General features: G+C 69.0%; 58 protein-coding genes (1 of these 58 only partly in view). 43 read left to right on the top strand and 15 right to left on the bottom strand.

Annotation, left to right across the window (positions count from 1 at the left end):
* Positions 1 to 122 precede the first annotated feature (122 nt).
* From H8838_RS19660 to H8838_RS19610, 11 genes are all read left to right on the top strand, one after another.
* Positions 123 to 1,067 (top strand): hypothetical protein, encoded by a 945-nt coding sequence (locus H8838_RS19660; RefSeq protein ID WP_185995567.1) that lies wholly within the window; start codon positions 123 to 125, stop codon positions 1,065 to 1,067.
* On the top strand, positions 1,064 to 3,142 hold the full coding sequence (locus tag H8838_RS19655; protein WP_185995568.1) for a hypothetical protein: 2,079 nt from the start codon (positions 1,064 to 1,066) through the stop codon (positions 3,140 to 3,142). The genes H8838_RS19660 and H8838_RS19655 overlap by 4 nt, the downstream gene beginning before the upstream one ends.
* Positions 3,139 to 4,095 (top strand): AAA family ATPase, encoded by a 957-nt coding sequence (locus H8838_RS19650; protein ID WP_185995569.1) that lies wholly within the window; start codon positions 3,139 to 3,141, stop codon positions 4,093 to 4,095. The genes H8838_RS19655 and H8838_RS19650 overlap by 4 nt, the downstream gene beginning before the upstream one ends.
* A complete protein-coding gene (locus tag H8838_RS19645) occupies positions 4,092 to 6,398 on the top strand; it encodes a LysR family transcriptional regulator (RefSeq protein WP_185995570.1) in 2,307 nt (768 codons plus the stop codon). The genes H8838_RS19650 and H8838_RS19645 overlap by 4 nt, the downstream gene beginning before the upstream one ends.
* Positions 6,395 to 6,787 (top strand): hypothetical protein, encoded by a 393-nt coding sequence (locus tag H8838_RS19640; RefSeq protein WP_185995571.1) that lies wholly within the window; start codon positions 6,395 to 6,397, stop codon positions 6,785 to 6,787. The genes H8838_RS19645 and H8838_RS19640 overlap by 4 nt, the downstream gene beginning before the upstream one ends.
* Before the next feature lie 1,400 nt (positions 6,788 to 8,187).
* Entirely contained in the window at positions 8,188 to 8,511 is a 324-nt protein-coding gene (locus tag H8838_RS19635) for a WXG100 family type VII secretion target (RefSeq protein WP_185995572.1), read from the top strand.
* Positions 8,512 to 8,513: 2 nt separating this feature from the next.
* Positions 8,514 to 8,819: a WXG100 family type VII secretion target gene (locus tag H8838_RS19630; RefSeq protein WP_185995573.1), complete on the top strand. Its 306-nt coding sequence runs from the start codon at positions 8,514 to 8,516 to the stop codon at positions 8,817 to 8,819.
* Positions 8,816 to 10,180, top strand: a complete 1,365-nt coding sequence (locus H8838_RS19625; protein ID WP_185995574.1) for an HNH/ENDO VII family nuclease — start codon at positions 8,816 to 8,818, stop codon at positions 10,178 to 10,180. The genes H8838_RS19630 and H8838_RS19625 overlap by 4 nt, the downstream gene beginning before the upstream one ends.
* Before the next feature lie 9 nt (positions 10,181 to 10,189).
* Complete coding sequence (locus tag H8838_RS19620; RefSeq protein WP_185995575.1) at positions 10,190 to 10,765, top strand: hypothetical protein; 576 nt, start codon at positions 10,190 to 10,192, stop codon at positions 10,763 to 10,765.
* A 47-nt stretch (positions 10,766 to 10,812) separates the two neighbouring features.
* Complete coding sequence (locus tag H8838_RS19615) at positions 10,813 to 11,169, top strand: DUF2185 domain-containing protein (protein WP_185995576.1); 357 nt, start codon at positions 10,813 to 10,815, stop codon at positions 11,167 to 11,169.
* Positions 11,166 to 11,480: a hypothetical protein gene (locus H8838_RS19610; protein ID WP_185995577.1), complete on the top strand. Its 315-nt coding sequence runs from the start codon at positions 11,166 to 11,168 to the stop codon at positions 11,478 to 11,480. The genes H8838_RS19615 and H8838_RS19610 overlap by 4 nt, the downstream gene beginning before the upstream one ends.
* 66 nt (positions 11,481 to 11,546) lie before the next feature.
* On the opposite strand, the gene H8838_RS19605 is transcribed toward H8838_RS19610, so the two are convergent.
* Positions 11,547 to 12,272 (bottom strand): thermonuclease family protein, encoded by a 726-nt coding sequence (locus H8838_RS19605; protein ID WP_185995578.1) that lies wholly within the window; start codon positions 12,270 to 12,272, stop codon positions 11,547 to 11,549.
* A gap of 325 nt (positions 12,273 to 12,597) precedes the next feature.
* On the opposite strand from H8838_RS19605, the gene H8838_RS19600 reads away from it, so the two are divergent.
* Complete coding sequence (locus H8838_RS19600; RefSeq protein WP_191465640.1) at positions 12,598 to 13,845, top strand: IS256 family transposase; 1,248 nt, start codon at positions 12,598 to 12,600, stop codon at positions 13,843 to 13,845.
* A 133-nt stretch (positions 13,846 to 13,978) separates the two neighbouring features.
* Here the strand turns inward: H8838_RS19600 and H8838_RS19595 are convergent, their stop codons facing one another.
* On the bottom strand, positions 13,979 to 14,479 hold the full coding sequence (locus tag H8838_RS19595; RefSeq protein ID WP_185994234.1) for a hypothetical protein: 501 nt from the start codon (positions 14,477 to 14,479) through the stop codon (positions 13,979 to 13,981).
* Positions 14,480 to 15,166: 687 nt separating this feature from the next.
* Here H8838_RS19595 and H8838_RS19590 point away from each other — a divergent pair.
* From H8838_RS19590 to H8838_RS19575, 4 genes are all read left to right on the top strand, one after another.
* Positions 15,167 to 15,508 carry a hypothetical protein gene (locus H8838_RS19590; protein WP_185994235.1) on the top strand — a complete coding sequence of 114 codons (342 nt, stop codon included), beginning with the start codon at positions 15,167 to 15,169 and terminating at the stop codon, positions 15,506 to 15,508.
* A 220-nt stretch (positions 15,509 to 15,728) separates the two neighbouring features.
* Positions 15,729 to 16,058 (top strand): hypothetical protein, encoded by a 330-nt coding sequence (locus tag H8838_RS19585; RefSeq protein ID WP_185994236.1) that lies wholly within the window; start codon positions 15,729 to 15,731, stop codon positions 16,056 to 16,058.
* A gap of 9 nt (positions 16,059 to 16,067) precedes the next feature.
* Positions 16,068 to 16,340, top strand: coding sequence for an immunity protein Imm33 domain-containing protein (locus H8838_RS19580; protein ID WP_224766274.1), 273 nt, complete (start codon positions 16,068 to 16,070; stop codon positions 16,338 to 16,340).
* Between the two features lie 209 nt (positions 16,341 to 16,549).
* Positions 16,550 to 17,443 carry a hypothetical protein gene (locus H8838_RS19575; RefSeq protein ID WP_185994237.1) on the top strand — a complete coding sequence of 298 codons (894 nt, stop codon included), beginning with the start codon at positions 16,550 to 16,552 and terminating at the stop codon, positions 17,441 to 17,443.
* Positions 17,444 to 17,700: 257 nt separating this feature from the next.
* Here H8838_RS19575 and H8838_RS19570 read toward each other — a convergent pair whose 3' ends face one another.
* Complete coding sequence (locus H8838_RS19570) at positions 17,701 to 18,426, bottom strand: hypothetical protein (RefSeq protein ID WP_185994238.1); 726 nt, start codon at positions 18,424 to 18,426, stop codon at positions 17,701 to 17,703.
* Between the two features lie 120 nt (positions 18,427 to 18,546).
* Here H8838_RS19570 and H8838_RS19565 point away from each other — a divergent pair, with 120 nt between their 5' ends.
* Positions 18,547 to 19,473, top strand: coding sequence for a hypothetical protein (locus H8838_RS19565; protein ID WP_185994239.1), 927 nt, complete (start codon positions 18,547 to 18,549; stop codon positions 19,471 to 19,473).
* Between the two features lie 45 nt (positions 19,474 to 19,518).
* Here H8838_RS19565 and H8838_RS19560 read toward each other — a convergent pair whose 3' ends face one another.
* Positions 19,519 to 20,997, bottom strand: a complete 1,479-nt coding sequence (locus H8838_RS19560) for an ApeA N-terminal domain 1-containing protein (protein ID WP_185994240.1) — start codon at positions 20,995 to 20,997, stop codon at positions 19,519 to 19,521.
* 416 nt (positions 20,998 to 21,413) lie between these two features.
* On the opposite strand from H8838_RS19560, the gene H8838_RS19555 reads away from it, so the two are divergent.
* The 3 genes from H8838_RS19555 to H8838_RS19545 all read left to right on the top strand — a co-directional run bounded on the left by H8838_RS19555 (position 21,414) and on the right by H8838_RS19545 (position 24,632).
* The gene (locus tag H8838_RS19555) at positions 21,414 to 22,694 is read left to right on the top strand and encodes an IS256 family transposase (protein WP_185994241.1); all 1,281 of its coding nucleotides are present in this window, start codon (positions 21,414 to 21,416) and stop codon (positions 22,692 to 22,694) included.
* A gap of 109 nt (positions 22,695 to 22,803) precedes the next feature.
* Entirely contained in the window at positions 22,804 to 23,274 is a 471-nt protein-coding gene (locus H8838_RS19550) for a hemerythrin domain-containing protein (protein WP_185994242.1), read from the top strand.
* Positions 23,275 to 23,858: 584 nt separating this feature from the next.
* Positions 23,859 to 24,632 carry a hypothetical protein gene (locus H8838_RS19545; RefSeq protein WP_181310128.1) on the top strand — a complete coding sequence of 258 codons (774 nt, stop codon included), beginning with the start codon at positions 23,859 to 23,861 and terminating at the stop codon, positions 24,630 to 24,632.
* Between the two features lie 858 nt (positions 24,633 to 25,490).
* Here H8838_RS19545 and H8838_RS19540 read toward each other — a convergent pair.
* Both H8838_RS19540 and H8838_RS19535 read right to left on the bottom strand, forming a co-directional pair.
* Complete coding sequence (locus H8838_RS19540; protein ID WP_181310129.1) at positions 25,491 to 25,853, bottom strand: hypothetical protein; 363 nt, start codon at positions 25,851 to 25,853, stop codon at positions 25,491 to 25,493.
* A gap of 827 nt (positions 25,854 to 26,680) precedes the next feature.
* On the bottom strand, positions 26,681 to 27,034 hold the full coding sequence (locus H8838_RS19535) for a hypothetical protein (protein WP_181310130.1): 354 nt from the start codon (positions 27,032 to 27,034) through the stop codon (positions 26,681 to 26,683).
* Positions 27,035 to 27,433: 399 nt separating this feature from the next.
* Here H8838_RS19535 and H8838_RS19530 point away from each other — a divergent pair, with 399 nt between their 5' ends.
* Positions 27,434 to 27,751, top strand: a complete 318-nt coding sequence (locus H8838_RS19530; protein ID WP_181310131.1) for a hypothetical protein — start codon at positions 27,434 to 27,436, stop codon at positions 27,749 to 27,751.
* Between the two features lie 40 nt (positions 27,752 to 27,791).
* Entirely contained in the window at positions 27,792 to 28,109 is a 318-nt protein-coding gene (locus H8838_RS19525) for a hypothetical protein (RefSeq protein ID WP_181310132.1), read from the top strand.
* Between the two features lie 107 nt (positions 28,110 to 28,216).
* Here the strand turns inward: H8838_RS19525 and H8838_RS19520 are convergent, their stop codons facing one another.
* A complete protein-coding gene (locus tag H8838_RS19520) occupies positions 28,217 to 29,455 on the bottom strand; it encodes a Fic family protein (protein ID WP_185994243.1) in 1,239 nt (412 codons plus the stop codon).
* A 248-nt stretch (positions 29,456 to 29,703) separates the two neighbouring features.
* Here H8838_RS19520 and H8838_RS19515 point away from each other — a divergent pair, with 248 nt between their 5' ends.
* The gene (locus H8838_RS19515) at positions 29,704 to 30,348 is read left to right on the top strand and encodes an NADPH-dependent F420 reductase (RefSeq protein WP_185994244.1); all 645 of its coding nucleotides are present in this window, start codon (positions 29,704 to 29,706) and stop codon (positions 30,346 to 30,348) included.
* A 188-nt stretch (positions 30,349 to 30,536) separates the two neighbouring features.
* Entirely contained in the window at positions 30,537 to 31,892 is a 1,356-nt protein-coding gene (locus H8838_RS19510) for a hypothetical protein (protein ID WP_185994245.1), read from the top strand.
* On the opposite strand, the gene H8838_RS19505 is transcribed toward H8838_RS19510, so the two are convergent.
* Complete coding sequence (locus H8838_RS19505; protein WP_185994246.1) at positions 31,870 to 32,763, bottom strand: LysR family transcriptional regulator; 894 nt, start codon at positions 32,761 to 32,763, stop codon at positions 31,870 to 31,872. The two genes, H8838_RS19510 and H8838_RS19505, sit on opposite strands and share 23 nt — an antisense overlap.
* 136 nt (positions 32,764 to 32,899) lie before the next feature.
* Here H8838_RS19505 and H8838_RS19500 point away from each other — a divergent pair, with 136 nt between their 5' ends.
* The 3 genes from H8838_RS19500 (at position 32,900) to H8838_RS19490 (ending at position 36,462) form a co-directional block, all read left to right on the top strand.
* Complete coding sequence (locus tag H8838_RS19500; protein WP_224766273.1) at positions 32,900 to 33,655, top strand: SDR family oxidoreductase; 756 nt, start codon at positions 32,900 to 32,902, stop codon at positions 33,653 to 33,655.
* A gap of 172 nt (positions 33,656 to 33,827) precedes the next feature.
* Positions 33,828 to 36,197 (top strand): hypothetical protein, encoded by a 2,370-nt coding sequence (locus H8838_RS19495; protein WP_185994248.1) that lies wholly within the window; start codon positions 33,828 to 33,830, stop codon positions 36,195 to 36,197.
* Between the two features lie 49 nt (positions 36,198 to 36,246).
* A complete protein-coding gene (locus H8838_RS19490; RefSeq protein ID WP_185994249.1) occupies positions 36,247 to 36,462 on the top strand; it encodes an endonuclease/exonuclease/phosphatase family protein in 216 nt (71 codons plus the stop codon).
* A gap of 31 nt (positions 36,463 to 36,493) precedes the next feature.
* Here H8838_RS19490 and H8838_RS19485 read toward each other — a convergent pair whose 3' ends face one another.
* From H8838_RS19485 to H8838_RS19475, 3 genes are all read right to left on the bottom strand, one after another.
* Positions 36,494 to 36,943 (bottom strand): VOC family protein, encoded by a 450-nt coding sequence (locus tag H8838_RS19485; protein ID WP_181310139.1) that lies wholly within the window; start codon positions 36,941 to 36,943, stop codon positions 36,494 to 36,496.
* Positions 36,944 to 37,047: 104 nt separating this feature from the next.
* Positions 37,048 to 37,806, bottom strand: a complete 759-nt coding sequence (locus H8838_RS19480) for a hypothetical protein (RefSeq protein WP_181310140.1) — start codon at positions 37,804 to 37,806, stop codon at positions 37,048 to 37,050.
* An 88-nt stretch (positions 37,807 to 37,894) separates the two neighbouring features.
* The gene (locus tag H8838_RS19475) at positions 37,895 to 38,725 is read right to left on the bottom strand and encodes a class II glutamine amidotransferase (RefSeq protein WP_185994250.1); all 831 of its coding nucleotides are present in this window, start codon (positions 38,723 to 38,725) and stop codon (positions 37,895 to 37,897) included.
* A gap of 192 nt (positions 38,726 to 38,917) precedes the next feature.
* Here H8838_RS19475 and H8838_RS19470 point away from each other — a divergent pair, with 192 nt between their 5' ends.
* The 10 genes from H8838_RS19470 (at position 38,918) to H8838_RS19425 (ending at position 46,640) form a co-directional block, all read left to right on the top strand.
* A complete protein-coding gene (locus H8838_RS19470; protein ID WP_181310142.1) occupies positions 38,918 to 40,162 on the top strand; it encodes an EAL and HDOD domain-containing protein in 1,245 nt (414 codons plus the stop codon).
* Between the two features lie 170 nt (positions 40,163 to 40,332).
* Positions 40,333 to 41,058 carry a DUF3558 domain-containing protein gene (locus H8838_RS19465; RefSeq protein WP_185994251.1) on the top strand — a complete coding sequence of 242 codons (726 nt, stop codon included), beginning with the start codon at positions 40,333 to 40,335 and terminating at the stop codon, positions 41,056 to 41,058.
* Positions 41,059 to 41,069: 11 nt separating this feature from the next.
* Positions 41,070 to 41,918 (top strand): sulfurtransferase, encoded by an 849-nt coding sequence (locus tag H8838_RS19460; RefSeq protein ID WP_185994252.1) that lies wholly within the window; start codon positions 41,070 to 41,072, stop codon positions 41,916 to 41,918.
* A gap of 124 nt (positions 41,919 to 42,042) precedes the next feature.
* On the top strand, positions 42,043 to 42,798 hold the full coding sequence (locus H8838_RS19455; protein WP_181310145.1) for a hypothetical protein: 756 nt from the start codon (positions 42,043 to 42,045) through the stop codon (positions 42,796 to 42,798).
* 80 nt (positions 42,799 to 42,878) lie between these two features.
* A complete protein-coding gene (locus H8838_RS19450; RefSeq protein ID WP_181310146.1) occupies positions 42,879 to 43,280 on the top strand; it encodes a four-helix bundle copper-binding protein in 402 nt (133 codons plus the stop codon).
* Between the two features lie 48 nt (positions 43,281 to 43,328).
* A complete protein-coding gene (locus H8838_RS19445; RefSeq protein ID WP_224766272.1) occupies positions 43,329 to 43,901 on the top strand; it encodes a DUF4396 domain-containing protein in 573 nt (190 codons plus the stop codon).
* Positions 43,902 to 43,925: 24 nt separating this feature from the next.
* Positions 43,926 to 44,519, top strand: coding sequence for a GNAT family N-acetyltransferase (locus H8838_RS19440; protein WP_185994253.1), 594 nt, complete (start codon positions 43,926 to 43,928; stop codon positions 44,517 to 44,519).
* Positions 44,520 to 44,676: 157 nt separating this feature from the next.
* On the top strand, positions 44,677 to 45,312 hold the full coding sequence (locus tag H8838_RS19435; RefSeq protein WP_185994254.1) for a hypothetical protein: 636 nt from the start codon (positions 44,677 to 44,679) through the stop codon (positions 45,310 to 45,312).
* 114 nt (positions 45,313 to 45,426) lie between these two features.
* On the top strand, positions 45,427 to 46,320 hold the full coding sequence (locus H8838_RS19430; RefSeq protein ID WP_185994255.1) for a sigma-70 family RNA polymerase sigma factor: 894 nt from the start codon (positions 45,427 to 45,429) through the stop codon (positions 46,318 to 46,320).
* Between the two features lie 83 nt (positions 46,321 to 46,403).
* Positions 46,404 to 46,640 (top strand): hypothetical protein, encoded by a 237-nt coding sequence (locus tag H8838_RS19425; RefSeq protein ID WP_185994256.1) that lies wholly within the window; start codon positions 46,404 to 46,406, stop codon positions 46,638 to 46,640.
* A 42-nt stretch (positions 46,641 to 46,682) separates the two neighbouring features.
* Here H8838_RS19425 and H8838_RS19420 read toward each other — a convergent pair whose 3' ends face one another.
* The 4 genes from H8838_RS19420 to H8838_RS19405 all read right to left on the bottom strand — a co-directional run bounded on the left by H8838_RS19420 (position 46,683) and on the right by H8838_RS19405 (position 51,132).
* On the bottom strand, positions 46,683 to 47,840 hold the full coding sequence (locus H8838_RS19420; protein ID WP_185994257.1) for an RNA polymerase sigma factor: 1,158 nt from the start codon (positions 47,838 to 47,840) through the stop codon (positions 46,683 to 46,685).
* A 43-nt stretch (positions 47,841 to 47,883) separates the two neighbouring features.
* Positions 47,884 to 48,291, bottom strand: coding sequence for a YciI family protein (locus H8838_RS19415; protein WP_181313219.1), 408 nt, complete (start codon positions 48,289 to 48,291; stop codon positions 47,884 to 47,886).
* Positions 48,292 to 48,428: 137 nt separating this feature from the next.
* Entirely contained in the window at positions 48,429 to 50,210 is a 1,782-nt protein-coding gene (locus tag H8838_RS19410; protein ID WP_185994258.1) for a thiamine pyrophosphate-requiring protein, read from the bottom strand.
* Positions 50,211 to 50,265: 55 nt separating this feature from the next.
* Positions 50,266 to 51,132: a hypothetical protein gene (locus tag H8838_RS19405; RefSeq protein ID WP_185994259.1), complete on the bottom strand. Its 867-nt coding sequence runs from the start codon at positions 51,130 to 51,132 to the stop codon at positions 50,266 to 50,268.
* 168 nt (positions 51,133 to 51,300) lie between these two features.
* Here H8838_RS19405 and H8838_RS19400 point away from each other — a divergent pair, with 168 nt between their 5' ends.
* The 6 genes from H8838_RS19400 to H8838_RS19375 all read left to right on the top strand — a co-directional run.
* Entirely contained in the window at positions 51,301 to 52,131 is an 831-nt protein-coding gene (locus H8838_RS19400) for an AAA family ATPase (protein ID WP_219924567.1), read from the top strand.
* A 75-nt stretch (positions 52,132 to 52,206) separates the two neighbouring features.
* On the top strand, positions 52,207 to 52,431 hold the full coding sequence (locus tag H8838_RS19395) for an amphi-Trp domain-containing protein (RefSeq protein ID WP_181313216.1): 225 nt from the start codon (positions 52,207 to 52,209) through the stop codon (positions 52,429 to 52,431).
* A gap of 105 nt (positions 52,432 to 52,536) precedes the next feature.
* Positions 52,537 to 53,820, top strand: a complete 1,284-nt coding sequence (locus tag H8838_RS19390; protein WP_185994260.1) for a hypothetical protein — start codon at positions 52,537 to 52,539, stop codon at positions 53,818 to 53,820.
* Positions 53,817 to 55,103 carry a hypothetical protein gene (locus tag H8838_RS19385; protein WP_185994261.1) on the top strand — a complete coding sequence of 429 codons (1,287 nt, stop codon included), beginning with the start codon at positions 53,817 to 53,819 and terminating at the stop codon, positions 55,101 to 55,103. Before H8838_RS19390 ends, H8838_RS19385 begins: the two co-directional genes overlap by 4 nt.
* Complete coding sequence (locus H8838_RS19380; RefSeq protein WP_185994262.1) at positions 55,100 to 55,642, top strand: hypothetical protein; 543 nt, start codon at positions 55,100 to 55,102, stop codon at positions 55,640 to 55,642. Before H8838_RS19385 ends, H8838_RS19380 begins: the two co-directional genes overlap by 4 nt.
* Before the next feature lie 93 nt (positions 55,643 to 55,735).
* On the top strand, positions 55,736 to 56,557 hold the 5' portion of the coding sequence (locus tag H8838_RS19375; RefSeq protein WP_185994263.1) for a PIG-L family deacetylase. The gene runs 291 nt beyond the window's last position; 822 of the gene's 1,113 nt are visible here — the first part of the coding sequence; its start codon is at positions 55,736 to 55,738; its stop codon lies beyond the right edge, outside the window.

Here is a 56,557-nt window from a genome sequence, read left to right as displayed (position 1 = left end):
AACGACAAGAAGGCACCGCAATGGTCCATTCTTCCAGCACCAGTGGCTTATCCGCCACTGAGCGGCGCCCGAGACGACCTCCCGCGCCCACCGCCCCGGTCGTCTCGTCCCACGCGTCTGGAGTGAGCGCGAACGGCAAGTACGCCGTGGTGCCGGCCCCTCATCCCGCTATGCCCAAAGCGACAGCACGAAAAGGAACTCGCCGGGTTCCGCGTCGGGTGCGGGAATTGCTGGGTGATCTCCTGTCGCGAGATGAGGCGATGAGGTTGATCGCGGCGGGGGAGATGGGGTCGGCGCGGTGCGTGGCGGTGTGGAACGTCGACGGTGTGCCGGTGGTGCAACCGATAAGTGACCTGTCGGTCCCGCCGGGCTGGGGGGTATTGCCGGTGCGTCGGATCGGGACCCACCGGCAAGCGACGAGCTCGATCGCGATGTACCCGGTGATGCGTGACGGTTTCCGGCTGATGCTCCTGGTGGAGTCGAAGTTGGAGCTGGCTTGGGTGCAGCAGCTGGACATTCACGCCTCTGTGTCGGCGATCCATGCCCAGCCGTTCGCGATGGTCTGGATCCACGAGCAAGGGCAGCTGTTCCAGGTACCTGATCTGGCGGCGGTGATCGACGGCAACCTGACGGTGTTCGAGGTCAAACCCGCTCACCGGGCGCAGGATGAGTGGTCACAAGCCAAGCTGGGTTTGATGCGGGACACGCTATGGGCGGCGGGAATGGGGTTCCGGGTCCTGAGCGACGTCACCGCCCAACGTGCCCACAATCTGCAGCAGATCACCCGATGGCGCGATCCGAACCCGTGGGCCGCAGATGACGTCTCTGCTGTGCTGGATGTTCAGCCGACCAGCATCGGTGGCATCGCCAAGGTCGTTGACGTCAGCGCCGGGGCGATGTCAGGAGGCCGAGGCCAGTTCGACGTCGATGTGCTGCGTCGTACCTACGTGGTGGCGATGCACTTGTTGGCCACAGGCAGGTGCTCGACGGATCTGGATGCCCCTTTGTCGTTGGGCAGCGAGCTGCGGTGGCACCTCGACGGGGAGCCAGGCCGGTGGTGGGGGTGAGCGAGGCGCCGGATCGAGTGCTGTCGGTGGAGTTGTCGCAGGACGCGTTGCTGTTCGAACACGACCGTTCGGACCGGGTGGTCCTCAAGCACCGGGTGGATCCCCAAGGCTGCCTGCAGATCGTGACCGCCCGCGACGGTGAGGTGTGCGAGGAGCCGCTGCACGCAGTGTTATCGAGGGTGAGCGCCGAGCACCGGCTTGCCTCGCCGTACTTGGCCCCGGATCGCTACAGCGAGTTGCTGCACTGGCTACCTGAGCGCAAGAGGCAGACGGGCTTGGATAGGCAGCGCCATGTGCTCGACGTGCTCCAGGGTCGTGTGGGCACCGGGAGCGGCTATGACGCGGCTACGACGAGCGTGGCGAAACGGCGCGCGGCGAAGTGCGCAGAGCTGGGTGTCGATGCGACCACGCTGGGCCGCTGGATCGAGAAGTGGCGTGCCGGGGGTGCGTTCGCACTGGTGCCGCACGCCTCGCGCTACCTGCAGCCCTCACGTGCGAATGAGACCGATCCGCAGATACTGGCGGTGGTACGTGACTACGTTGCGCAACGTCACCAGTCGAGCAAGAAGTCTTTGATCAACGAGCACGGGATCGTGCTGAATCGGCTGCGCCAGCTTGGTCTGGTCAGCGCTGGGACCGCCACCCCAGGGCCGGACGGGACCACGATCCCGCACGAGATCACGGCGCTGCCCTACGAACGGTTTGTGGCGCTGGTGCGATACCTCTCGCGGGGGCAGGATCCCTTGACGGGCAAGACCCGTCAGGAGCAGTCCAACCGCCCGCTCATCCACGGGGTGAGGCACCGATCTTTTGAGCTGGGCGACCGCGTCGAGTATGACGCCAGCCGTACCGACATGTTGGTTTGGGGTCCCCATGGGCCCCAGCAGCTGTGGGCCGTCTTCGGGGTATGCGTGAGTACCCGCTACGCCTGGCTCCGACTGACTGTCGGCCCTCCGCGCGGCATCCACCTGTCCCTGTTGTTGTGGGACATGATCGGCGGCGAAGCGTGGGCGACGATGTCGTCCCCGCCCCCTCATGCGGCGCTGCCAGTCGTGCCGGGCGCGCTGGACGTACACGCCTGGAATGGCCCCAACCCGCCGCTGAGTGTCCTACCGGGCTCCATCGGCGCTGACCACGGCGCGGAGGAGGAGAACGGCCACTTCATCGCCACCTGCGCCCAGCTCGGCATCACGATCCAGTGGGCGCGCACGATGCGGCCCACCGACAAGGCCTTCGTGGAGTCCCACATCAAGACCTTCGCCCAGGCGTGCCAGCTACTCCCCGGCCACAAGGGCAACACTGTGGTCAACAAGCCCGCCCGGCTCGATGTCCGCGACCTTCCGACCTTTGCCCAAGCGCAAGCAGCGTTCGCTACATGGTCGTGGTGGACCGCCCAGCAACCTCACACCGGGCTGACCCACGATCACGCGCCGCAACGCCACCTGACGCCCATCGAAGCCGTCGGCCTGTCCCTGACCCGCGGGGTACCGGCGCACGTGCTGGCCGACCCGACCTTCCACTTGCGGCTCCTGCCCCACCTGTCGCTCACCCCGCACGACGACGGCGTGACCTGGCAAAAGCGCCGATACACCTGCGAGAACTACGAGGATCTCGTCCAGGCATCCCTGACCAATCAAGGTCGGCGACGTCCGCTCACGTTCTTCTACGACCCGGATGCTCCCAGCCGCTTGCTGTGGCAAGAGCCCCACTCCTTCAAGGTCCGCACCCTGTGGGCACCCGGCGCCAACGGAGCGGTGGTCGGCGCCTTCGCAGAGGTCAGGTCCGCGCTATTGAAGAACTTGGCGGGGCAGAAGTGGCCCAGCCACAACGAACACGCCAGCCGCCGCGCCGACCTGCTCCAGACCATCACCGCGGTCTATCAAGCCCAAGGCATCGACACCGGCGAGAACTTCATCCCCGTCGCCGACCGAAGGTCACGCAAGCCCAACCGACCCAAGGAGCCTGAGCACATCGTCAACGGAGGCTGGGACCTGGCGCACTTCACCGCCTTGGACCACGGGCTCCTCGATGACCTCGACCCGGCCCACGACGCCGAAGGCGGGTGGCGGCCATGACCCGTCTGTCCGTGGCCGACCCCGCCACCTGGATGAGGCTGCACCACCTGCAGACCTCACTCCCTCCCGACCGCGCGCCCGCGCTGTATGAGTGGATCCACGCCCAGCACCTCCCCACCGCTTACGAGCGCGACCTCGCCGCCGCCTTCGACAAGCTCACCCGACAGCACCTGGGCACCAACGAGACCTGGCTGGCGGTCAGCGGCCCCTCCCACCTGGGAAAGAGCACAGCCATCACCCGCGTCCTGCTCGACCGCGCCACAGCCCACCCACAGCCGTGGCGCACCCGCACCAAGGACGGCTACCTGCACACCCCATGCGTGTACGTCGAGGCCGGATCCAAGCAAGAGGCCCGTGGCCTGCTCGCCTCGGTGGCGAGGTTCTGCGCCCTGCCCGACACCGGCTCGGAGAAGGAACTGCACCAGATGCTCGGTCGGCTGCTGCCCGCCATGGGTGTGGAGCTCGTGGTCGTCGATGACGCGCAGATGTATCGCCGAGTCTCTGACTCCGCTTCGCGCCTGACGGACGGACTCAGGACCCTGCTGCACCTGCCGGTGCCCTTCGCTTTCGTCGGCATCGACCTGGATCGCTCCGCGCTGCTACGCGACCCCGGACGCAACAACGACACCGCGCAACAACTCCGTCGCCGCCACATCGGGCTGCGGCTCAATCCCATCCGTACTAACGACGCACGCACAGTAGTACGGCTCATCGCTTCCTTCGTTGCGCGCATGCGTGCCATCGAGCACCTGCACCTTGCCTGTCTGCAGGACCCCCGTCTGCAGCTGCGGTTGGTGGCCGACCTCGAAGGACGCCCAGGCAGCATCCTCAACACCCTCAAGCGAGCGGCCGTAGAGGGTCTGGCCGACAACGACGGGATCGTCACCGCCGACCACGTCGACGCCGAGATCGTGGCAGTACAAAGTCTTGCTGCCGGCTCCGTCGCCTCATGAGCAGACAGAACGCCCCCGCGGCCCCGGCTCACCGCCTGGGCTACGCGCCCCCGCCCCTGGACGACGAGCCCCTTGACGGCTACCTAGAGCACCTGGCCCACCACCTCGAAGTGGCCCCCTCGGTGGTGCATCGCCACCTCGGGCTGAGCAACGAGCGTCCCTATTCCATCGTGCGTTGCCAATCACCCGAGGCCACCGCCGGGCTCGCCCACGCGCTGGACCTCGATGAGGCGACCCTCACGACGATGACCCTGCAGCGCCATGCCCACCTGGGGCTGATGCCCTCCTTCACCAAGCGCGGTCACGGTGGCGGCACCTGGCCACGCGGCTCAGGAGCTCGCTACTGCCCCGAGTGCCTGCCCGAGAGGGGCCTCCGGTGGAAGTTGAGCTGGTACCTGCAATGGACCTTCGCCTGCCCCACCCATGCCCGACTACTCCTCTCCGCCTGCCCTACCTGTCAGCGCACCGTCCGGACCAGCCCACGCGGCCACCCGATCGACGCACGACACCTTCAGCGACGACCGGGCGACGAATGCTCGTGCACCACCTCCGACCTCGTCGATGGTCACGGCCCGCCAGCGCCTGAGCCGGACGAGATGGCGCCATACCTGCACGCACAAGAAGTCATTCACGGCGTCATCCACGGCACCGGCCCAGTCACCGCGTTCGGACAGTCCCGGTCTCGCATCGAATGGCTCCATGACCTCGCCGCGCTGGCCCGCCTCGTCATGACCAATCTGCCGTCCGATCACCTACCCGCCGACTTCGCACCCGCCCTCCATCCACCCCACCTGTCGGCTTCGATCAATGCGCTCGCGGGGTTTCACGACGCGAGCGCTTCCCCTCCGGCAGTGCGCGGTGACGACGACCCGGCTGCCGCAGTCGCTGCTCAGCTGAGGCGGTGGAGTCACGGCATGGACCTGGGGCCGGTCGCGAGCGCGGGCGTGCGCCTGGCAAACGCCACGCGCAGCGCCTCCACCATGGCGCTGACCGCCACCTTTGCGGTGAGCGTTCTGACCGCACCCGACATCCCCACCGCTCGCCAAGTGCTCGCCGTGTTGCCCGACGATGTGCGCCGGCGCGCCACCGATCACAGCGGCCGCCACGTCGCGTCCTGGCCGCTGATCCAGGCACTCGACGTCCCCGTGACGCGGCCCCGCGGGCGCCCCGCCCGCGCCCGAGCACTCCGCATCCGTGCCGCCCGATTCCGCCCCGATGGCGCACCGCTCATCCCCTTGGACCCCGCCAAGGTGCCCGCCCGGGCATGGGACACCGTCCTCGGAGAGCACCCCGAGATCCCCGACAACGGCTACGTCCGTCTCGCGGCCAGTGTCGCGCTGCTTTCGCTCGGCACCGTCGCGGGCACGGCGCGGGCCAGCCAGCGACTGGGGCACCCCCACCTGTCCTCCCTGATCCAAACCGACCTCACACGCGTCCTGGGACTCGCCGCGGACGACACGGGAAGCACAGACTTCTTCGACGACCTTCTCGCCGTCCACGCCGCCTTGTGCGACTCAACTGTGCCGATCGACTACCAGCGGCGACGCCGGACATTCCTCCGCGCGGTGCCCCCTGCGGAGCGAACAGCGCGACGCATCGCCCGTGAGCTGGGCCAACGGCCCACCCCACGGCTGCGCACCTTCATGGGCTGGTGGCTCTACGAGCAACTGACCGGCAACGACATCCTGCTCACCCCGGCTCGACTAGAGACGCATGCCAGTCACCGGCTGGCCTACGGCCGTCAACGCACGGACTGGGAACGCGACCCCCCACAAGGGCTCTTGCGGCGTGCCGAGCATGCCCTCCTGATCAACCGCCTCGACGAGCCCCTGACCTGGACTCCACGCCGAAACCTCGGGGGGCAGTGGACCTGCCCGCCTGCCCACGTTGAACGTCAACTCGACTGGACCCACCGTCAGCGCCGCAAGAGCAGCCGACCCAGCAGCGAGGGGGTCGACGGCCTGACCTTGGCCGAAGCGGTGTCCTTCGCGGCGTCCGGCCAATCCACCTCAGCCCAACGGACAGCCAATCAACTACATCGGTTCGCAGCCATCGTGGACCACGGAGCCATCACTGCCGCCGCGCGAGCCCTCCAGGTCAGCCAAGCCGCCCTCTCGACGGGCCTGATGCGCCTCGAACGCGACCTGGGCGTCAGCCTCCTCGACCGCCACGGCCACGGTTCCACACCCACCCCGGCCGGCAGCCACCTGCGCCACCTCATCAGCACCAGCGGACTCCCGACCATGCCGACCAACCAAGCGCCGCCCATGCCCTCGCGGCCGGAACAGGAGACAACCCCATGACCGAACCCCCAGCCCTGGCCGGCACGCCGCTCCACGCGTCGATCGCGACAGCGATCCAGGAAGCACGCAAGCACGTGACGAGCGAGCTGGAGCGTGCTCCGAGCGACACCAACGCCCTGCAGGAGTTGGTCCGCAGCTACGGGCAGATGCTCGCCCTCCTCGCCTACGCCACCACGGTCCACGAACCGGCCCAGCGCATCGGCGTTGAGTGCCCCGTGTGCGAGCCCATCTACGGAGACGACTGTCGAGAGACTCCTAACTGCCCCCCAGTTCCGGATCGCTGCCTGGAGTGCGATGGCTGGTGGCCGTGCCCGGCGGTGGATCTCATCGAATTGCTCTTGGGCGCTGACTTGGCGTCCGCTACGCCGGCTCTCTCCCGAGAGGGGTGAACGCGTTGGCCCGCAAAACCAGAGGACGCTGCCTGCCGATGCGCGGTCCGCGGGGTCTCGACGCCGTCCTCGGTGCCATGCCGGACCACACACCGCACACCGAACGCGTCAGGCTCCTGAACACCCCTGACCCTGCTCTTGACCACCTCAGTCCCCTGGAGTGGCTGAGAGACGAAGGGGCCGCGGCCGCACCCATCGCTCTCGTCCTGCTGTCGCCACCGCAACTGATCGCGCGGTTGGAAACCATGCTGGGACCAGAACTCTTGGACGAGATCTACCCCACCGAGAACCTTGAAGCCGCAAGGAGTCACAGACCAGACGATGAGCCGCCTTCGCGGGACTTCCTCTTGAGCCTCGGAACGGTCTTCCACGCCGCACTCCTGCTTTATCAGGCGGACGCGGAGGAGGCGCCGGCGTGGTTCCGCCGGAAGCAGCCCCGACTAAACAACCGAGTGCCGGTCCAACTCCTAGGTGAAGAATCCCTAGCGGTGGCCGGACCGATGCTTATCGCCGCGGTTCGCCGCCAGTTAGGACTCCCCCTGTGAGTGAGCAATCACCAGTCGAGATCCTCACCAGCAACCGCGTGAGGGTATCCAACGGCGTCATGACTCACGTCCACCCAGCCCGAGCATGCGCGGACCGCCCGTACGGCTGCTGGATCCACCACCCCCGGGAGCACGCCCTGTCAGCGTCCCCAGTCCACTGGCGCGAAGACCGCGGTATCGCCGAGCGAATCTGCGACCACGGAATCGGACACCCTGATCCCCAAGACGCCGCCTACAACTTCCACGAGCTCGGCCGCGACATCACCGCTCACGGCTGCGACGGCTGCTGCGGCCCACTCCCATCCTGGGCCTCTGCATCAGACGACGAGCGAAGGTAAGGGTCCCGGCGGCAGGTAGTACCAAGTGCAAGCACCCGTTGTTGCAGGTCAAACACGGCATCCGACACCCCGACCGCCACGACTCCACGCACCACCTCCCCCACGAGTTCGGCCCGGTGTCGCCGGATCCCCCTCGTCCCCTGCCCTGTGGAAGACCGGAACGGGCTCCTGCGTGACCTGCCATGGTTCTGCGATGAGACCTGTAGCAGACGTTCATGCGCTGGCCGACTTCCTATTCGGGCCATGTGGCGATGCCGAGTGTGAAGCCGCAGACGCTCCAGGAACGGCCAGCGTCGCCGGCGTCGCGGAGGCGGAGTTGTTCGACGGGTCGGTGTCGCGCGGCCGGAGGACAGGAGACGCGACGAGACCCCCACCAGTCACCGAGGCGACGCCTCCTCGGAGGTGAGCCCGTCGGGTCGTGCACCAAATTAGGGAACTCCGTGCGCCCAGACGGCGATCGTGTTTTCGCACGGTGGGGGCGGGTAGGACCCGCGAACAGACTCGGGCAGGGGGGCCAATGAACCGTGTGAGTTTGACGCACGCTGCTTTCGCCAAAGCCAAGGCGGATGTGAGTTCCGCAGCTGATCGGCTCCATCACGACCGGAACTCCATCGATCAGCGCGTGACCAGTTTCCTGGGAACTGGCTGGACCGGCTCGGCCGCAGACGCGTTCGATCACGCATGGGAAGACTGGCGCCAGGCAGCGGGAGACGTCTTGTCCGGTCTGCGCGCCATGCGCGAACTCCTCGACGCCGCCCATCATGACTACACCGCCGCGGACGATGCATCGCAGCAGAAGCTGGACCAGCTCTCTGTCCGGCTGATCGAACGGCTGGGCTGACCATGGGGAACGAGTACGTCTTCAGCGTGGATCTCGCCGAACTGGACCACCTCGTGGCCGACGTGCAGGCCACCGAGACAGCTCTGGAGCAGCTCGCCACCGACCTGGAAGCCCAGATCCGGGCCCTGCATCAGGTCTGGGAAGGGCTTGCTGCCGAAGCACAACGCGTTGCTCACCAAACCTGGGAGCAAGGCATGCAGGAGATGCGCGCCGCCCTCGCCGATCTCAGAGCGGCAGCCCGAGACGCCCACGGACACTACACAGCCAGCGCGCAGGCCAACACCGAGATGTGGGACTCCCTGTCGTGAGGCTAGAAGTCGACATCGCCGGCTACGAAAGCGCCGCCGACGCCCTGAACACGGCCAACCAAAGAGCCGCAGCCGCCTACGACAACTTGACCTCATCGTTGTCAGGAACCAGCGGGATGGGTGGGGACGACAAGTCCTCCGAGGAGTTCGTTTCCTCCTACGACTCCTCCGCACGACAGATCGTCGGTGCCATCTCAGACCTCGTTACCGCACTCGCAACCGTGACCGTGGTCACCGAGAGCTCGGGCGCCAACCACCGCGACGCCAACAACGCCTCGGTCTACCGCGGACGACACGGGCAGATGACCACCGGCAAGAATCGCTCCCCAGTCGAGGTGGCCCCCTATACGCCGCCGTCGGCCCTGGGCTCGGACGCCAGCGACACCCCGATGTTCTGGGACCTCATCGTCGACCACCTCCAAGGGTGGGCATGGCCCAGCGCCGACACCGGCAGGCTCCGGCAGGCCAGTGCAACCTGGCGCGCGGTTGCCACCAGACTCGAGGCGATCCCGAGCTACACCGACGTCGCGATCTCCGAACTTGGGAACCAGAGGTCTCCCGAGACCTACAAGGCCACTGTCGCCTTGACCGAGATCGGCCAGGCCGCTGACGACCTCGCGACCGAGTCACGAGCCCTCGCCACTGCTTGTGAGGACTACGCCGAACAGGTCGAGCAGACAAAGGAGACGGTCAAGGGACTGCTCAAGGACCTGGGTATCGAGGTCGGGGCGACCGCCTTCTTCGCCGGGCTGGGAAGCCTGGCCACGTTCGGGGGAGCAGCAGCAGCCGGAGGACTGGTCGCCGCCGGGAGAGCGGTCTCCTACGCCAAGAAGGTCATCACCGCGCTCACGGCCATCAAAGCGGTCCACGCCGTCATCGTGTTGGCCAAGACCGTGGACAAGGCCACCGACGTGCGTCGGATCCTGCGCAAGTACCGAAGCGCGAAGAACATGCGCAAACGACCCACTGGGAAACTCCCGGACAAGGGGAAACCGAACTCCTACGGCTACGACACCCACGGCAACCGCCTGCCCTACGCGAACAGCCGACCCTCCTACGGCGAGGACCAGGTCGACGACGTGTGGCGACAGGCGATGGACGAAAACAGCGAGGTCTGGGTGCTGAACAAGGACGGCGACCTGGTCAAGGTCGATTGGCAACCAGGTCAACCCCGTAAGAACGTGTGGGACATGGGGCATGCGCCCGGGGAGGAGTACCGCACGCTGCGTGACCAGTACCTCTCAGGGCGGATCAGCAAGGAGGAGTTCCTCCAGCGCTACCGCGACCCGTCAAACTACGAAGTGCAGCATCCGGGCAGGAACAGATCCGGGATCGACGAAGCGGTCCCACGACGGAGATAGGTTCGAACCATGGCATGGCTCAAACGCGGCAAGCCGCGCGACACCAACGCCCTGCACGCTGCCCTGAGGCACGGCACGTGGGAGGACTTCCAGGGGGCCTATCAGCCAGAGCACGTCAATTATGACGGCTACTCGGGTGACACCCTGCTGACTCTGGCCTTGGCCCACAACGACTCGGCTCTACGCGTCAAGATCGCCACCCGACTGCTGGACGACGGCGCCGACGTCACCAAGGAGCACCCCCTTCACGTCCTCGTGGGCCGTAACGAGCATGACTTCGACGCCGAAGCGGGACTGCTACAGCGCATGCTCGACCTGGGCGCCGACATCAACGAGGTCCTACCGGGATTCGGGACGCCGCTGGAGACTGCGGCCGCCAAGTTCAAGTTCAGCGACAAGTCCCTGACCCCCTTCTACGACGTGCTCCTGGCCCGCCCTGACATCGACCTGGTGCAGCCCGGGCTGGACGGACGGCCCGTCCTGATCAACCTGCGCAAGTGGTACGCCAAGCGGGGAGAACTGGTCGAACGCGTCGAAGCGCTGCTGATCGAGCGCGGTGTCCCCCTTCCCGACCCGACCAAGTAGCACCCAGCCGCACTCCAGACAAGACGCGCCCGATCCACGGAGGACACATGCCCGACACCATCGAATTCATCCCGGATGCAGGCGCTTGCCTGGTGTCGAAGAACGTGCTCTCCGGCGCGGGCCGCGTTCGCTGGATGGTGCGTGAGGAGTCACGCGCAGCAGCAGACAACGGTTGGCGGATCTTCAGCCACATCGACACCAGCGAATACCTTCATGACGCCAAGAGCCTGCAGATCGTGGACTTCAACCGAGTCTGCGAGATCGAGCCAGCGCTCATCGGTATCTGGGATCTTCCGGTCGGCTCAGACCTACAGATCGTCGACGAGGGTCACGGCATCCGCATCGTCGACACCCCCACGGGCCGAGACGTTCCGTTGGAAGCCCTGTACGTGCCAGGCCGATGAGCGTGACCGGGGCCGAAGGGCTGAGACCAGACCCATTCATCGAGTTCACCAACGATCGGCACGCCGCCGAGCTGTTGCGCCTCAACTTGCGAGGCATCGCCAACCAGCACCCCACCGACTCGATGGGCCGCCTGATCAGAGAGGTGCTCTCCGGTGGTCGGGGCATCCGTGACCTGCAGCGCGACCCGGAGTTCATGGACCTTATGTGTGAGGGCGTTGAGGTCTACCGGGATTACATGACCACCCTGTCGCCCGAAGAACGCGCAGACCTACTGGCCCGTGCCCACGAACTGGTCGCCGACGACGAGTAGACCCCGTGGAGGACCTTGATCTGAGCTTGGGCTGTAGGCGCCTTCGCGCCCACAGCCCAAAGCCAATCAGCAGTAGCCCCAGATACCGCGGTCGGTGTTCCTGGCCTGCCGCTCGGCCTTCTTGTAGAGCGAAGTTCGCTGGAAGGGGTTGCCCTGGAAGACGTAAACCTCGGCGTGGCCCTTGAACACCTGGCGCCGGCCCACGTCGAGCTTCCCCTTCTTGTGGATGTAGCGCAGGATTCGGCCGTAGCGGTCCTGCAGGTCTTGGCTCGGGTCGGAGATCAACAGCACCCGGGTACGCCTGGGGAGCATCGACTTCATGGAGTCAGAGGCCTCACGTCCGCCGCACTCAACCCCTCCGAAAACCTCCGGGGTGTCAATCCCCAGCACTCGGACATCCTTCTTTCCGCCTGCCGCAAGACGGACCTTGACCGTGTCACCATCGGTCACCTTGATCACCCGCGCCCACTGCTTCACAACCTGCGGCTTCGGGGGCTTGGGAGGAGCGGGCGCGGGGGTCGGAGTCGGCGTCGGTGCCGGCGCGCCCCCCCGGGGGTCACGGCCAAAGTAGTACGGAGCCGGGTTCGACTCACAGACACGCCAGTCACCGTCAGCGTCAAGCCGGTGCGGGTCCGCGGCCGGGCTGTTGTTGAGGAAGAAGAGCTGGGCTGCGCGCTGAGACGGGAAGTCGCCGCAGTCCATGTCGCCAGCGTGTGCCGGGCCGGCGAGGCCCCCAGCGACCCCTAGCGTCAGAGCGGTAGCGATGCCCAGATTGGTGACGGTCTTTCTCATGATGTTCCCCCATGTGCTGTGGATGCGACGCAGGAGACGCTAGGACGAATCGCGACTCCGTGCGCGAGGTTCCCACCATGTCCCCAAGATTGGTTCTTGGAGGCTCTGGACGACTCGATCGAGGGCAGCCATACAGAGCCGGACCAAAGTCGTTCGCATCGGGGCCTGTCGGATCAACTCGCGACGTGACGCGATAGTTGAGTCCCCGATAGTGGTGTAGCGCGGTCGCCGAGATCGTCACCGGCGTGTACGGAAGACGTAGATGCGGCCACCGCGTGATCCTTCGAGTGAACCTCTCACAGAACCCTCGAACGGAGTCATCACGATGACCGCACCACACATTCTCGACCCTGCCGGCCTGCTGGGTGAAGCCCTGGCCGAGGCGAGTCCGGATCTGATGCGTTCGCTGCTGCAGACGATCATCAACGCCCTGCTGTCCGCCGATGCCGACGCCGTGGTCGGCGCCGAGTACGGGCGACCCACTCCGGGCCGGACCGCGCAGCGCAACGGCTACCGCCGCCGCCCGCTGGACACCCGGGTCGGCACCATCGACGTGGCGATCCCGAAGCTGCGGAAGGGCACCTACTTCCCCGAGTGGCTCCTGGAGCGCCGCAAGCGCTCGGAGTCCGCGCTGATCACGGTGGTGGCCGACTGCTATCTCGCCGGCGTCAGCACCCGGCGGATGGACAAGCTGGTCAAGACCCTGGGAATCGACTCCCTGTCGAAGTCGCAGGTGTCGCGGATGGCCGCCGAGCTGGATGAGCACGTCGAGCAGTTCCGCCACCGCCCCCTCGATGCTGCGGGCCCGTTCACCTTCGTCGCTGCTGACGCGCTCACCATGAAGGTCCGAGAGGGCGGCCGGGTGATCAACGCGGTGGTCCTGCTGGCCACCGGCGTCAACGGCGACGGACACCGCGAGGTCCTCGGCATGCGCGTGGCCACGAGTGAGACCGGGGCGGCGTGGAACGAGTTCTTCGCCGACCTCACAGCCCGCGGCCTGTCCGGGGTCCGCCTGGTCACCTCAGACGCTCACCCGGGGCTGGTCGAGGCGGTCGCGGCGAACCTGCCCGGTGCCGCGTGGCAACGGTGCCGCACCCACTACGCCGCGAACCTGATGGCGGTGACCCCGAAGGCGATGTGGCCGGCCGTGAAGGCGATGCTGCACAGCGTCTACGACCAACCCGACCGGCCTGCGGTACACGCCCAGTTCGACCGGCTCCTGGACTACGTCGACGGCAAGCTCCCTGAGGTCCATGACCATCTCGACGCCGCCCGCGGCGACATCCTCGCCTTCACCGAGTTCCCCAAGGACGTGTGGACCCAGATCTGGTCCAACAACCCCGCCGAGCGCCTCAACCGCGAGATCCGCCGCCGAACCGACGCCGTAGGCATCTTCCCCACCCGTGGCGCCATCGTGCGCCTGGTCGGTGCTGTCCTGGCCGAGCAGACCGACGAATGGGCCGAAGGCCGTCGCTACCTCGGACTCGACCTCCTCGCCCGATGCCGCGTCAACCTCGTCCCCACCACCGACACCGAGATCGGAGCTGATCAACTGCCCGCCCTGACCGCCTGATCCGAAGAGAAGGAACGCAGCACTACACCACTACCGGGGACTTGACCGACGCGATTCAGGACGACGCGAAGTTCTCGTCGACGTCGCATAGTGGGCTGGTGGCGACCCGGCCCCGCATCGCAAGAGTAGAGGGTTACAGGACCACGGCCTCGAGGATCCCTGCCCGGTTCTTCTCGAACGACGCCTGGATCTGTCCTTCGTGCGCATCCGCGCTTTCGACACAATTAGTTCCGAGCCAGAGTGAGAGCGTGCCGGGGGCTTCGCGTCTGTTCACGTAGGCCCGGACCTCGCCTGCCTTGGGTGGGCCCCCGACTGCGCAGATATCCCACTCGATGCCGCCCGACTCAACCAGGACAGGATCGAGGACCTTCACGTGCGCCCGTAGCCGCACGCGGTAAATCTCCCTCGACACACGTGAGCTGCCGTCCACTCCGATGCCATTTTGACGACGAGCGTCGGAGAGACTCTCGTTGCTCACCAAGCGGTGCTGCGCAGCGGCCTTCTCTCCGACGTGGGTGATGGCTCCAACTTTGAACGCATCGCTCAGGTAGCTCGTGCTGTGCCACCAGTCCTGTCCGGCCAGTGCTTGCAAGCCATCCCTGAGTCGCGCGGCAGCGCTGCGAGTCAGGCGCACGGGGCCCTCAAGTTCGTGGTTGCGTCCCGACCTCGCCCCGGGACAGCGCGCACAATCGCGGTGCATGGAGGCCCTGTATCCGCGAACGAACGGTTCTTGTTTGCGCGGCTCCATGCACTGAGCGCAGGTCAAACCCCAGCAATCGGGATTCTGCTCCACCGGCCATCCAAGGGAGAGACGGTGCTGTCCATCTCTCGATGCATGAAAGAAGGGAATCTGTGCTGCACCTTCCTCGGACATGGCGGTCCTCTCATTCCACGTAGCGATAACCCGCTGACTTCTCCGCGCATTCAATCGGACGGACCGGGTTTGTGGGAGGGGTTGGGCCGGGAACGCACCCGCTGAGAACCGACCGCAGGCCTCCGGAGCGTCAGCCGCAGCGGGTCACAATCGGCTTGGGCAATGCTTCCAGGAACGCGTTACCGACGATGGGCGCGAGAATGGAACGGGGCGTCGAGCCAGAGGGGCTAAGGCTGATGGCGGTCGGGACATGGCCGACACGCATCGTGTCTTCCATGCAGCAGCACTGCTGTGCGAAGCAGACGCGCCAGAAGCCCCGGCGTGGTTTCGCCGGAAGCAGCCCCGACTCGACGACCGAGTGCCGGTCCAACTTCTGCGTGAGGAGTCCCTAGGGGTCGCAGGACCGATGCTCATCGCTGCCGTCCGCCGCCAGTTGGGACTCACCCTATGAGTGAGCAGCCACCAGTCGAAATCCTGACCAGCAACCGGGTCAAGGTGTCCAACGGCATCCTCACCCAGGTCCACTCCGCCCGAGCATGCGCGGACCGCTCGTACGGCTGCTGGATTCACCACCCGCGGGCGCACGCGCTGTCAGTGGCTCCCGTGCATTGGCGCGAAGACCGCGGCATCGCCGAGCGGATCTGCGACCACGGCATCGGGCACCCCGACCCTCAGGATGCCGCCTACAACTTCCACGAGCTTGGTCGCGACATCACAGTTCACGGCTGCGACGGCTGCTGTCGACCATTCCCCTCATGGGCGCTCGCACCCCGCGAAGAGGATCGCTGACGCGTCTCGGGCGGGGACAGAGAACGGGTGGAAATCCCATCCGTCTGCGACTCGGAAATCACCCTCAGGCCTGTGGATAACGCGGAGGCCAGTCATCCAGAACCTGTCATGGTTTTGGCATGTCGCAGGTGGAGAACCCCCACGCCCTCGCCGGCCACTCCATGTTCTCCTCGGGGCGAACAGGCACGACTTCGAAGCCGAGGCCGTCCTTTTGCGGCGCATGCTGGACCTCGGTGCGGACGTCAACGAGGTGTACCCCGGGTTCGGGACCCCCTTGGAGACGATCGCGCGCAAGTTTACGTTCAGCGACAGCACCCTGCGGCCGTTCTATGACGTCCTCCTGGAGCGACCCGACATCGACCTCCTCGCCCCCAGCGAGGGGGGCGAACCTGTCGTGGTCAGGCTGCGCAAGTGGTACGCCAAGCGCGGAGAGCTCGTCGAGCGGATCGAGGCAAAGCTCACCGAGCAGGGGATCCCCCGTCGCGGCGCCTGCAAGCTGAGCGCCTCGTCCAGCAGGTGCTGGCACAGTCATAGGCACACGTTGCCCTGAGGAGTCGTCATGACGGACACCATCGAGTTCATTCCCAATGCAGGAGCCTGCCTGGTCTCCAAGAACATCCTGAGCGGTGCCGGGCGCGTGCGCTGGATGGTCCGCGAGAACTCGCAAGCCCGAGCAGACAACGGCTGGCGCATCGTCAGCCACATCGACACCACCGAGTATCTCCACGACGCCTCCAACCTCCAGATCGTCGACTTCAACCGAGTCTGCGAGATCGAGCCCGCTCTCTCGGCATCTGGGACCTGCCCGTGGGGTCCGACCTCAGATCGTTGACGAAGGGAACGGCATCAACATCGTGGACACGCGCACGGGCCAGCCGATCCCGACCGCACAGATGTATGTCCCCTAGAACCGGATCGTGCCCAGCAGCGCCGCCCAGCGCCATATCGTGAACTCGCACCCCGACCGCCCATGTGTAAGCGCGAGCAGACGTGGCAAGACAGCCGCGGTCGAGGGACCAGCAATGGAGAGCGGTGTCAACATTGACGAACGACTTCTCGCTAGAGGACTTCGTGGCGGACACGCAGCGAAGCGGTCGCCTTGCCGCGGAGGCACGCGAAGAACTCGCGCTCGCCGCGCACGTGCTCTCCCGCGGGATCTTCCGCTTGTCGAACGAACAGTGGCCGCAGGACCGACAGGTCGTCTACCAAGAGGACTTGGCTCATACTCTCGATGACGCAATGGAACTGGTAGGCGAACTCATCTACCGGGAGGCCAGCTTGGATCTCGCCGCTGCCGCAGACTCTCTCAGAGGTTGGGCTGCCCTCATTGCTACCCAGAGCAGCTTCGTGGGGGCGGCGGCTGTCAGCCGTGCTGTCTATGAGTCCTGCGTCCTGACCGCGGCTGTGTGCGACCCGACCCTCACCGTCGAGATACGTGCCCAACGTGCGCTAACGCGGCGACTGTCACGTCTCCACGCGTCTGTTCGGTTTGCCGACATCGTGAACAGTGGCGACACGAAAGAGTTCCAAGCCGAGATCGACCGAATACTCGGCATCGCGACCGAGAAGGGTTGGTCCGTCAGGAGGGCCAGGTTCGGCGTCCACTACCTAGGGGAGCGCTTCTCTGTCGAGGGACTCACCGAGGAGGGAATCGGAACCACCGGCCTTGGGGAGCATGCGTGGAGGGCGACGTCGAGCCTCGTTCACGGTGAACACCCAGAGATCGCGCAGACCTGGATCCGTTTCGATTGGAAGCAGGTACCTAGCTACCTACCCGCGCTCTGGTCCACTGGCGTCATCGCTGGAACCGAGCACGCACTCAGAACGGTCTCTGAATACGTGGGTGCGAGTGTGCTGCAAGCCGAATGGACTGAGATGTCACGCGCTTGGGACCGGGTCTGCTCGCAATTGAGCGGCTGGAGACGGGATCAGTGATTCGGCCACGCCCTCTCATCAGACACGACGTGGCCGGGCGTTTCGACGGGAATTCCACGCCTTGCCTTTCGGAGGGCGGTGCTTTCGGCTCAGTTTCTTCTGACTCGATCCTTCCGAATGGGCCCGCTCAGTTGTAGTGGGAGAAGCATGCAACGACGCGGCTCTGCGAGCCGTGACTCCACGAGATGCTAGGCCGGGGAGACGCGTCGCGTGGCGGTCTCGCGCCCTATTCGCCAACCTTAGAGAGCTAGCCTGCGTTAGGAGCCCTCTATCTGAAGGGAGTCGAGGTAGGCGCGGCCGCCAGGCATGCTCCGCATAACGTATACCGCAGTCGCGATAACGACCAGCCGCTGCTCGCCAGTCTTATCGAAATGCGGCGGCTCCCAGAACTTCAGTTGTAGCGACACTCGCTTCTGGCTCGGCCATAGCCGGATCGTCTTAGTTGACTTGGATGACACTGAATCTATGCGTTCGCACATTGCCGCATAGCGGGCAACGTGCCTGTCCTGCCACTGGTGACGGTTGAGGACTGCTTGACCGGTCTTGGCTGCTGCCGCAGGGACGGCAATCCCAGTTGCGGCTGCTACCACCTGGTAGATCCTCACAAGGTAGGGCTGCATGCGGTTCTTCGCGATGTCGTCCCGAATAAGGGCACGGGTCTGGGAGGAAGTCTTGGCGAAGGCATCTTCGAAGCGTCGTATCAGTCGCAGGCCTTCGACGACGTCTTTTCCCCACTGCTCCTCGTCTTTCTTGGCCTGATCTTCTTCATCCATAGTCTTGCGGCCGTCGATTCCCCGGTACTTGTTGTCGGGATCACTCATGAGCGAACCCTGTTGTTGTGCCCGGCGGAAGTCGCGGCGGCTGATGCCCTTGCCTGCAAAAGGCCCGTTCGTCATGCGGCCGATCATGTCGGACCGCTCGAAAGATCGCCAGATGAGGCCGCGGGTCGAGCGCCTGTAGGCGGGGCCCAGCCAGCGCAGCAACGTTCCGCCTCGCTGCAACGACTACGGCAGGAGAGTCACGCCAGACCTCTACCGAACCTGCCTAAGAGCCACATCCCTACGGCAACGCAACCGCAGTGAACCCCTGACATACTCCGGCTCATGTCGAAAGGGAGCAGGAAACCGAGTCCACGCGCGGCAATCGATGCGGAAGCGCTACTCGCAAGCGCACGCGCCACAAGGGAAGCGCGAAATGCAGAACGGCTCGCCAGAAGGACCGACGGCCGACGGTTGTTCGTGGACGGAGCAGGCAACCCCGTTCTGCGTCCCGCGTTCGTCACCTACCTTGACGAACTCGGAACAACCGAGCGTCTTCTCAACTACGACGACGCTGCCCTTCGAGAAGATATTCGACTGTACGACAGGATGCGCGATCTCCTCCACAACGAGGAGATGTACGACGATGAACGTCAGCGTGCGCTCTACTTCAGCGACAACGTTGTAGTGGTCGAACCTATCGATCCGCACCCCAGCGTTGGCGCGGATCTCGGTCTCTTTACTCAGGTCTTTTCGGCCGCCGTTTACCAGTTGAACCTCGCAGTGAACGGCCGCTTTCTGCGAGGCGGCATTGCTGGCGGTATGGCGTACGCAGATGGTGAGTTCGTGACTGGCCCGGCACACGTCTGTGCTGTGCTGCTTGAGGAGAAAGAGGCGGTCGTACCGCGTGTCCTACTGAATGACATCGCAGTGGGACTGGCGCAGCGTCATGTTGAGGATGAGGCGCCTGCCCCATCGGCCTTCGCGACCTACCTCCTAGTTGATCAGGACGAAAGAGTTTTCGTCAACTACCTACCCGCAGTGTTTGAAGACGAAGGTTTCGTGCATGCACCGAATCCCCGCGACGGCCTAGTGGCACATCGCGACCAAGTCATCGCCATGCGCGCTCGATACCCCTCGGGAGGCGTGGGCGAGAAATACGACTGGGTTGCTGCGTACCACAACTATGTAGTGACGAACTCACGGGTTGACAACCGCTCTGAGCTATACATCCCAGAGGCTCCGACCCTGACTTTCACCCCGTTTGCGTAGCGTCCCAGTCCCTCAGGGTGGACAGTGGGCCGAGTTGCTATTGGCTCAGGAGTCGTCTGTGGAAGTGGCCAGCCACTTCCACGCATGATTGGCCGTGCTCCGCCATTCCGGGTGATTCTTCACGATCTCCCGCTGACGTTCAGTCGCCAGCCCGAGCTCATGCAACAGGTTGAGTATCACCACCGCTGATGTGACGTTCACGACGGCGATCAAATCGTCTACAGACTGGCGTGGAGTTTGGCCTTCGTGAGCGAGATCGTTGCGAGCCCTCGTCGTCACGGTCGCCCACCGATCGACGTCAGGTACGAGCCGTGCAATCGCGTCTGCATCTGGACGAAGTGCGAGTGCGCGGAGGCGGTCCCGCAGTGTTGGGTCGTTGCGAAGCGCGGACTTGATCCTCTCCTGGTGTTGCGCCGGCACTAGTTGGAGAATGTCCTCGCGGATGGCTTTGAATTCCTTGGCAGGGATCGGGGATTCGGAAATTCGTAGTTCTCGATGCAAGACCTCGGCGGCGCCTACCGCGACAAGGAGGTTGTTCTCGACGTACCGAGGGGGCGCGTATCGCAGGCCAAGGATCATGTTTGAAGCCGCCCGCAGGCGGCCGTACACCTCGCTCCATCGCGGAATGATGTCCACAAAGGGGATGTCGTCACACGTGAAGAAGATGTTCCGCGACTCGGTAGCCTTGGCGTCGTGATGCCCTACCCGAGCCGGGGGGTAAAGAACGTCCACATCCAAGTCGCGACTAGGGCCGTCCGCAGTCGCCGGTTCCAGGGACAGCCCCCTAAGCCGAAGCCAGATAACACCGGCGGCGCGGTGCGTGGCCAGCGAGACGAGATCTTCGACGAAGCGAGCGAATGCGAAAGCGTCGCGTAGCGAACATGGATTGTCTGGCCTTATTCGTACGAATGCCGTGTCGCGTACTCGCCCGATCAACTCTCCTCGGCGCCTATCGAAGAAGGGCGAGGTGTAACGGTGAGCGAGCACGAACTCGGCTCCATCGACTCTGACGGAGGGTTCCTCCACCGGGGTCACGACTATGGACCCTCCGCCGGACAGCCGACCGTCCTTCAGGCTGATCGATCCACTTAGGACGGAGGATCCCGCCCACTCGCCCAAGTCCTCCACTGAGACGTCGCAGCGAGAGAACGCTGGCTCGTCCTCGTTGCCCACGTGCACGCCAATAAGAGCGGACGTCGCGACAATCGTCTGTTGGTCAGGACTCTTCACTCGAGCACCGAACGTCCGCCTCGAAGCTGTCGGGACGCAGCCCAGGAGAGTGATCTCCCGTTGATTGGCGACGCCCAATATCCTGTCCCAGGATCGTGCGCCTTGATCGATGGACGCCCCGCCAGGCATATCTACGACGATGCGGTCCTCAAACGCACCAATCAGGGTGACCCTCAAGCCATCGTCGGGGGTGTACCGGAGTGTTCCCGGTACTCGTTGCTGCGGCTCATCTGGAAGCCACCAGAGTCCTGACCACTCGCTCTCGTCACTGAGGCTCAATGGTTCCCTTGACATGCACGCATTCCTTTTTTCGCGAGCCCAACGTCTTCCAGAATTCCGTCAACACTCCCCGTTGAGTTCGGGGCCCGCGCCGCGTTGCAGATCGTGCATCCATGTCCAGCGACGCTAGTCGGCACCCCGGAGGCCGCCCAGTCCTGTGGCTGAGGGTAGCGGCATTCCGGTTTGGGGACGGCTACGTCAATAGTCGCGCTCACAACCGTTCAAAGCCTTGGTGGGGCCGGGACCCCTGCACCGACCCGTTGACGCCCTCGCAGGGATGTCTGTGCCTGTCGCAAGAGCAATGATCAGAACCTGTGGATGGCGCTCGGCGAGGTGACGTGAAGCGGACGTACCTCCCGAGCAAGATCGAAGCCCATGCTCAAGTTCGGATCAGGGTCGGCGTTGGCGCGCCGGCTCGGGAAGGTACGTCCATGCTCAAGGTAGTTCACGACGCCGAGGCGTCCAACGAGGTCAGCGGTGGGTCGCTGCTCGACGAGATCGTCCGCGACGGCGCTCGGCAGATGCTCGCCGCTGCGCTGCAGGCCGAGGTCGCCGCCTACATCGAGGCATTCAAGGACGAGCTCGATGAGAACGGTCACCGGTTGGTGGTCCGAAACGGCCACCACGACCCGCGGGAGGTGACCACCGCAGCGGGCGCGATTCCGGTGCGCGCGCCGCGGGTCAACGACAAGCGCATCGACGAGACCACCGGCGAGCGGCGACGGTTCGCCTCGGCGATCCTGCCGGCCTGGGCGCGGAAGAGCCCGCGGGTGGCCGAGGTGCTGCCGCTGCTCTACCTGCACGGCCTGTCCAGCGGCGACTTCGGCCCGGCGCTGGAGCAGTTCCTTGGCACGAGCCACGGCCTGTCTGCGGCCACGATCACCCGGCTGACCAAGGACTGGCAGGACGAGGCGGCCGCGTTCAACAAGCGGTCGCTGGCCGGCACCGACTACGTCTACGTGTGGGTCGACGGGATCCACCTCAAGGTCCGCCTGCAGCAGGACAAAGTCTGTCTGCTGGTGATGATCGGCGTCCGCGCCGACGGTACGAAGGAACTGATCGCTCTCGACGACGGCCACCGCGAGTCCACCGAGTCCTGGGCCGACCTGCTGCGCTCGTGCAAGCGCCGCGGGATGCGGGCCCCGGTACTCGCGGTCGGCGACGGGGCTCTGGGGTTCTGGGCCGCGGTCCGCACCGTGTTCCCCGAGACCCGCGAGCAGCGCTGCTGGTTCCACAAGATCGCGAACGTCCTCAACGCGCTCCCGAAGTCGGCCCAGCCGGGCGCGAAGGCCGCACTGGCCGAGATCTGGAACGCCGAGGACAAGGACCACGCGATGGCCGCCGCGCGGGCGTTCGCAGCCGACTACGGGGTCAAGTGGCCCAAGGCCGCGGCGAAGATCACCGACGACCTCGACGTTCTGCTGGCGTTCTATGACTACCCGGCCGAGCACTGGATCCACCTGCGCACCACGAACCCGATCGAGTCGACCTTCGCGACCGTCCGGTTGCGGCAGCGGGTCACCAAGGGACCCGGCTCCCGTGCGGCCGGGATCGCGATGGCGTTCAAGCTCATCGAGTCCGCCCAGTCCAGATGGCGTGCGGTCAACGCACCTCATCTCGTGGCGCTGGTGCGTGCCGGCGCAGAGTTCGAGATGGGCGTCCTCGTCGAACGACCCGACGAGGGATCGAGCGACCGGCAGCAAGTCGCCTGACGCTGTAGGCTGAGCGCAGCGTCGCGTGCTGGTGGCAGACCGTGCCAGGCATGGAGGCGTCGAAGTCGAAGAAAGGTGACGATTATGTCGTTCACCTCTTCGCCCTCACATGACTGAGGGCGAGAAGACCAGGCTGGTGGCCTGGAGTAGAGAGATGCGCGGGGTCCACGATCGGCTGCGCGAAGCACTGCGGGTGACGCGGGAGGCCGTTGCCCAAGGTGACCCCGCAGAGACAGCAACCCGGGACCTACTGCTGTTCTGCCACGGGTTCTGCACGGCCTTGACCAGGCACCACGAGGGCGAGGACCGGGAGTTGTTTCCCGCGATCGCCGCCGCTCACCCGCACCTGCGAGAAACGCTGCGCTACCTCGAGCAGGACCACTCGATGATCGCCCATCTGCTGGGTGGCCTGCAGGAGGCCGTAGAACAGAGCGTCAGCCCAGCCGAGCTCGACCGCCACCTCGAGGGCATCGCAGCCATCATGGAGTCCCACTTCGGCTACGAAGAACGCCAACTCCTGACGGTGCTCGACAACCTCGACCTAGACGCGGAGGTGCGCACTGTCTTCGGCCCCTTATGACGCTCGCGATCTGGCCCTGCGGCGGCACCGGCCAGGGCAGGAGGGTGATCATCCAGCGCCCAACGCGCCCATCCACAGGTCTTGACTATTGCTCCTGTCGCAACTGAGTCTGCCTGCGCACATCTTCAGTAACCCTTATCTGGGCGCCCTGCTCGCCAACCTGCGTCGACTGAGCCCACACCTGGGCATCCGGCTTTTCAGTCGATGCTCGCACTCGTCCGCAGGACGCAGATTCACCCCGTAGGTCGCTTAGGGTCTCCAATCATGCGACTGGCGGAGATCCCTAGCTTCTCCCGCGTCGGTGTCAGAGAGAGCGGCACCGACGGAGGCGTCGAGTGGTCTCGCACACGCTCGACGACGTGATCCGGCAGTTGAGCTCTCTGCCTACCACGACGGGCCGGTTGACATCAGCGGCTGCAGACTTGCCTTGTCAACGACTGCAGCTTGACCCTCCGGTGAGTAGGGCTGGCCTGCAGACTCAACGATCGTCGGCAGGTTGCCGACGATCTGTGAATCTGAAGAGATCGATCCAATCTGCAACCGTTGCAGATTGAGCGTGAGCGAGAGGCGGGATTCGCCCGGCAGTGACTGACGACACGCTCTTCGACGCGATGGGGCTACCTGTCCCAGAGAGCCTGCGCGCCTCGGAGGCGGTGTGGCTTAGACCCGAGAACCTCTCGGCAGAGGAGAGAGTGGACCGGTTGGCGGCTGACGCTGCACTCATCACAGAAATGCGATCCCTCGGCTTCCGAGGCCCGGACTGGGACGAAGTGGCGAATGAGTTGGCCCGCTACGGATGCGCCGTGATCGGCGCGTGGATCCATCGCGATCAGATTCAACGAGAATGCGCCAAGAAGAGCATCCCGGCGCCCCCGATCTCCGGTGCTCTGCGTGAGGACGCTCAGGCCATCAGCAGTGTCGTCGATGAGATCGTTGCACGTGCTTCGGTTGCCTTTCGGGACGACGTGTTGCTGCCGGGGATCTGGGATCCACAACGAGGAGCGTCGTTGAAGACGTTCTTTGTGGGCCAGTGCTTGAAGCACTACGCAAACGCCGTGCGGTACTGGGAACGACACGAGGCACCCACGCGCCGGTTGGCCAATGCTGAGTTGGAACTGTCGCTTCTGGAGTCTGCCTGGAGTGGAAGCGTCGAGCACGACGTCCTCGTGTCGGTCGCTGCGGCAGACGTGTTGCGTGGGGCCTCAAGTCCGCGTGCAGCCCAGGCCCTGAGGATGGAAGCCGTGGGCTACAGCCATGTGGAGATCGCTGACTGTCTCAGCACCACCGTCAACTCAGTGAAGTCGATCCTGAAGCGGGAGCGCGCACGCGTGAAGGGCCGGGAAGGAAGGGCGGGATGAAGGAGATCAACAAACGGATCGCGGCGTCTTCACTTGGTACTGCCCAAGCCAGAGCGGCCAGGGAGAGCGTGCCTCCGGCGCGGTCGGCGCGGGTTCTGGCGAGGGCTGCGGAGATCCGAGAAAAAGTCCGAAAAAGCGTGACACCAAATGACCTGCGCTGAACCTATGAGTCAGCGACGTCGAAAGACGTTGACGGGCGGCTCCGTTGCGTACAACGAAGCCGCCCGTTACAACCGAGGTCATGACCGTCGGTCGCCAAGTTTCCTACTTCCTGGCAGCCGACAGCATACGGAGTTGTCGGCTGGCGCATAGGCATCGGCCCTCCAGCCTTGGTGAGTTCCGAGGAGGAAATGGAATGGCAAGGTCAGTCAGTAGGAGCGCCAAGACTGGGCGTTTCGTCAGCAAGGCCACCGTTGCGCGGTGGCCGGGGAAGACCATCACTGAGCGCGTGGGGCCCGGTACCGGGAACAGTCGGACCGTGTACCGGTCTGCTGTGACTGGAGAGTTCGTGACGAAGGGGGACGCTGACGGCGACCCTGGCGGCACGATGGCGCAGCGCGTCTGAGTGGTGGCGGGGGCGGTCGATCGGCCGGCCCCGCCATCCCCGCCGGAGAGCCGCTATGTCATTCGGTTTCGACCCTTCGGCCTTACCTGACGCGCGCACGCCGCCTCGGAGTTCAGGCGTAGTGGCCTCCCTGCCGAGCAGTTCGAGGCATCGGTGACTCACGCAGGGGACGCCCCCTACGGTGCTTCCAGGCGGCTTTTAATCACACCTCGCTCGCAGAGCGGGGCCGGGTTCCCTTTGCCTCCCCCCTTGCAACTGGCACGGCGAAGCAGTGCAGCGTCACATCTGATCTGTCACATTTGATCTGGCTGAGGGGCGACCGTGGGAGGAATTGACGTCGTTGCAGATCGCGATCGAGGTGCAGCATCGCGACCGAAGATGCGCTTGAAGTATGAATGATGCGGTGTTGCCAGTTCCTCAACGGTCTCAGTCGGACGATTTGCATGGCGTCGATATACCGCCGACATAGCAAGGTATTCCTCGCCTCCGGCACCGACCAATAGAGCGATCTCGATTGTAAGAATTAACCCGATCACCTGCGCGAAACCTTGACTCGTCATGTCAATGCCCTCAGAGGAGATCGCCATTTGCCACAGATGAGGCAGGCTGGCCCCCAGCCAGGCACCACCAATCAGGGTCAAGAGCTGCGCGGTCATTCCGGCGCGACGGCTAGCGCGCTCAGCAAGACGCGCGTATCCCAGCGCAAGCTCTCTCGACATCGGTGCGTCGACGGACTGGCCCGGTCTCGGCCAACGGGTCTCGCGCGCTGGCCAGGCTGGGCGTTGCCCGGATAGTGCCTCATCAGTCAGCTCGGCGAGTAGTGGCCGGCCGCGACCCGATTTGAACCTGTTCCACTCCGCCACGCTCCGACGACCGCACCAGAGAGCTCCCACGCAACAGAGGACTACCGTCACTACCCACAGTCCTGCCGTCCCTACCCACACAGACCACTGGGTGGGAGTCATTGCAGCTCCTCCTCAATGCGGGCGGGGAGCACGTCCTCGCCCCATGCGACCTTCAGCATGAGCAGCAGACCGGTAACAATCGCTCCAGTTAGGCCTACGAGGAGGCCAAGAGACACGATTTCGTCAGGCAACCCCGTCCATGGACCTGGGAGGAACGCCAACGACAATCCGGTCACCGCGAGTGAGAAGGAAGCGCATCCCCAGGTCAGGGCCGCGACCAGTGAACGACCTGGACGATTCACGACGACTTTCATCGGCACCTCGGTGGATGGTGTCAACTCGAGCCTCCATTGTCAGTGACATTTTGCCTCGCTTTCGAGGCGTGCGACAGCTTTTCGCTGTCGTGTGTGAAGTCACGCTCGACCCGATGCGACATCCATGTATCCCAGCCGTAGGCAGGACACTTGCTTAGTTCCGACTAGCCTGTCCTGGCCGAACCAAAATGTGCAACTGCCAAGGTGGGGGATCGGACGAGCGGTAAGACGATTCTTCGCCTCCTTCTACCGGAGATGCCACGTTCACGAGCGCCCCAGCCGGGCGACCAGGTCGGGCACGAGGTCCGCCAGCGGGCGATCCATCAGCTCGGGACTGGACAGCACGAAGAGCACGTCGTTGACGTCGTCCTCGGTCCCCGGCTCACGTCCGAGGTCGTCCCTGCTGGCGACCGCGTCCGCCCAGGCAGTCAGTTCAGCTCCGTCGATCCGACCTGCGCGGTACTCCGCCAGCACGTGCAGGACGTGCGCAGGGGACAGATCGAGGAGCTCGTCCTCGTCCCACGGATAGTCGGCCAGGCGGCTCCGTGCCTCCGCCACGCCAATGCGGTGGCTCACCAGGTCATCGAGCGCCTGCAGTCGTTGCGGGTCGGCGGTCATGGCTGCATCTTGTCCTTGATGTGGATGATCCTGCCGTCAGAGGCAGAGTCGTCCTGAGGTAGCGCCGACCGGCCACCATCTCCTTGGCGTCGGCGGACAGCGCCCTCAGTGAGCTCCCTGAGGTGGTCACGGTTCGGGCGGCGGCAGGCGGGCACTACGTGCGCAACGCCCGGGCGGAGTCATGGCCCACGCCGATATCCGTGGCGGGCATCGCCTCGACGCCGTCATCATGGATGGGGTGAGCGTGAACCCACCGCAATCACCGAGGGTGAACCGCAGTGTGCCGGGCCGGGCCGTCCGCATGACGTACGGCGCCCTGGCCGTGTGGTCGGCGCTGTTCGCCATGCCGCACCTCTACTGGGCCTTCGGCGGCCGTCGCGGTCTCGGAACGGAGAGCGGGTGGCTGACGCCGCGCTGGAGACCGCCTGGTTCGCCGCCTACAACCGGGGCGTCAGCTTGGCCTCGGTGGTCGCTGCCCTCCTGTGCGGCTGGTTGATGCTGCGCCCCCAGACCTACTTCCCCGGCTGGCGCCGCGCGCTGCAGGTCACCGGCGTGCTGCTGCTGATCAGAGGCGCCGTCGGGCTGCTGTCCCTGGCCCTGCTGCCGCCTGATCGCCCGATGCCGCCGTACCTGCTGGTCGCCGTGGAGCCGTGGTTCGTCCTCGGAGGGCTGTTGTGCCTGCACGCCGCTCGAGCGCGGGGAGCCCGCCCGAGCTGATCGCCTCCTGGCTTGCGGCAGATCGTGCGACGCTGGGCACGTGGAGGAGCTGGACATGCAGATCGTCCTCGTCGACGAACGGGACAGTCATTGGGAATCGACCACCCCGCGATTCCGCGTCTATCTGCAGACCCCAGGAGACTCGCGCCGGTCGCACTCCACGGCCACGTACGACGTGATCGGCGGAGACGTGGTGCAGGTGATCAACTGGGCCGCCGCGCGGGCGGGTTCTGACCTGACTTACGGGGTTGCACTCGTGTACGACGATGCCTTGGCCGAGCAGACGAACCCCGGCTCTGGGCGCGGATTGATCTGGTTGGTCGGGCGAGACCTGAACGACTCGTTCTACGTGCCGTGAGGCGGGCCGAGGGAAGCAGTCCGTAAGCGCCTACGCAGACCTACGCCACCCGCATTTCTGAGGGTGGACCGCGGAGAGCGTTCGATCTCGATCCAGCACCGGTCAGGTCAGGTCCAGCGCTTCGACGGCTTGGTGCGCACTCCGATGCGCTCCTCCAACTCACGCGTCTCGGTCATGACGTCGCTGGCGACCCAGATGCGGTTGCGCGAGCCGTGGCTGATCTCGGCGAGCACCTTCGCTTCGCTGAGCCGGTCGAGGGCTTCGTAGGTGCGGCCCTTCGCGGCGCCGGTGAGGGCCAGGGCACGTTCGATGTCGAGGATCGGTGAGCGCAGAAGGCCTTCGATCATCTTGTGGGCCGCGGAGTTCTTGCGCGGCTTCACTGCTTCCATCCACTCCGGCCGCAGTGCGGCGAGGTGTCCGGCGGACTCCTCGGCGGCCTCGGCTGCGCCGATCGCGGCCCTGGCCAGGTAGGCGACCATAGAGTCGGCGTCTCCTTCCCGGTAGCCGAGGAGGTGGTCGAAGTAGGTGTCGACGTCGGCCAGCATTGCTGCGGCGGCCGGGACGGTGACGCTGCGGGTCAGGCCCCGGCGGCGCAGCACGGCTCCGATGAGGCCGCGACCGACACGGCCGTTGCCGTCGGTGAACGGGTGGATCGCCTCGAACTGGGCGTGCACGACCGCGGCCTGGGCCACGGCGCTGAGGTCGTCGCGGTTCGCGAAGGCGAGCAGGTCGTCCATGAGCGGGGCGACGAAGCGCGGCGGGGGCGGGACGTGCGCGGAACCGTACGGGGTGAGGTCGGAACCTCCGACCCAGTTCTGCATGGTGCGGTACGCACCGGCGTAGTCGCGTTCGGCGGGGTCATCGCCTAGGAGGCGCTGGTGAGCGGCGAGGACCGCCGCGCCGGTGAGCGGCTTGCCTCCGTCGGTGGAGGCCGTGAGCGCGGTGAGTGCTTGGGCGGCGGCGATGGTCGACCCGGCGCTGGTGGCGGCCTGGGCGCCGACGGTGGCCCGCGCGAGGTCGTCCATGTCGGCGTAGATGCGTTCGATCTTCGAGGTTGCCACAGCCTCGGTGCGCACCAGCAGCTCGCTGAGTCCGGCGAGGTGTTCGGCGCGGGCTTGCAGGCGCGTCAGGGCGACGGCGGCGGCTTCGATGAGTGCGACGGTGTCGGTGGAGACCTCGACGGTTGCCTCGGCGATGCGGGCCGGGACCTGGACGGTGATCGCCGTCATCATCCGCTCGGGCCGGGTGGGCCGTGCGCCGTCGGCCCCGACCTGGTCGGGGTTGGTCGTCCACGGTCGCTCTTCACGCGTGACGCTGGGCCAGGCGGGCTTGGGGGCGGTGTCCACACTTTCTCCTCACCAGGAACAAGAGTCCCCATATTACCGCTTGCTCGCCTAAGTGGCATCAAGGAATTGGGAAGTGCTGGTTTCTCGACACCGGCACCGGTCGGGCCAGGGTCAGGGTCAGACGACGTCGCGCCCCAGCCGCCGACGCTCACGAGCCAGCACGTAGACGCTTCAACGCGTCCCGACGTGCACGGCAGGAGAGCAGCCGCCCGGCGGAACAACGCGGCTGTAGCGGCCGTTGGCCCTCTATGACAACCATCGGCTTCATCGGCAGCGGCAACATCGGCGGCACCCTGGCCAAGCTGTTCGCGGCCCAGGGTCAGGACGTCGTCGTCAGCAACTCGCGCGGGCCCGAGACGCTCGCGGACCTCGTGTCGGAGATCGGTGAGCGAGCCTGCGCCGCCACTTCCGAGGAGGCGGCCAAGGCCGGGGAGGTCGTCGTCGTGTCAGTGCCGTTCCTGGCCGTCGACCAGGTGCCGGTGGCGCCGCTGGCCGGCAAGGTCGTCATCGACACCAACAACTACTACTTCGAGCGCGACGGCCACGTCGCCGAGATCGACGCCGGCCAGACCACGCCGAGCGAGGTCCTCCAGGCCCACCTGCCGCAGTCGCGGGTCGTGAAGCTGTTCAACGCCATCCAGGCCGACCACCTCGCCACGAAGGGCGTCCCCGCCGGCACCGCCGGTCGTCGTGCGCTGCCGATGGCCGGTGACGACGCCGCGGCGAAGGCCAAGGTGGGCGCGCTCGTCGACGGGATCGGCTACGACGTCGTCGACGTCGGCCCGCTCGCCGAGGGCTGGCGCTTCGACCGCGACCAGCCGGCGTACGGCGCGGAGGTCGACGTCGCCGGTCTCACCGAGCTGCTCGCCCAGGCCGAGCGCGTCTCCGCCTAGAGCCCCCGCGGGTGGCCCCGCTGGTCTCGCGGGCCTGAGTCTCACCCCATTTCGGGGAGTTTGGGTCCCGCCCAGCGGGGCACGGTCGGAGAACGGTGGTGCGTTCGGACACCACCGAACCACCGGGGGAGACCAGAGTGACCGCGAGAAGACACCACCGAGCCGCGCTCCTGACCACGACGGCGCTAATGGGCGCGCTGCTCTCACCCGGGACGGCCGGGGCCGCCGCGCCGGCCCCCGACGGGACGCAGGCGCGCCCGGCGCCCGAGCGCTGGGTCGAGACGGCGTACGGACGGGGCCCGATCAAGGTGTCGAAGGCCTCCGGCGCCCGGATCCACCTGACCTTCACCGGCAGGCGCGGTGACCTGGTCCGGCTGGAGAGCCAGGGCCACGTCGTCACCGAAGCCCGGCTCAACGTCTCGACGGGGAGCCGGAGGCTCGGACGGACGGTGCCGGCCGAGAAGTACTCCAGGTGGCGCCTGCCGGCCAGCGGTCGGTTCACCCTGACCCTGCGCAACCGCAGCCGCGAGGCGAGGCTCCAGCTGGTCAAGCTCCGCGAGGCCCGCCTCGTGCCCGGCAAGAAGGTGGCGCTGCCCAGTCGCCGCGGGTACGGCTGGTGGGTCACCGCTGCCATGCCGCGCAAGGGCTCCTGGGCCGCGCGCCTGTCCGGCGCGAAGGGTGTGCGCTGGCGCGCGGTCCACGTGGCGGGTGACTCCAGTGAGACGTACCTGGCCAACGAGGGGCCGTACCTGGCGACGTCGGCAGTCGCCCTGGTCGCGGGCAGCCCGCCGCTGGCCGAGAGGGGGGACTCGCTGCGCAACACCACCAAGGCCCCTGTCCGTGCCGGCCGGCCGGTGCACTTCTACACGACGGGCGGCGGCTCGGCTCACCTCCTGAAGGGCCGCACCGCGAAGGGGCAGCTGGACGGTCCCGGCCAGCGCGTGGGGCGCTCCGGCCTGCTGGTGAGCACGGTCGAGCTGCCCGCACGGACCCTGGTGCAGGAGGTCGCGGCTCTCCCTGGCGGCGCTACCGCCGACAAGGTCCGGTCGCGGATCCTCGCCGCGACCGCTCCCACCTCGTTCCCCGACGCGCTCTTCACCGGTGAGGGAGGGCCCCAGCAGGTCGTCACCCTGGCCACCGGCGCAGTGCGACCGAAGCTCTCCTACGGACTGCGCAGCACCAAGTCCCTCGGCACGCTGCCGCCGCCGGGGGAGGGGGCGCCGGTGACGACCCCCTTCGTGGTCGACACCCCCGGCCAGTGGCTGGTGGCGCGGATGGCGCCCACCTCCGGCCCTCAGCGCGTGGCTGTCGACTCAGCGACCCTGGAGCGCTGGCGGCTGACCTTCCACCCGACGTACCTGAGCTTCTGCGGCGCCTACAGCGGCCACGGGTGCGGGGACTTCTTCGGCTCGACGATCGGACCCGGCCAGGAGCACGACCTGCCGACCTCCGCCGGCACCGAGCAGGCGCCCACGTTCCTGCTGCTGCGCCCCGGCGGCCAGGGCACCGGCACGGTCGATGTCACCGTGGAGCGCGCGTACTAGGTAACCCAGGGGGGAGCCGAGCGGTGAGCTCGCTGGCCGTGCGCACCAGGGCTGCCACGTCGAGAGACCTGCTGGCCGACGGCCAGGCGATCACGGTGGTGGCCGGAGGTGCGTCGATCACCGGCACCGCGACGTGCTCGGGCCATTGCCAGGCCCGGCTGGACGCCGGGATGACGAGCAGGGTCCTGCCGAGCGCGACCAGCTGAGCCAACTGCGACTGGGTGCGGACCTCAGGCCCGTGACCCGCGGGATAGCTGCCGTCCAGCCGTGGCCAGCGGGCGATCGGGAGGTCGGGGACGTCCTGGACGTCGGCGAGGGTGAGCTGGTCGCAGGAGGCGAGCGGGTGCTTGCCCGGGACGATCGCGACCTGCCCCTCGGTGAGCAGGTCCTCGGTGTCGAATCCCGCGAGGTCGTCGTAGGGACGGTGCATCAAGGCGACGTCCGCGGCTCCCGTGCGCAGCAGGCCGGCCTGCTCACCCACCTCGCACAGCAGCACCTCGACGTGGGCGACGCCGGGCTTCGCCGCGTGCGCCTCGACCAGCGCGGTGAGCAGGTCGTGGGAGGCTCCCGCCTTCGAGGCGAGCACCAGGGGGCGTTCGCGACGGGCAGCGCGCTGGGTACGCCGGGCAGCCGCGCGCACGGCGTCGAGCGCCGTACCGGCCTCATCCCGCAGGACGCTGCCAGCGTCGGTGAGCGTGACGCCACGCCGGTTCCGCTCGAAGAGGGCCACGCCGAGGCGGTCCTCCAGGTGCCTGATCGCTCGGGACAGCGGCGGCTGGGAGATGCCCAGCCGCTCGGCGGCACGACCGAAGTGCAGCTCGTCGGCCACCGCGAGGAAGTACCGCAGCTCGCGCGTCTCCAGGTCGGTCACGTCGCGTCCCCTCCCGCCAGTGATACCCGGACGGTATCTGAGCGGTGCGAAACGGTCTTGGACGACGGCCGCCGCGGCAGGAGAGCCTGACGTCGTACGCGTGCCACCTGGCGCGCGTGTCGACGAAGGAGACGACGTGAGCACGAGCACCGCACCGACCGACACGACAGCCGCGCGAGAGCCTCGGGGAGTCGCGCTGGTGACCGGGGCCAACAAGGGGATCGGGTTGGCGGTCGCGCACGGGCTCGGGGCGCTCGGGTTCCGCGTCGGAGTGGGCGCGCGCGACGAGACGCGCCGCCAGGCTGCAGTCGAGGCCCTGCTCCGTCGCGGTGTGGACGCCTTCGGGGTGGCCCTCGACGTGACCTCGGACGACAGCGTCGCCTCGGCGGCGAAGCTCCTGGAGACCGAGGTCGGAGGGCTGGACGTGCTGGTGAACAACGCCGGCATCGGGGGACGCACCGACGGCGGGGCCCAGGACCCGACGACCCTCGACCTCGACGTGCTGCAGACGGTCCTGGACACCAACGTGTTCGGCGTCGTCCGGGTGACCAACGCGATGCTGCCACTGCTGCACCGCTCCGACGCGCCGCGCATCGTGAACATCTCGAGCGACATGGGCTCGCTGACCTTGCAGACCGGACCGCAGATGGCGGCGTACGCGCCCTCCAAGACGATGCTGAACAGCATCACCGCCCAGTACGCCCGCGCGCTGACCGACACGAAGGTGATCGTCAACGCGGCCTGTCCCGGGCTCGTGGCGACCGACTTCACCGGCCACTACGGCGAGCGCACCGCCGAGCAGGGCGCTGCCGTCGCGATCCGGCTGGCGACCCTGCCCGAGGACGGCCCGCGTGGCTCCTTCTTCAACGAGGACGGGCCGATCCCCTGGTGAGTGCCGACAGGCACCTGCACCGGAGAGCAGGCACCATCACCCGAGAGGGAGCTGAGCAAATTCTCTCGCGTTCCGCTGCGCCGGCGCCCCGCGCTGGCTAGGTTCGCCCGCGCCGGGGGATCTGGGGCGTACCTGCGCGTGCGCCCGCACTCCACCACCGTCAGGGGATCTCATGCGGCTTCGTACGACCCGGTTCGTCTCGCCACTGCTGGCCCTCCTCGTGGGGGTGACCGGCCTGACGGCCGGTCTGCTCGCCACGCCGGCCGCACAGGCGCTCCCGGACGCCATCCCCGCGGAGGCACTCTCCTTCGCCGACGACTTCGAGCGTGCGGACGGGGCCCTCGGCAACGGCTGGACCTCGCCGGGCTCCCTCCTGGCCCCCGCGATCGCGGGCGGCCGGGTCGTCGCGCCGGGAGCGGACGACCGGGTCCACGCCGCCCTGAGACCCACCGTCACCAACCGGTACGCGATCAGCCTGGACATGCCGCACTCGTGGCACGACGACCTGGCCCGCATCGGGGCGGTGCTGAACCTGGACGCCGATGGCAACGGCGAGGCGGTCTTCTTGAGCCGTCCGTGGGGCACGCCCTCGAGTCCTGCGGGTTTCTCTCAGTTCGAGCACGTCGAGATCGTGAACTGGGAGTTCGAGGTCCGCAGGATCTCTCCGATCGGGTCGGTCGCGACCCCCGCCGCGGGCACGCTCAGCGTGGAGCGCACCGGCCGGGACGGTCTCATCCGGGTGCGCATGGACGCGGGCGCCACGGTGTTCTCCAATTCCTTCCGCGCCCTCACCGATCCGGTGGGGGACTCGATGGCCGGCCCGGCCGTCTCCGGCTCCGGCCAGATCGACCGTTACACCCGTACCACCACGCCCACCGTCACGTTCGCGTCCCCGCCGCCCGGGCCGTTCCACGTCGGCGACTCCCACACAGTCGTGGTCGAGGCGTCCGAGCCGGCGGCCAGGCTCACCGTGACCGCACAGACGCCTGCCCTCTGCGGAGTCGAGGGCACCGTGGTCACGGCGCTGGCCCAGGGGACGTGCGCCCTCCAGGCGATCGACGGCCGGACCGGTGCCACCGCGACACAGTCCTTCGCCGTCACGCAGGTGCCGGTGACCCTCGACCTCGGGAGGAGCGGAGGTGGAGACTTCGTCGGCGACACGCTGACCATGCGCGCCGCGGTGTCCAGCCCGCGTGGCATCCCCGCCGGCGTCCTGTCGTTGACCATCGACGGCTCGACGACCACGACCCGAGCCAGCTCGCTCACGGGCAGCCTGGCCATCACGTCGCTCGAGCCGCGCGAGGTCTCCGCCACCTTCGTGCCCGACGACGCGCACCGGTTCGCGCCGGCCGCGGACGGCTTCCTCGTGCGGGGCAGGAAGTGGTTGACGAACACGGAGGTCAGACTCGAACGTGACGGGATCCGGGTAACGGTCCGGTCCGAGGCCGGCGTCCTCCCGACTCCCGTCCCGACGGGGACCGTCCACGTCCAGAAGATCGAGCCCGGCGCCCCCTGGCTGGAGTCGATCACCAACCTCGGCTCCTACCCGCTCGTCGACGGTCAGGTGGTCGTCCCAGGAAAGCGGGTGCCCGGGCATCTCTACACCGCCCGCTATGCAGGCGACCCGCAGCACGACGAGAGCACGTCGCCCCACCTGACGCAGAAGCCCGCCACGATGACCGCGACCGTCCACCCGGAGCGGCCCACGGCCACCGGGTGGTACCGCGAGCCGGTCACCGTCTCGTACGCCTGCACGGTCGAGGGCATCGCGACGATCGACTGGTGCCCGGCCACCAGGACCGTCGAGACCGACGGCCGGGACATGGAGATCACCGAGGAGTTCCTCAGCGCCGAGGGAGCCCACGCCACCGCGACGGTGACCGTCTCCCTGGACCGGACGCCGCCGACCGTAGCCGTCGTCGGTCTTCCCGACTCCGGGACGTACGAGGGCACGCCTCCGGACGGTGAGTGCCTCGCGTCGGACCTGGTCTCGGGAGTGGCGACGTGCGAGGTCTCGCACACGGTGGCACCCGACGGCACGGTCACCTACACCGCGACGGCCGTGGACCGGGCGGGCAACAGCCGCGCCTCGACGAGGACCCTGCGGCTGCCCGGATCGACGCCGCCGGAGCCCCCGACGCCCCCGGGCAGCGAGCCCCCGGTGACCGGGCCACCTGTCGCCGAGCCTCCGGTGACCCCGCCTCCAGTCACCACTCCACCGCCGACCGGCACGCCGACCCCTCCTACGGCCACGCCGCAGCCGGCGCCGGTCGTCACCGGGCCCATCACGATCACCGGCGGCGCACCGAGCGGCGCGAAGGATGTGCAGCTCGCCAAGGGCAAGAGGCTGACCCTCACGATCAAGGCCAGGACCAAGCCGGTACTCGCCCGGCTGCCCCGCGGGGTCAAGGCCACCAAGGCGAAGAGGATCAGCAAGGGGCGCTGGCGGATCGTCCTCACCGTCAACGCCACCAAGACGGTCACGATCAAGCTCACCGTCGACCGCAAGAAGCGCGCGTTCAAGGTGGTCCGGCTCCCCTAGGCGGCAGGGAAGGCGGCGGGTCTGCCGGCGCGCTCGCCAGGATGGCCCCGTGAGGATCCTGTCGGTGAACGCCTGGGGCGGCGCGATGTACGAGGCTCTGGCGGCCTACCTGGCGCAGGCTGAACGGCTGGCCGAGGTCGTCGACTCCATGCGCGAGCCCGAGGACGTGGTGGTGGTCTGCGGGGACCTCAACGTGCTGCCCGACAGCGAGATCGGCGCGCAGCCCGAGGTCTCGGACCACCGGGTGCTGCTCCTCGACCTGTGACGGCGTACGCCGGGCTCCCCTGCTAGCGCCGTCACCCCGAGGTGGGCGGGGCGTCCCGGACGGTGCGCTGGTCGGGCTCCTCCAGCTCCTGGAAGAAGGTGACCTCCAGGGACGCGGGGGCGCGCAGGCGAGAGTTCAAGGAACGCCACGGCGTCTCGGTGGGGGCCGCGACCAGCTCGGCACCCGCCGCGGTGGCGGCGTCCGTGACGGCCGCCGCGTCGTCGACCTCGAGCGCCACCCGCACCGACGAGCCCACGAAACCGTCGGTCTCGACCCGGTCGACCATCCGCTTGTGGGCCGGGCTGGCGATCTCGAGGGTGGCCCGACCGGCGTCCAGGATCGCCACCCGGTCGTCGTCCCCTTCGGCGAAGGCGGCGACCTCGGTCATGCCGAGAACGTCGCGGTAGAAGGCGAGGGCCTGGTCGTAGTCCGCCGCCTCGACCACGAGGCGCAGCTGCTTGATGCCGGAGGTGTTCGTCATGCCGACATCATCCGGCAGAGCGCGTCAACGAGCGGCGAAGCACCGCCTCGGGGGAAGACGACGGCCCCGTCCGTGGTGGACGAGGCCGTCGCCAGAGGTCGAGCTCAGATCACGGTGACGGTGATCGGGGTGCCGAAGAGGTACTCGTCGAACCCCGCGTCGTACTCGAAGAAGGCCTTCATCGTGTACGTCCCGGGCGGGAACTCCAAGAAGTCGTGGGTGTAGAGCTGGAACGAGCCGTCCGCCTTGACCGAGTGCACGCCGAGCAGGTCGGGCGAGTCCGAGCCGATGGTCAGCGATCCGTCGTCGAGGTAGGCGTCGACCCAGCCCGTGGTGGCGACGGCGCCCTTGTAGAGCAGCTGGCCGGTGATGTTGGGGGCGTCGTAGGTCGCGCGGTTGACCGTGACCGCCGTGGTGGCCAGCGTCATCGTGGTGTTGTGCGAGACGATCTTGATCTTGGCCGTCTTGTGCTTCTTGACCTTGGCCGTCACGACGTGCTCGCCGATGGCGAGGGTCGCCGGGATGGTCAGGGTCGCCTTGCGCTTCTTCAGCTTGACCGTGCCGGCGTCGACGCCGTCGATGGCGAACGTGACCTTGCCCTTGCGGCCCTTGGCCTTGACGGTCACCGTGTCGGTGGTCAGGCCGAAGTGGACGTAGCCCTTCTTGGCCGAGATCGCGAGCTTCTGCTTCTTGCTCTTGTTCTTCTTCTTCTTGGGCTTGGCCTTGCTCTCCGCCGCCTGGGTCTGGGCTGCCTGGGTCTGGGACTCACCCGAAGCGTGCGCGGCGCCGGCCAGGCCGACGGTGGGCGTGACCAGCGCGAGGCTGGTCACCGTTCCCAGGAGGATGCGTGTCGTCTTGTTCAACGTGCGACTCGTTTCTGTCCAGCTCGGTGTCCCCCGAGCGCTGGTGTAGGTGGGAGCGGTCTACCCCTCTCCCGCCGGCGCAAACCGCTCAGGGGCGTGTCGGCCTGAACTCGCGCTCCTCCTCGCGCCCGGCCCTGACCACGACGCAGGTCGACTGCGGGATCTCCCGCCAGGCTCCGGCCAGGTCGCTGAGGGGCTCGGAGACCACGATCCGCGAGTCGGGGGACAGGTCGTGCAGCACCGGGTGGTCCGGGTGCTGGTGCCTGAGCGTGTCGACGTCGGTGCTGTGGAACAGCGAGCGGGCGTTCCCGTCGCTGGCGTAGCGGAAGGCCCACGTGGTCTCGCCGTCGGTGGTGGCCACCGTCATCTGCAGCGGGTTCTCGACGCCTCGTCGTGCCGCGGTCTCCTCGATCAGCCCCGCCGCGCGGGCCACCGCGGCGGGCGGGTCCTCCTCCAGCCCGAAGGTCAGGGCGAGGTAGAAGAAGAGCTCGGAGTCGGCGGAGCCGGCGATCTGGGGGAACAGGGCCGGATCGACGGCCAGCGTCAGGTCCCGTTTCACCGCGGCGAAGTCGGCGATGCCGCCGTTGTGCATCCACAGCCAGCGCCCGTGCCGGAAGGGATGGCAGTTGGTCTGCTGCACCGGGCTCCCGCTGGTCGCCCGGACGTGGGCGAAGATCAGTCCCGAGGGTGCCTGCGCGGAGATCTCGCGCAGGTTCAGGTCGTTCCACGCCGGCTCGGTGCTGCGGTACCGGCCGGGGGTACCGCGAGCGCCGTACCAACCCAGCCCGAAGCCGTCGCCGTTGACCGACTCCGCACCCATCTGGGAGTGCTTGCTCTGGACCACCAACGAGTTGACCGGCTCGAAGAGCAGGTCTTCGGGGAGGATCGGCGATCCCGAGTACGCGAGCCAGCGGCACATGTCTGCCTCCTGCGACCCACCGTAGGCACGTGTCGGGACGTTTGCCCAGGGTCGGGGGGCGTTGCCGGAGGTCTGCGTGGCGACCCCCGTCTTCGGCGTTCATTCTCCTGCGCCGAACGGGGGAGTCGACATACGATCCCGGAGCAGAGCCCCAGCTCGGTGAGGCCGCAGGAGAGAAGGACTGATCCCCCCATGATCGACCCGTTGGACGAGGCTCCCGTGCTGGACGCCGTCGTCGTGGCTCGAGTCCCTGTCGTGGACGGCACCAGCCGGGTCATCGGTTTCGAGCTGGTCAACCGCACCACGCGCGACCCGCTGACCGAGGCTCCGGCCGACCCCGGTCAGGCGGTGGTCACGGTGTCGAGCCTGCTCGCCTCCGTCGACGTCGACCTCGCCCCCGTCGTCGGCGAGGGCATGCTCTTCTGCGCCGTCGACCGGGCAGTGCTGGTCAGCGAGACGCGACTGTCCCTGCCCCCGCGCAGGACGGTGCTCGAGGTGCCGACCGGCGACGTCGACACCGAGCTGCTCGACGCCGTCCGGAGCCACAAGCGGGCCGGGTTCATGATCATGGTCGAGCACACCGCGTGGACCGAGGAGAGCGAGGCGCTGCTGGCGCTGGCCGACCTGGTCAAGATCGACCTGAAGTCGGGCGAGCCCGCCGACGTCATGGACGTCGCCGGGGAGTACGCCGACGCCGACCTGGAGCGCGTCGCCGCCGGGTGTGACACCGAGGCTGAGTTCGCCTGGGCCCAGGCGGTCGGCTTCGACCTCTTCATCGGCCGCGCCGTGCGGGTCCACGAGACGACCAGCGGGTCCGCCAGCGCGCCGCTGCCGCTCTCGCAGGTGCAGCTCAGCGTGGAGCTGCTCAGCGAGGACCTCGACCTCGACCGGATCGAGGACGTCCTGCGCGGCGACCCCGCGCTGATCGTGCAGCTGCTCAACATGGCCTCGTCGGGCGCGGGCGGCGGTCTGCGCCGCGAGGTGCGCAGCCTGCGCGAGGCGCTGGTCGTCATGGGTACCACCCGGCTCCGGCAGTGGGCGGCGCTGGTGATCCTGAGCCGTCACTGCCACCGGCCGAGCGACGCGCTGGTCACCGCCCTCGTCCGGGGCCGGATGTGCGAGCTGCTCGCGCGCAGCCGCGGCGTCGACGCGCCCTTCGCGTTCACCGCCGGGCTGCTCTCGGCCCTGCACATCCTGCTGGGTGTGCCCTCCGCCGAGGTCGAGGAGCAGATCAAGGTGGGCGAGGAGCTCACCGCCGCCGCCTTCCGGCGCGAGGGCGTCGTGGGCGAGCTGATCAACCGGGTCGAGGACCACGAGCACTGGCTCGTCGGCAGCCAGGTCCCCGAGGACCACGACGAGGTCACGCTGATCGGCGCGATGGCGTTCGGCTGGGCGGCCAGCTACGCCGAGGCGATGGACTCCGCGGGCCGACCCTGAGCCTGCGGCAGCCGATGCCCTGAAGATGGCCGGAGAAGCCAGAGAAGTCGAAGAAAATTCTTCGAATCCGAGGACAACGGCCCGCAAGGTGCGGCATGATTGTCGTAGACGCTGCAGGTGACCCGAGACACCTGCAGCGTCTCTCATTTGTGGTGTGAAACCATCCGCCGGTGCGCCGCCCACTTCTTCTGCCCCTCGCGTCCTGTCTGCTCCTCGTCGGTTGCGGCGGTGGGAGCTCCACCTCCGAGGCGGACAGCGCCTCGGACAGCGGTCCCTCGGCCAGCCCCAGCGTCACCGCGACCGCGTCCCCTGAGGCGGAGGGGGCCACGTCCGACGAGCTCGACGGCGCAACGCTCGCCGAGGCGGTGAGCGACGGCTCCTGCGACCTGCTCACCGACGCCGAGGTCGAGCAGGTGGCGGGCGGTGCGGTGGACACCGGCGTGCCGGGCACCACCGGTGGGCTCCCCGACTGCCAGTGGCCCCGGGAGCAGGGCGGCTTCGTGCAGGTCATCGCCGCGTCGTCCTCTGAGTGGGTCCGCGCCCTGCCCGAGGCGTTTCGGCTCGTCGAGGAGGCCGGCCTGTTCCAGGACGAGAAGGACCTGGACAAGCTGCGTGAGGGCGCCGCCCTGGTCCAGTCCGGCCGCGCCATCGAGCCCGGGAAGGCGTGCGAGATGTTCACCGCCCTGCTCGAGATGCAGGGTCACTCCTTCGACGAGCCGGCGGTGATCACGGTGGTCCCGACCGAGCAGGAGCCGCAGGGCGTGACCGGCCAGATGTGCCGGGACGGGCTGTTCACCTCGGTCGCGCTCCTGGACTCCGCCGGGCTGACGAAGCCGGTGCCGGTCGACCAGGTCGAGCAGGCGCTGCTGAGCGTCCACGAACGGCACCGCGGGTAGCGTTGACGTCCATGACCGGCACCGAGCAGACCCCTCAGCACGTCGACGTCGAGTGGCTGAGCGAGCACCTGGGCGACCCGCAGGTGCGCGTGCTGGACGCGACGGTCCACCTGAGCTTCGACGAGCACGGGGCCCACGTCGAGTCCGGCCGGGCGGCGTACGAACGTGAGCACGTGCCCGGGGCCGCCTTCGTCGACCTGATCGGCGGGCTCAGCGACCCCGACGGCGAGGCGCCGTTCGCCGCGGCTCCCTCCGAGCGGTTCGCGCAGGTGCTCGGCGAGGCGGGTGTCGGCGACGACAGCCACGTCGTCGTCTACGACTCCGTCAACGGCATCTGGGCCACCCGGCTGTGGTGGCAGCTCGGCCTGGAGGGCTTCGACCGCGTCTCCGTGCTCGACGGCGGGCTCGCCGCCTGGCGGGCCGCCGGCCTCGACACCTCCGCCGGCGTGGAGACCTATCCCGCCGCGACCTTCACCGCGCGACGCCGGCCCGAGCGGATCCGCTCCACCGCCGAGGTCGAGGCGGTGGTCGAGGCGGGCGAGGAGCCCGGTGTGCTGCTGATCAACGCCCTGGGGCGCGACGACTTCGCCCGCGGTCACATCCCCGGCAGCGTCAACGTGCCGTTCGCGGAGCTGGTCGACGCCGAGGGGCGGCTGCGGCCGGTCGAGGAGCTGCGCGAGCTCTTCGCCTCGGTCGGCGCCCTGGACGCCGGACGTCGACCGGTCACGTACTGCGGCGGCGGCATCGCGGCCACCGCGGCGGCGCTGGCGCTGGCCGAGCTGGGCCGGAACGACGTGGCCGTCTACGACGGGTCGATGAACGCCTGGACCGCGGACCCGGCGCGCCCGCTGGAGAGCTGAGCCGGAGCACGACGACGGCCACCGGTCTAGCCCGGTGGCCCTTCGGTGGTTGGCGACGGCCGTCCCCGGGAAGGGCTGTACCCAGATCGGCGTACGTCGATCGGATCCCGAGGAAAGGAAGTCCATGCGCACCCGCACCCGTCGTCCCTCCACCCGTCTCGCCCTCGCCGCAGTCGCCTCGCTCGCCGTGCTGAGCCTGAGCGCCTGCTCGGACGACTCCGAGGCCGAGGAGGCCACGGAGTCGACGTCCGAGTCGTCGCCGAGCGAGAGCGTGGAGCCGACCGAGACCGAGGAGGACACGGAGCCGTCCGAGGACGCCGCCGGGGAGGCCCCCGAGGCGTCGTCGGGCGACTCGCCCGACTGGGCGAACCCCGTGAGCACCCCCGGCGAGAAGCTCACCACGATCGAGGCCGGCGATGTGACGGTCGACGTTTACCAGGTCAGCACCACCAAGGCGACGAAGAGCGGCTTCTTCGCCGACCCCGAGACCAACAAGCCGATCATCGCCGAGGGCGACGAGATCGTCTTCGTCAACTACGTCATCACCAACAACGGCGACACGATCGACCTGGGGGCCAGCGGCGTCAAGGTGGACCCCAAGTACGACGACTGGCCCTACATGCAGGGCATGGACTCGATCACCGACCTCGACCTCTTCGCCGAGCAGGAGGTCAACGAGACGGCCTTCGCCGCCGGCTCCTTCCGCGACCCGGGGGTCTACCCCTTCGGCGAGGGCCAGCAGATCTCCTACGGTGACAACTTCCGCTACCAGGCCGGGTCGCCGATCACGTTCACCGTCACGGTGATCCCGGTGGACGCCGAGGGCGAGCTCCTGCACGACGAGCGGGTCGAGGCCGAGGGCGCCGCGAAGATCTCCTGACAGCGGAGTCTTGAGGGTGGGTTCCTGAGGGCGCCGGCGCAGCCGGCATGCCTCCTGGGGCGTCCGGGCACGGAGGGCGCATGACCCACACGGAGATGATGGACACCCACCCTCAGGACCTCACCCTCGACCGGGACAAGCTCGCGGCCTGCATCGCGGCCTGCTTCGAGTGCTCCCAGACCTGCACCGCGTGCGCGGACGCCTGCCTGAGCGAGGAGATGGTCGCCGAGCTCACCACCTGCATCCGCAAGAACCTGGACTGCGCCGACGTGTGCCTCGCGACCGGTCAGGTGCTCACCCGGCTCACGGGCGCCGACGTCGCCGTGCTCCGGGCGCTGCTGGAGGCGTGCGCGACCGCCTGCCGGGTGTGCGGGGACGAGTGCGCCTCGCACGCCGAGATGCACGAGCACTGCCGGGTCTGCGCCGAGGCCTGTGCGCTGTGCGAGCGTGCGTGCCGGGAGCTGCTCGACAGCCTGGGCTGAGCGGTGAGCCAGGGCGAGCACGCAGGTCACGTCGAGCACGCTGGCCACGTGGAACACGCGGGCCACGGACGGCGTGGCGTCGACGCCATGGCGGCCAGCGCCACCCTGCACTGCCTCACCGGCTGCGCGATCGGCGAGATCCTCGGGTTGGTGATCGGCACCGCGGCGGGTCTCGCGACCGGCTGGACCATCGTGGTGGCCGTCGCCCTGGCCTTCCTCTTCGGCTACACGCTCTCCACGCTGCCGCTGCTCAGGTCCGGTCTCGCCGTCGGCGCTGCCCTCACCGTGGTGCTGGCCGCGGACACGCTGTCGATCGCAGTGATGGAGGTCGTCGACAACGCGGTGATGGCGCTGGTCCCCGGTGCGATGGACGCGGGACTCGACAACCCGGTGTTCTGGCTGTCGATGATGCTGGCGCTCAGCGTGGCCTTCTTCGCGGCGTACCCGGTGAACCGGTGGCTGCTGCAGCGCGGCAAGGGACATGCCCTCACGCACCAGTACCACGGGGCGTACGCGCCGACCGGCGTACGCCGGTTCATCCCGTCGTTCTCCACCGGCGCGCTGGTGGCGGTGATCGTCGCGTTCATGCTCGGCGGCCTGCTCGCCTCGCTCGCCGCCTGACGCGCTCGCCGTAGGGTCCCGGGCATGACCGCGCGATCGCTCCCGGGACGGGCCCTGACCATCCGGGCGCGTCGTCCCGCGGACGTCCCTGCCCTGGCCGAGATCCTCCTCGCTCAGCAGGCGGGGAGCCGCTACCCGTTCCGCGACCCGCTCCCGGTGCCGGTGGAGGAGTTCCTGCACGCCGACGACGCCGTCCGGGCGTGGACTGCGGAGCTCGACGGCCGGCTCGTCGGTCACGTCTGCCGCACCGGACCAGGAGCCGGATCCCCGGACGTGGAGGCGATGAACGCCCGCTGCGCCGAGGCGCACGGCTGTGACGTGGAGGAGCTGGCCTGGGTCAGGACGCTCTTCGTGGCCGAGGGCGTGCGGGGCCACGGCGTCGGGCGCCGGCTCGTCAAGACCGTGCTGGCCGACATCCTGGCCGACGGCCTCCGTCCGTGCCTCGAGGTGCTCTCCGCCCAGCAGTCCGCCTTGGCCCTCTACCGCAGCACCGGCTGGGAGGAGGTCGACCGGACGCGCCCGGCCTGGCTGCGGGACGCCGACGACGAGGGGCTTGAGGTGCACGTGCTGGTGCTGCCGACGATCCGTGGGCGGCACGCCGTACCCGGGATTGGGTAAGTGGGGGTGTTCGTGAGTGACTGGGGCTGCTGTGATCGGGTTCACAGCCCGGAACCGGCCTTTCTACGACACAACGTAGTAGTTATCTACTACGGTACGTAGTACTTGATCAGCCGACAGTGGGCCGGCCGGTCGGATGGATGAAGAGGAGAATGTGATGCGCGCGACGCTCGACAAGGTTCTGTCCGGGATCGGTCTGCTGCTGGCGGTGGTGCTGGTGGTGGCTGGTGGGTTGATGACCTGGGCCAACGTGTTCATCGGCAACCAGGTGGAGGAGCAGTTCTCCGCCCAGGACATCGTGATGCCGACCCAGGAGGCCATCGACGGCCAGGTCGCCTCGGGTGGGATCAGCAAGGACGACGCGGAGGCGCTGGAGGAGTTCGCTGGCCAGAAGTTGGACAACGGTCCCGCGGCCCGGGCGTACGCCGACCACTACATCCAGGCGCACATGAACGGTCAGGGCGCGGCGCTCAACGACGGTGAGCCGGTCACCTACGAGGAGGCCTCGAGCATCGGCCGGGAGAAGATGGCTGCGGTCGCCGAGAACGCTGACGCCACCGAGGAGGAGGTCGCCGAGGCCCAGGCCTGGATGGACCTGCGGGAGTCGCTGTTCCAGGGCAACACCCTGCGTGGCCTGCTGCTCTACGGCTTCGCCTTCGCCACCATGGGCACCATCGCCGGCTACGCCGCGATCGCCGCCTACGTGGGAGCTGCACTGTTCCTGGTCCTGGGCCTGCTCGGTCTCGCCCACTCGCGCAAGGTCGCCCACGCGGAGGCACGCGCGGAGGCCTGAGCGGTCCGGAAGGTCGGCCCGTCCCCCTTGGGGGGCGGGCCGATCTGCGTTGTGCGGTCACATCCCCCGGGTCCGGATCGTCAGCCATGATGAGAGGGCACCGAGGGAGGGGCGATGGACGGGGAGCACGAGGGGAACGAGTTCGAGACCGAACGGCCGAGGCTGGTGGCGCTGGCGACCCGGCTGCTGGGCGACGCGGACGAGGCACAGGACGTCGTCCAGCAGGCTTGGCTCCGGCTGCACGGCCACCTGACCCGCGACGAGGGAGCCGAGCGCGCGGAGATCGAGAGCCTGCCGGCCTGGCTCACCACCGTGACCACCCGGCTCTGCCTGGACCGGTTGAAGGCGCGGACCCCGGTGCCGGTGGCCGACGTCGAGGCCGAGCTCGAGGCTGAGGCCCGGTCGGCAGGGAGCGCGCCGGACCCCGCCGACGAGGTGGCCCTCTCCGACACCGTCGGGGTGGCGCTCCAGGTCGTGCTCGACCGGCTCACCCCGGCCGAGCGGGTCGCGTTCGTCCTGCACGACACCTTCGGCTTCGAGTTCGCCGCGGTCGCCGCCGTCCTCGACACCACCCCGGCCGCCGCCCGCAAGCTCGCCTCCCGGGCCCGCGCCAAGGTGCGCCAGCCCGTCCCTGAGGACACGCTGGCCCAGTGGGAGGTGGTCGACGCCTTCATGGCGGCCGCCCGGGAAGCTGACTTCGACCGGCTGCTTCGGCTGCTCGCCCCCGACGTCGAGGTCACCGCCGACGACGCGGCCCTGCTGGTCGGGACACCGGAGCGGATCTCCGGCCGGCAGGCGGTGGCGGAGTTCTTCAACGGCGCAGCCCAGGCCGCGCTCCCGGTCGCGGTCGGCGACCGGCCGGGCTCCGCGTGGTTCGACCGCGGCGAGGCGAAGGTGCTCTTCGACTTCACCGTCGAGGACGGCGTCGTCCGCCGGATCACCTTCCGCGCGGACCCCGAGGTGCTGGCCACGTTGGTGCGCCGGGACGGCGGCGTACGGCGTCCCTGAGCCCCTGAGCCGACTGAGTCCCGTCACAACCTCCCGGCGCCGCTCGTCAGGAGGGGAGAAGCACCCACACAGGAGGAACCGAGATGAAGACCATGACCTGCCGCCAGCTCGGCGGACCGTGCGACCTCGCCCACCGCGGCGAGACCGCCGACGACGTGATCAACGCTCAGGACCAGCACCTCAAGGACGCCGAGAAGGCCGGGGACGCCACCCACCAGCCCGCCCGCGACGAGATGAAGGGCCGCTGGCGGCACCCGAAGAAGTCGCTCGGGTGGTACCGCGAGATGAAGGAGACCTTCGCCGGCCTGCCGGAGGGGTGACCCCGTGGTGACCGGGCGCTGACCCGACGCCGGCCCGCCGGCTCACCCGCCCTGCGGGCGCGCCGCGGCGTTGAGCCGGGCCGCCTGCCGGGTCAGGTGGTCGCGCTCGGGGGCGGCCGAGGCCGTCCTGGCCGCCTCGGCGTACAGATGCGCTGCCCGGGCGAGGTCCCCGGCGCGCTCGTGCAGGTAGGCCTCGGCCGCGGTACGGCGGGGGAGTGCGGGGTCGACCGAGGAGAGGGCGGCGAGGCCGGCTCGCGGGCCGTCGGCCTCGCCGACGGCGACCGCGCGGTTGAGCCTGACCACCGGGCTGTCGGTCAGCCGCGCGAGCTCGTCGTACCACTCCACGACCTGCACCCAGTCGGTCTCTGCGGTGCTCGGCGCATCGGCGTGCAGCGCCGCGATTGCCGCCTGCGCCTGGAACTCGCCGAGCCGGTCCCTGGCCAGCGCGGCCTGGAGGATCCCGATCCCCTCGGCGATCATCGCGGTGTCCCACCGGCGGCGGTCCTGCTCGGCGAGCGGGACGAGGGCGCCGGTGGCGGTGGTGCGCGCGGCCCGGCGAGCGTGGTGCAGCAGCATCAGCGCCAGCAGGCCGGAGACCTCGGGATGGTCGACCGCCGCGGCCAGTTGCCGGGTCAGCCGGATCGCCTCCGCGGCGAGGTCGACGTCGCCGGAGTAGCCCTCGTTGAAGACCAGGTAGAGGACGCGCAGCACCGTGGCCACGTCGCCGGGCCGGTCCAGGCGCTGCCCGGCCACCACCCGCTTGGCCCGGGTGATCCGTTGCGCCATCGTCGCCTCCGGCACCAGGTAGGCCCGGGCGATCTGCCGGGTGGTGAGCCCGCCGACCGCGCGCAGGGTCAGCGCGACCGCGGACGACGGGGCCAGCGACGGGTGCGCGCAGAGGAAGTAGAGCCACAAGGTGTCGTCCCGGCCCGAGACGGGTCCCGGGTCCGCCGCCCGGAGGACGACCTCCTCCTCGCGGCGCCTGCGGGCGGACTCGGCGCGGGTCACGTCGACGAACCGGCGCCAGGCCGCCGTGACCAGCCAGCCCTTGGGGTCCCGCGGCACATCGTCCGGCCACACCCGGACCGCCGCGGCCAGCGCCTCCTGTACGGCGTCCTCGGCCGCCGCGAAGTCAGCCCCGCGACGGACCAGGACGCCGATCACCTCGGGGGTCAGGCGCCGCAGGATGCTCTCGTCCACCCCGCTCACCGCCAGGCCCGCGCACGCACCTGTCGTCAGCCCCTCACTCGGTGACGACCGGGGGTGCGGAGAGGAACGGGCGCACCTCGAGCCACTCCCGGATCGGCTCCCCGCCGGGGCCAGGGGCCGCAGACAGCTCCCCGGCGAGCGCGACGGCGCGGTCGTAGGAGTCGACGTCGATCACGAACCAGCCGGCGATCAGGTCCTTGGTCTCCGCGAACGGGCCGTCGGTCACCGGCGGCCGGCCCTCCCCGTCGTACCGGACGAACGCGCCCTCCGGCGCGACCGCCTGGCCGTCGACGTACTCCCCGGTCTCCTCCAGCCGGGCGGCGAAGTCACCCATGAACTGCATGTGCGCCGCGACCTCCTCGGGCCGCCACTGGTCCATGGGCACGTCCATCAGCGGCTCCGGGCCACCGCGGTAGTGCTTGAGCAGCAGGTACTTGGCCATCTCGATCTCCCTCGGTTCTGGGCGACCAGTCTGGTCGCCTTCACCCCGGGGACGGAACAGTCTCGGCGATCTCGACAGGCTCAGCGCCCTCGGACCAGCCGACCGGGCCAGACAGAGCGCCGCTCGTCGAGCTCCGGTCAGTCCCCCTCCTGGCGGGCCTGCTCGTCGAGCAGCGCCCGCGCTCGCTCGCCGTCCTCCTCCTGCGCCAGCGCCCGGCGGAAGCTCTCCAGCTTCTCCTCCCCTCCCGGGAACGGCGGGAGCAGCGGCACGTCCGGATCCACCACCGCCTCCAGCACGACGGGGCGGTCTGCCGAGAGCGCGCGGTCCCAGGCGGCGTCGACCTCCTCGGGGCGCTCGATCCGGATGCCGGTGAGGCCGAGCAGCTCGGCGTACCCGGCGTAGGGGAAGTCCGGCAGTGACTGGCTGGCGTCGTAGCGCGGGTCGCCCTCGGTCTCGCGCTGCTCCCAGGTGACCTCGGCGAGGTCGCGGTTGTGCAGCACCAGGACGACGAATCGCGGGTCCGCCCACTCGCGCCACCGGTGCGCGACCGTGATCAGCTCCGCGACGCCGTTCATCTGCATCGCGCCGTCGCCGGCCAGGGCCACCAGCGGCCGGTCCGGCGACTCGAGCTTGGCCGCCAGGCCGTAGGGGAGCGCCGAGCCCATCGAGGCCAGCGTCGAGGAGAGGTGGGCCGGGACGCCGGGGGGCAGGGTGAGGTGCCGGGCGTACCAGTAGGTGATCGAGCCGACGTCCACACTGACCTGGGCGTCGGCCGGCAGCCGCGGCGTCAGGGCGCGCACCACCCGCTCAGGGCTGAGCGGCACCGCGTCGCTGCCGGCGCGCTCCTCGGCGACCCCGTGCCAGCGCGTCACCTGGTCGACGACCTGGTCGTGCCACGTCCGGTCCGCGCGCTCCTCGAGCAGCGGCAGCAGCGCAGCCAGCGTCTCCGCGGCGTCGCCGACCAGGCCCACCTCGACCGGGTAGCGGTTGCCCACGTGCCGTCCGTCGAGGTCGACCTGGACCGCGCGGGCCTGTCCTGGGGCGGGGTAGAACTCCGTCCACGGGTCGTTGCTGCCGACGACCAACAGGGTGTCGCACTGGTCCATCAGCCATCCCGAGGCGGTGGTGCCCAGGTGACCCATCACGCCGCAGCTGGTGGGCAGCGTCTCGTCCCACCACGGCTTGCCGAGCAGGCTGGTGGTCACCCCGCCGCCGAGCCGCTCGGCCACGGCGCGGACCTGGTCGCCGGCGTCGCGGGCCCCCTGGCCCACGAGCAGCGCCACCCGCTGGCCGGCGTTGAGAACCGCGGCGGCCTCGGCGAGGTCCTCGTCCGCGGCCAGCACCCGCGGTGGGCGCCACGAAGGCGCCGTCGGGACCACACCGTGCTCGTGCGGAGGCTCCTCGGGGGCCGGCTCGGCCTGCACGTCGTGCGGCAGGATCACCACGCAGGGCGAGCGGGTGGCCAGCGCGGTGCGGAACGCGCGGTCGAGCACCATCGCCGCCTGCTCGGGTGCCAGCACCGCCTGCACGTACTGGGCGGCGACGTCCTTGAACAGGCTGGTGAGGTCGATCTCCTGCTGGTACTCCGCGCCCAGCGCGGTCGTGGGCTGCTGGCCGACGATCGCCACCACCGGCTGGTGGTCGAGCTTGGCGTCGTACAGGCCGTTGAGCAGGTGCACCGCGCCGGGACCCTGGGTGCTGACCATCACCCCGACGCCCCCGGTGTACTTCGCGTGCCCGACCGCCATCAGCGCGGCGTTCTCCTCGTGCCGCGCCTGCACGAACTCAGGGTCGCCGCCGGCGCGGCGCAGGGCGCCCATCACCGGGTTGATGCCGTCACCCGAGTAGCCGAAGAGCCGATCGACGCCCCAGGCGCGCAGTCGCTCCACCACCAGGTCGGCCACGAGTCGCTCAGCCATGCGTTCCTCCTTCGCCGGGACGGGATCGGTGCCCAACCGTCGCCATGGCCATGCGTCACCGACCGGCTGACCGGCCCCCGCGGACGACCCCCCAGAGCAGGCAGGCGGCGGCCACGACGAGTCCTGCGGCGCCGACGGTCAGCGCCGCGGTCTCCAGAGGTGGGGTGAGGGCGTCGAAGACCGCGCGCGCGATCACCGGCGACGTGCCGTCGTCGCGCAGCTCGTCCAGCTCGCGCTCCCGCACCAGGGCTGCGCCCGCGAGCACCACCCCCATGGAGACCGCGACTCCCAGCCCGCACCAGCCGAGGACCCGGGCCCGGGCCACCAGCACGGAGGCGAGCAGGAGCAGCACGCTCGCGGCCAGCAGCCACCAGGCCCAGTCGTCGACGAAGCGGGCCACCGAGACCGCCTCGCCGACCTCGGGGGAGCGGACCAGCACGAACGAGGCGTCGACGTCGGGGATCTGGTCTGCCAGCGGTACGCCGTCCGCGACCAGGCGCTGCTTGATCTCCGCGACCAGGGGCCCGAGCTCGAGCCGCACCGTGGTCTGGTCGAACGCGACGCCGGAGTCCTCGCCGCGTACCGCCTCCATGGTGGGCTCGTGCGCGGTGCGTACGGCGGTCCGCCAGGTGTCGGCGAACGTGTCGGTGGCGACCAGCCGGGCGAACTGGTCCTCGATCAGCTCCCGTCCCGGCGAGAGGAGCGGGGCGCGGGCCACGACCGCGTCGGTCAGCTCGACGGCCACCTGCTCCCGCACCGCCGGCTCCTCGATCACCGGGGCCACCGCGGCGGTGAACCGGTCGGTGTCCAGCAGCGTCCGGTCCGCCCAGGTGGCCGGCAGTGCGGCCGTCAGCACGACCAGCCCCGCGACCATCAGCGCCCAGGAGACCAGTCCCACCCTCGGCGTCCGCGCAGCAGCCATGCCCCGAGTCTGCCCGCCTCCCGGTGGCGGGCAGGGGGCTTCGGGCACCGGCCGGGCGCCGCGTGTGGTGGGGAGGGTCCGATCGGGAGGGGTGCCCGACGTGGGTCCGGACCGTAGGCTCGGGCGCAGTTCAGCAGCCAGACAGCCAGCCGCGACCCAGGAGCCCTCGTGCCGCACCCCGTCTCGCGCACTGCCACCCGCCTCCGGACGATCCTGCCCGGCGGCCTGCCGGGCCCGGGGCGCAGCGCCCTCGGCGCCACCGTCGCCGGCGGGGTGCTGACCGGGCTCGCCGCGACCCCCGAACGGGTGGGCCGGCTCTTCCGGCGCCGCTTCCCGGTGGTCGCCGTCACCGGGATGACCGGGGTGGGCAAGACCCAGCTCGCCGACCGGCTCTCCCGGCGCACCTCCGGCGGCGGCACCGCCGAGGTCGGCTCTGCGGTGATGGAGCGGCGTACCCGGCGCTCGCGGCGGCTGCAGGGCTTCCGGTTCCTGGTGGTCCCCGGCGACAACGCCGCCACCCGCCTCGGCGCGCTCGACGAGGTCTTCCACGACGAGCCGGTCGACGGGGTGGTGCACGTGGTGGCGTGGGGCCACGCGACGCCGCGTCGTACGGCGGGCACGTCGGGGGCCGCGACCGCCTCGCGGGAGGAGCAGCTCGCCGCCGAGCTGGAGGACTGGACGATCACCGCGCACCGGATCGCCTCGATGGCGGTGCGTCGGGACAAGCCGGTCTGGCTGGTGATCGCGGTGACCAAGACCGACCTCTACCCCGAGCAGGTCGACGAGGCGATGCGCTACTACTCGCCCGGCAGCGGCTCGCCGTTCGCCGAGAAGCTCGACGAGCTGCGCGCGCTGGCGGGCGGGGCGCGGCTCTCGGTCGACGTGCTGCCCGTCTCCAGCCAGGGCGGCGACCGTCGCTCCGCGCTGCCGACCAAGCAGGCGACCGCGATGGTGGACGCCCTGGCCACCCGGCTCTCCCAGCTGAGCGGCCACGTCTGACCCGGCCCGGTGGGGTCGGGGGATACGGTCTGGGCATCATCCGACCCGCACGGGTCAGGACCAGAGGAGAGACACGTGAGCGACGAGCTGCTCGAGATCGACCAGTCCCAGACGATGCGCCGCGAGGAGGCCGCCGCCAAGCTGCACGCCCTGGCCGACGCGCTGGCTCGCCACAACTCCGTGGAGTTCGAGAAGAACGGTCACCGGATCACCGTCGACGTGCCCGACCAGGTGCACCTGAACATCGAGCTCGAGATCGGCGGCGACGAGAACGAGCTGGAGATCGAGCTCACCTGGTGAGCCCGGCCTGACCCGGCCCACCCCGGCGGGCCGCCGGAGCGGCTTGAGAGACTGACGCGGTTTCGACACAGCCGACGCCAGCCCGACGCCCGCCGGAGGAGACCCGTGGCCGACCCCGACCTCGACGCCGTCGTGGCCGACCTGCGCGAGGCCGGGGTGCACCTGGGCCCAGGCACGCAGACCTGGATCGACTCGGAGCAGCTGGCCGCGATCACCGCGACTGCGCGTGAGGCCGATGTCCCGCTCTACCTGGTCCTCGTCGAGCCGCCCGAGCAGGGCGGCGGCATCCACCACGGCGACGACCTGCTCGTCCGGGTGCACGACGCCGGCGGTCCCGACGGCCTCTACGTCGGGGTCAACAACGTCTGGCGGCACCTGGACGACAGCGCCACCGGCTACCCGCGGCTGCCCAACGGGTCCGGTCTCAACCTGGCAGTGCGCCAGTGGGGCGAGGTCGACGGCTCGACCGACCTGACCGACGACGTCGAGCTGGTGCTGACCGCCGGCAACGTGCAGCCCGACGGGGTGGGGACGCCGTACGAGCTGGGGGACGGTCTGCTCCGGGTGGTCGAGAGCCTCGCCGCCGGCGACTTCCGCGAGACGGTCACCGACGCGCGGGAGGGCCGGACCGTCGCGCTGGACCGCTCGCGGGAGGAGCGCTCCTCGACCTCAGCCGACGGCCGCGCGACCCCCGGCGACGACGGCACAGGCGCGGCCGAGCTGGTGACCCTCGCGCTGGTCGCCGTGGTGCTGCTGGTCGCCGGCCGGCGGCTGCTGGCCGCGATCCGCGACCGCCGTACCGCGCCGCGGACCTTCGCGCTGCCAGACTCGGTGCTCGAGCGGGTCCGCGCCGCCGGTGAAGCCGAGCTGGTACGCCGCGCCCGCAAGGACGTGCTCGCCCTCGGCGAGGCGATCGACGCCGCCGAGCTGCGCGGCTCCGACAGCGCCGCCTGGGCGGCGGCGCTGGACCACTACGAGGTCGCGGGCCGGGTGCTGCCCGCGGACGCAGCGGCCGGCGAGGTCGACCCGCTGGACGCCGTGGGCGCGATCGTCCTGGCGGCCCGGGGCCAGGAGGCGCTGGCGGCGGCCAAGCGGGGCAAGGCGTTCGCCCCGACCACCCCGTGCTTCCTCAACCCGCTGCACGGCCGGGCCCGGGGGGACCGCACGCTGGAGCACGAGGGCCGAACGGTGAAGGCGCCGGTGTGCCAGGCCTGCCGTCGCGACCTGGGGGCCGGACGACGTCCGGACATCCTCGACGTGGTGGTGCGCGGGCGCCCCGAGCACTACTTCGAGACCGACCGTGAACCCTGGGCCTCCACCGGCTTCGGTGCGCTGGAACCGGACCTCGTGCGCCGACTGCGCAGCCGCCCCGGGGGCCGCTCCCGATGAGCACGCCGGCCCCCGGCAGCGACCGGGCCGGGCTGGACCAGATCGTCGAGGCGCTGCGCGAGGACCCCGTGCTGGTCCACCCGCTCTTCGGCAACGGGCGGACCGAGGAAGTCCGCGAGGGCCTGCGTGAGATCGTCGACGAGGCCGGCTTCCCGGCGTACGTCGTGCTGGCGCCACCGCCGCCGGGCCTCTCCGGCGACGACCCCGACCGCGAGCTCGCCACCCTGCTGCAGGACCGGCTCGGGGGCGACGGCGTCTTCGTGGTGCACACCGACCCGATGGCCCACGGGGCGGAGGTGGTCGGCTTCGGCGACGTGCCCGAGCAGACGCTGCTCAGCCAGGCCTGGCTCGACCACGCGCCGCGCGGCGGCGCGACCTCCGAGCCGAGCCTGCCGGGACGGGTGGCTCGCGACCTCACGGTGCTCAGCCGGGAGGGGGAGATCGGCGGGGGCGAGTACCGCTCGTTCGCCGAGGAGACCCCGTGGGCGGCGCCGGCGCGGTGGGAGCCCGGCTCCGGGTCCTCGGCACCCGTCGACCCTGCCGTGGCGGCGATGGTCGCGTTCGGTGTCGTCGCCGCGGGCTCCTGGCTGCTGATGCGCGCGGTCGCCCGGTGGCGAGCGGCCCGGCGCGAGCCGCAGCCGACGCCCGGACCCGCCCGCAGGCCCGCCCGTCGACCCGGCGGAGTGCCCGCCGGGCAGGCGCTTCCCGGACCCGCCGAGGTCCGCGCCACCGCGGAGGCCGAGCTCGACGCGCTGGCGGCCCGCCGGTCCGGCACGGACGCGACCCGGCCGGACGAGCCGGACTTCCGGGTCCTGGTCGACGGCTCCTACGACGCGGCGCGAGCGATCCTGGCGCGCTGTGGCACCGCCGACTCCGACCTGGCCGACCTGGTGGGCGCCCTGGTGCTGGTCCGGACCGCCGACCGGGCACTGGCCGGTGCTCCCGCGCGTGCAGGGAGGAAGGGGAAGGGGCGTCGCGGTGCGGCGACGCCGTACCGCCCGTGCTTCTTCGACCCCCGGCACGGCGAGGGTGTGCACCGGCGCAGCGTGCCTGTGGCCGACACCCGGCTCGAGGTGCCGGTCTGCGGCCGGTGCCGGGCGGTGGCCGAGGACGCCCTGCGCCCGATGCGCGTGCCCGCCGGCCTGCTGGGGCGCACGCGGCCCTGGTACGAGCAGGACTCCGTGTGGGCACGCACCGGGTACGGCGCCTTCGTCGAGGAGCTGTGGCACCAGGTGGCGGCCGAGGAGCGGGTCCGGGAGCAGGCACGGGGGCTGGGCCGATGAGGGCCGCCCTGCTCCGGCTGGTGCTGGCGCTGCTGCTGGGCGCCGGGGCAGCCCTGGGCGTCCTGACCTGGCTGGAGGATGCCGACGAGCGGGCCTTCGGTGGTGCGGGCGACCGGGTGCTGGCGGCGGTCGAGGGGTTGCGCGACGACCGGGTGCACGTGAGCGACGACGGCCGTCCGCTGCTCGACGAGCAGGGGGAGGCGGCGATCGCCGCAGCCATCGCGGAGCGTGACCTGCCGATCTACGTGGTGGTCTGGCAGGAGAGCCGGGCGGCCGGCTACGACTCCCCGAACCAGGCCGCCGAGCAGATGCTGCACCTGCTGGACGAGCCCGCGGCGCTGGTGCTGTGGCAGGGCCCGGACTCCAGCACGACCCGGACCTGGCCCGGCCACCGGGTCGTCTTCACCGGGACCGACGGCACCCCGGTCCGGGCTCAGCCGGAGTACCTCGGCGACGCCGCGCTGCGCCTGCCGGAGTGGCTCGCGCAGCTGCCCGACGAGCCGCTGCAGGCACTGCAGGCCCCCGAGGCGCGGGGCTGACGAGCCCCGCCCGTCCCCGGGACCTCCGACCCGTGTGGTCCCGGGCCTCCCGTGCCTACGGTGGAGGCCCGACGAGCGCGGAGGTGTCACCCCATGGCCGAGGAGCAGCTGAGGGCGCTGGTGCTGGAGGACGCCGAGGACTCGGCCGCCTTCATCCGGATCGCGCTGACCCGCCACGGGGGATTCGCCGTCGACGTGGCCGGGACCGCCGACGAGGCGCTCGCCCTGCTGAGGCCTGGCGCGTACGACGTGCTGATCAGCGACATCATGCTGCCCGGCCGCTCCGGGCTGGAGATCCTGCCGACCGTGCGGCGGGTCGACCCCGACCTGGCGATCATCATCCTGACCGCGTACCCGACCTTCGACAATGCGGTCGTGGCGCTCCGCGAGTCCGCCGACGAGTTCCTCACCAAGCCGGTGCCGACCAGCGCCCTGGTCGAACGGGCCACCGAGCTGGCACGGGTGACCCGCCAGCGCCGGGGTGGGAAGCAGCAGCGGGTGCTGGCGGTCGGGTCCCACCCCGACGACGTGGAGATCGGCATCGGGGCGACCCTGGCCGCGCACGCCGCCGCCGGCGACGACCTGACGATCATGATCATGTCCGGTGGCGCGGTCGGCGGCGACACCCAGGACCGCCGCAGCGAGGCGGCCAACGCAGCCGCGGTGGTCGGTGCCCGGCTGATCCACCTGGAGTACCCCGACACCCACCTGGTCCCCGCGGAGGGCCTGATCACCTCGGTGGAGCAGGTCGTCGCGGCAGTGGATCCGGACCGGATCTACACCCACGGGGTCCACGACCGGCACCAGGACCACCGGGCCGTGCACTCCGCGGTCGAGATCGGCGCCCGTGGGGTCCCCTCGATCTGGTGCTTCCAGAGCCCGTCGTCGACGGTGGACTTCGCGCCCAACCGGTTC

It is taken from the genome of Nocardioides campestrisoli, from assembly GCF_013624435.2.
GTDB classification, from domain to species: domain Bacteria; phylum Actinomycetota; class Actinomycetes; order Propionibacteriales; family Nocardioidaceae; genus Nocardioides; species Nocardioides campestrisoli.
This window is presented reverse-complemented; position numbering and strand designations above follow the sequence as displayed.

Coding starts and splice junctions, on each gene's coding strand:
- H8838_RS19650 (WP_185995569.1), top strand. CDS start 3,139: ATGACCCGTCTGTCCGTGGCCGACCCCGCCACCTGGATGAGGCTGCAC.
- H8838_RS19645 (WP_185995570.1), top strand. CDS start 4,092: ATGAGCAGACAGAACGCCCCCGCGGCCCCGGCTCACCGCCTGGGCTAC.
- H8838_RS19640 (WP_185995571.1), top strand. CDS start 6,395: ATGACCGAACCCCCAGCCCTGGCCGGCACGCCGCTCCACGCGTCGATC.
- H8838_RS19635 (WP_185995572.1), top strand. CDS start 8,188: ATGAACCGTGTGAGTTTGACGCACGCTGCTTTCGCCAAAGCCAAGGCG.
- H8838_RS19630 (WP_185995573.1), top strand. CDS start 8,514: ATGGGGAACGAGTACGTCTTCAGCGTGGATCTCGCCGAACTGGACCAC.
- H8838_RS19620 (WP_185995575.1), top strand. CDS start 10,190: ATGGCATGGCTCAAACGCGGCAAGCCGCGCGACACCAACGCCCTGCAC.
- H8838_RS19615 (WP_185995576.1), top strand. CDS start 10,813: ATGCCCGACACCATCGAATTCATCCCGGATGCAGGCGCTTGCCTGGTG.
- H8838_RS19610 (WP_185995577.1), top strand. CDS start 11,166: ATGAGCGTGACCGGGGCCGAAGGGCTGAGACCAGACCCATTCATCGAG.
- H8838_RS19605 (WP_185995578.1), bottom strand. CDS start 12,272: ATGAGAAAGACCGTCACCAATCTGGGCATCGCTACCGCTCTGACGCTA.
- H8838_RS19600 (WP_191465640.1), top strand. CDS start 12,598: ATGACCGCACCACACATTCTCGACCCTGCCGGCCTGCTGGGTGAAGCC.
- H8838_RS19590 (WP_185994235.1), top strand. CDS start 15,167: ATGAGTGAGCAGCCACCAGTCGAAATCCTGACCAGCAACCGGGTCAAG.
- H8838_RS19585 (WP_185994236.1), top strand. CDS start 15,729: ATGCTGGACCTCGGTGCGGACGTCAACGAGGTGTACCCCGGGTTCGGG.
- H8838_RS19580 (WP_224766274.1), top strand. CDS start 16,068: ATGACGGACACCATCGAGTTCATTCCCAATGCAGGAGCCTGCCTGGTC.
- H8838_RS19565 (WP_185994239.1), top strand. CDS start 18,547: ATGTCGAAAGGGAGCAGGAAACCGAGTCCACGCGCGGCAATCGATGCG.
- H8838_RS19560 (WP_185994240.1), bottom strand. CDS start 20,997: ATGTCAAGGGAACCATTGAGCCTCAGTGACGAGAGCGAGTGGTCAGGA.
- H8838_RS19555 (WP_185994241.1), top strand. CDS start 21,414: ATGCTCAAGGTAGTTCACGACGCCGAGGCGTCCAACGAGGTCAGCGGT.
- H8838_RS19550 (WP_185994242.1), top strand. CDS start 22,804: ATGACTGAGGGCGAGAAGACCAGGCTGGTGGCCTGGAGTAGAGAGATG.
- H8838_RS19540 (WP_181310129.1), bottom strand. CDS start 25,853: ATGACCGCGCAGCTCTTGACCCTGATTGGTGGTGCCTGGCTGGGGGCC.
- H8838_RS19535 (WP_181310130.1), bottom strand. CDS start 27,034: ATGACCGCCGACCCGCAACGACTGCAGGCGCTCGATGACCTGGTGAGC.
- H8838_RS19515 (WP_185994244.1), top strand. CDS start 29,704: ATGACAACCATCGGCTTCATCGGCAGCGGCAACATCGGCGGCACCCTG.
- H8838_RS19510 (WP_185994245.1), top strand. CDS start 30,537: ATGGGCGCGCTGCTCTCACCCGGGACGGCCGGGGCCGCCGCGCCGGCC.
- H8838_RS19495 (WP_185994248.1), top strand. CDS start 33,828: ATGCGGCTTCGTACGACCCGGTTCGTCTCGCCACTGCTGGCCCTCCTC.
- H8838_RS19485 (WP_181310139.1), bottom strand. CDS start 36,943: ATGACGAACACCTCCGGCATCAAGCAGCTGCGCCTCGTGGTCGAGGCG.
- H8838_RS19475 (WP_185994250.1), bottom strand. CDS start 38,725: ATGTGCCGCTGGCTCGCGTACTCGGGATCGCCGATCCTCCCCGAAGAC.
- H8838_RS19470 (WP_181310142.1), top strand. CDS start 38,918: ATGATCGACCCGTTGGACGAGGCTCCCGTGCTGGACGCCGTCGTCGTG.
- H8838_RS19460 (WP_185994252.1), top strand. CDS start 41,070: ATGACCGGCACCGAGCAGACCCCTCAGCACGTCGACGTCGAGTGGCTG.
- H8838_RS19455 (WP_181310145.1), top strand. CDS start 42,043: ATGCGCACCCGCACCCGTCGTCCCTCCACCCGTCTCGCCCTCGCCGCA.
- H8838_RS19450 (WP_181310146.1), top strand. CDS start 42,879: ATGACCCACACGGAGATGATGGACACCCACCCTCAGGACCTCACCCTC.
- H8838_RS19440 (WP_185994253.1), top strand. CDS start 43,926: ATGACCGCGCGATCGCTCCCGGGACGGGCCCTGACCATCCGGGCGCGT.
- H8838_RS19435 (WP_185994254.1), top strand. CDS start 44,677: ATGCGCGCGACGCTCGACAAGGTTCTGTCCGGGATCGGTCTGCTGCTG.
- H8838_RS19430 (WP_185994255.1), top strand. CDS start 45,427: ATGGACGGGGAGCACGAGGGGAACGAGTTCGAGACCGAACGGCCGAGG.
- H8838_RS19425 (WP_185994256.1), top strand. CDS start 46,404: ATGAAGACCATGACCTGCCGCCAGCTCGGCGGACCGTGCGACCTCGCC.
- H8838_RS19415 (WP_181313219.1), bottom strand. CDS start 48,291: ATGGCCAAGTACCTGCTGCTCAAGCACTACCGCGGTGGCCCGGAGCCG.
- H8838_RS19410 (WP_185994258.1), bottom strand. CDS start 50,210: ATGGCTGAGCGACTCGTGGCCGACCTGGTGGTGGAGCGACTGCGCGCC.
- H8838_RS19405 (WP_185994259.1), bottom strand. CDS start 51,132: ATGGCTGCTGCGCGGACGCCGAGGGTGGGACTGGTCTCCTGGGCGCTG.
- H8838_RS19385 (WP_185994261.1), top strand. CDS start 53,817: ATGAGCACGCCGGCCCCCGGCAGCGACCGGGCCGGGCTGGACCAGATC.
- H8838_RS19380 (WP_185994262.1), top strand. CDS start 55,100: ATGAGGGCCGCCCTGCTCCGGCTGGTGCTGGCGCTGCTGCTGGGCGCC.